This window comes from Acidovorax sp., from assembly GCF_046339755.1.
In the GTDB taxonomy this organism is placed as follows: domain Bacteria; phylum Pseudomonadota; class Gammaproteobacteria; order Burkholderiales; family Burkholderiaceae_C; genus Acidovorax.
Genome location: NZ_JBKDTZ010000384.1, coordinates 1 through 42,609 on the forward strand (window position 1 = coordinate 1; position 42,609 = coordinate 42,609).

Sequence of the window (42,609 nt, forward strand, 5' to 3'; positions counted from 1 at the left end):
TGCCAGGAGGGCGCCAACCGGCGCGAGCTATGTCGCCGCTTTGGCATCAGCCCCCAGACGGGCTACAAGTGGCTGGCCCGCTTTGCTCAGCTGGGCTCCCTTGGTTTGGCTGACGTCTCCCGCCGCCCGTTGCACAGCCCCGGGACCACGCAGGAAGCCTTGCAACAGGCTGCCGTGGCCTTGCGCCGCGAGCACCCGGCCTGGGGTGGCCGCAAGATCGCCAGGCGTCTGCAGGACCTGGGCCTGGGCACCTTGGCTTGCAGCACTGTCAACTCGATCTTGCACCGCCACGGCCTCATCAACCCCGAAGCCTCAGCTGCAGCCCAGCCCTGGCAGCGCTTCGAGCACGATCACCCCAATGCCTTGTGGCAGATCGACTTCAAGGGCTATGTGGACACTGCAGGCGGGCGCTGTCATCCCCTGACCCTGCTGGACGATCATTCGCGCTTCAACATGGCCATCCGCGCCTGCGCCCGTCAGGAAAGCTCCACTGTGCGCGAGCAGCTCATTGAAGTGTTTCGCACCTACGGCCTGCCGGTGCGCATCAATGCGGACAACGGAGCACCCTGGGGATCGCCGCGCGAGCCCGGGCAGGTCAGCGCGCTGGCGCTGTGGCTGATACGGCTGGGTATCCGGGTGAGCTTCAGCCGCCCCTACCACCCGCAGACCAATGGCAAGGAGGAGCGGTTTCACCGTTCGCTCAAAGCGGAAGTGCTCAATGGCAAGTCGTTCACGGACCTCGTGCAGGCGCAAGCGGCATTCGATCACTGGCGCCAGATCTACAACCACCAGCGGCCCCACCAGGCACTGGGCATGGCAACCCCAGCAAGCCGCTATCGCATGAGCGAGCGAAGCTACCCACAGGACCTGCCGGCCATCGAGTACGGGCCCGAGGATACGGTGGTGACAGTCAAGGACATGGGAGAGATGCGATTCCAGGGCAAGCGCTACAAGCTGTCCAGCGCGTTGCGCGGGATGCCGGTGGCTGTGCGAGCCCTGAAGGCGCAGGATGGCTGCTATGGGGTGTACTTCATGCACCACAAGCTGCGCGAGATAGACCTGAAGCAGGACTGAGCTGTGCGGCAAAATCCGTCCACCATGTGTTCGCACACCCGTCAACCATGTGTCCGGTCCATACAGCTTCCCAAAGACTTTCTCAAGCTCATCAGATCATAGCCCTTTGTGTAATCGACGCCTTTAGCAACTTTCGTCATCTCTGCGGAGGCTGCGTCTTTGTTGTTTGCGTTTATCAGGCTGTACTCCAAGTCTGACGTAAAGATAAAGACGTTAAGCCCTGCACTATTTAAATGTTGTTCTATTGCTTGGGCTGCAGCTGTGAATTCTTTCTCACCTTTATCCAGGGCTTCATCAACCAAGTTGTGTAGCGATTGTTCGCTAGGGAGGTTGTAGCCGGCTGCTTTTGCTCCCACCAGTATGGCTCTGTCAGAATCTTTTATTAGGGAGTCAAAATCTGTGACTACAAGGTGTGGTATCTTTGCTGCTCCCCATGCTTTTATCATTCTCAGGAATGGGGAGAAATTCTGATTTCCCGCGGCTGACACTATAGAGATTCTGTGTGATTTTGATCCCAAATGCTTTTCCAGAAGGCTTTTGATGACTCGAAGATCGGATTCACCTTCTACGAAAATCACTTTTTCAGCGAAGAAAATCGATGCATTAAATTCGTCGCTGTAAGCATTAAACATTTCTTCTTCTTGTGGTGACTTGCACTCCGCCACATGCAGCGCCGAATGAGTTCCTTCCTTACGTACCAAGCCGAGTTCGGTGAATTTAGTCTCTGAAACAATATAAGGGCTGTGGGTGGTTATGATAACCCTGAGGTTTGGGCTTTTTGCATTGTTAATGTCGTGAAAGAGTTCCTTTTGGCGCTGAGGGTGTAGAAACGCTTCTGGTTCTTCTATCGCTAAAATGTGTTGCACGTCAGGGTTTTGTGCGGCTTGTTGCTCTAGACGGTGAAGTGCGAGAAGAACCCCACTCTGTATGCCGGAGCCTGACTCTGAAAGGGCGAGGGTAGAGCCGGCCTCATCAAGCTCAAATCCAAGTTTTAGATTCTGTAGAATCCATTCGCCAATGCCTGAGACATCTACATCAAACTTAAGTGCTAGCTTATGCTGAGGGGTGAAACCAAATTTTTCAGAAATTTGTGGAAGCAATTCCTTGTTAATGTAAGGTTTGATTCTTGTTGTGACTGTGTCTCTAATATCCTTCAGAGCTCGATATTCCTTTGGTGTTCCTCCTGCTTTCTGGGGAATCATTTTGGACAAACCGTGCTCCCTAAGCATTCTTGTAAATATCTCTTGAAACTCCGGAGACTGAGCATCTCGCAGGGCTGGAATCAATATGAACTTGTTAGCCTCACGAAGCTTCCCTAGCACCTCTATTGCTTGACTGGTCGTTTTTTGGCTGCGTTCAATCTTCTCTACAACAGTAAAAGTGAGGTCAGTTCTCACTGTAATATGTAGCTGCTTCTTGTGTGTCCCGGAGCGATAATTTATGGTTATCCGCCGTGCTTTTGCTTGAACAGGGAAGATAGGTAAAAGCACCTCTGCCATATCGGGGTGAAGAGCGCCATGGCGAAGTATGTTTGCATCAAGTCGATTGAGGACTATATCGATTGTTTTGAGTATTGAGGACTTTCCATGGTCGTTTTGACCAATCAATACCGATGTTTTGTCGATGTCGAATGATAGGCTCTTAAAGGATTTGATGTAGGAAAAATCAAATGACGTAATTCTCATTAACTGCCCCTCTAGAGTGTATTGTGATTAATTTCGTCGTAGCCAAATGCACTATAGCTTCTCTGAGCTTTACTGTGAACCAAAAATTACCCGCTGTACATCTCCACCACGCATGGGACTCAACGCATCAAAACGGCGCCCGCGACACCACCACCTCAGCGCGCCCCTCGCCCTGGAACACCACTTCCCCGGTCGCAATGACCATCACCGTGCACCATTCCCCGTGGCGCAGCACCTCGTAGTGATCCAGCGGCAGCGGTAGCACCCGGTCACCCAGCTGGCCATTACCGAGCGGCACACGGAGCAGGGTAGGGTGGCCCATGGGGATGTTCTCGTCAGACCCGCCGACCCACAGCAGCCTATTTGGATCCGTCGATTTCACAGTACCACTCCTGCATGTACCACACCTTGTCTACTCGCTCATACCCAATAAAGCGGATCATCCCGGCCGTGATGTAGGTCACCCGGGGCTCATAGAGCTTGGGGAAGCCCGATCCCAGGGCCTCCAGCACCTCATAGGTCTTGTCCTCGCCGACCGACTTCTCGTGCTTAAGCCAGAGGTCGCCGTACCCCCTGCGCCTCACGGGCACATTCAGCTGACCTTCTTCCCGTACCAACATGACCTTGACCCGCATGGGGGTGACTGTAGCTCAAAATACTGGTTTTATGTACAGTATTGTGCATGTGCACTCGGTACATCCCTCCCCACGAGCGCGACATCGAGCGCGACTGGCACATAGGCAACCGCAACCCCTATCGCTGGTGGGAGGAAGTGCTGCACCCCCAATACCTGGGCCCGTTCTTTCGGAGATCCCCACCGGGTAGCGCCAGGCCCGTGGAGCTGGTCATTGGGCAATGGGGGCTCATCCCGGCCTTCTCCACGACACCCCACGTGGCCTTCTCCACCAGCAACGCCAAGTCAGAGGAACTGCTGAGCAAGCCGAGCTACCGCCATCCCTGGCTGAGCGGGCAGAGGTGCCTGATACCTGCTGTGAGCTTCGATGAGCCGTGCTGGGAATCCGGGGCCAATGAGTGGTGGCGCTTCCACCGAGCAGATGGTCGGCCGTGGGCGCTGGCGGGCCTATGGAACACCTGGGCTGATCCCCTGACGGGTGAGGCCTTCGAGAGCTACACCATGCTCACGGTCAATGCGGATGACCACCCGGTGATGTGCCGCATGCACAAACCCAAGTTCGACCCGACGACCCGACGGCCATTGATCCCCCAGGACAAGCGCAGCGTGATTTCCATCGAGGCCCGCGACATTGGTGCATGGCTATTCGGAACGGCCCAGCAAGCACAGCGACTGCTTACACCACCCGCAGCCGAACACCTGAAAGGAGAGCCCCACCATGACACACACCATCAGCATCTACGCACCACACCTCAGCTGTTCGCCTGAGACATTGGAGCGTGCGAAGGTAGCGGCCATGGCCACGCTGGAGCGCCTTGGCGTGACCCTTGAGCAGGCCATGGACGCGCGCTTTGAAATGGAGTGCTGGGACGACATGGGCTGCCCCGATGACCACAACTTTGCGGACGTGGACGGCAAGCGATTCGACGCCTTCCACGCGGCCCATCAAGCGGCCATGCAGGTATGCGGGGTGAGCTTCGATGACGGGGTGTTCGATATCGGAATGGACGAGGTTGGTGTGCCGCAGCACCTGCCTGAATGGCATCCTGCATGCGGCCCCTTTGCGCTCTCGATGTGATCCGTCTTCCCGTCGATGCGTCGTCGTCGAGTCGTCAGATCGTCGAGTGGACTTCAAGACTTCTCCCGATAAAGTGCGTCAGGTGATCGAGTCGTCGGGTGGGCGATGGCTGTTGCATTGGCCGGGCCCCCGCGCTGGTACGCTCACGCCCATGACCCCTAAGCCCGGCACCCCCACCAAGACCCCAGCCAAGAAGCCACCGCGCCGTCCAGCCGAGAGCTCATCATCTACCAACTGCGCATCGAGCTGCAGGGCATCGCCCCGGCCATCCACCGTACGGTGCTGGTACCTGGAACGCTGTCATTGCCCAAGCTTCACCACGTCATCCAGGCTGCGATGGGCTGGGACGAGGCGCACCTGCACGACTTTTCGATTGGCGGCCAGCGCTACGGCGAGCCGGACCCGGATTTTCCGGAGGTGGATGTGCTCGACGAGCGCCGCCATACCGTGGGCGAGGTGCTGGGGCAGGCAACGCAGCGCTTCACCTACACCTACGATTTCGGCGATGGCTGGGAACACGCGGTCAAGGTCGAGAAGCGACTACCGGCCGTCGAAGGCCGCACACCTGGCCGATGTGCATCGGCGGGCAGAATGCCTGTCCGCCAGAGGATGTCGGTGGTCCACTGGGCTACATGGACTTTGTGGAGGCGATGGCCAGCCCCTCTCATCCGGAGCATGGCGACATGTTCGGGTGGTGGGGCGGCCCGTTCGATCCGTGCGGCTTCAGCCTGAACGAGGCGAACAAGGCCATCCACCGGCTGCGCACCATCACGAAGTGACTGCCGGGTTCCTCTGTTTCATCGCCAACCCATCGTTTGCGATCACCGCGAAGCGCGCAGTCTGCCGCGTGATGAATCCATCGACCACGATGAAGGTGTCCGTTCCTGCGTCCACCCTCGACGCGGCGGAGGACTCGCACGCCCATTCCACATAGGCCAGGTCGCCGTGGACCACGGCCACATCGGTGCGCCACACGGCATCGGGCAATTCGTCGATCAATTTGGCATACATCGAAGCAATCTCCGGGCGGCCTCGGTAGGTGGTGCCATTGACGATGGCCACGGCATCTTTCGCGTAGTGGGTGGATACCTTGAAGGCATTCTGCTCGGCCAGGGCGGCCTCGTGGCTGGCAAGGATCTGTTCGGTGGTCGGCATGGGGTGGGTGCTTCCTGGTGGTGTCAGTGCGTTGTGGGCTTGAATGGATGGAGCGAAGTCCTGGCGGGGGTGAGCCGCCAGGGTGCTTCGCTCGGTCAGGAGACCGAGATCACCACCTTCCCGCGGATGGGCTGGCCATCGACCTCTCCGCGCTCCAGCGCGGTGTGGGCCTCTGGAATCTGGGCCAGCGAGAAGCGGGCGCCGATGACGGGGCGCACGCGTTCGCTTTCCAGCAGGGTCTTGAGGGCCTGCAGCTTGCCGCGGTTCTGGCGGGTGAAGACGAAGTGGTACTCGGCGTTCACACCCCATGCCGCGACCAGGTTCTGCGGCGTGGCCAGGTCGACGATGGACACCACGCGGCCTGCGTCGCTGAGCACGTGGGGCGACTGGCTCAGCGTCTGCCCGCCAATGGTGTCGAACACCACGTTCACCCCCTGGCCCTTGGTCAAATCGGCGATGGCTTCGGTGTAGTTCTGGCTGGTGAAGTCAATGGCATGGTCTGCGCCCAGCTGGCGAACAAAGTCCAGGTCACGGCCCCTGGCGGTCGTGTACACGGTGGCGCCCATCGACTTGGCCAGCTGGATGGCGATGGAGCCCACGCCGCCGGCGCCGCCGTGGATCAGCACCGACTCGGCCGGGTGCAACCTGGCGCGCGTGACAAGGGCCTCCCAGGCGGTGCCGCCGACGAGGGTGGTGGATGCGGCTTCTTCGTGCGACAGGTTGGCGGGCTTGTGGGTCACCAGGGCTTCCGGCACCACGTTGTACTCGGCATACGAGCCACCTTTGGGGCCAAAGATCTTGGGGGTGTAGAACACCTCGTCGCCCACGGCGAAGGTGGTCACCCCAGGGCCTACCTGTTCGACCACGCCCGAGACATCGTGGCCGATGATGGCGGGCAGGGGCACGGACTCGGGGTAGTCGCCCCGGCGGATCTGGTAGTCCAGCGGGTTGATGGCCGTGGCGACCACGCGCACCAGCAGTTCGCCGGCACCCACTTCGGGTACTGGTACCTCCTGCAGCTCGAAGCTGTCGGGGCCGCCAAATTTTTTGAGAACGATTGCTTTCATGTCATTTCCTTTCGGTGAGGGATTGGGGTTGAACCGGTGCCATCTGCTGCACGCTGGTGAGCGCCTGAACGACTTCAACGACAACGTGCAGGGTGTATTGTCGTATCGATGTTTTGCGAAATGACGTTGTGAAAAAATTGCCCTCAATAGATCCAGGGGCTCCACGTCCACAGGGCGCGCGGTCGGCGTCGTCTCTGGTAATGGGGCAGCCGCAGGCGGCCCGGCTCAGAACCCGCAGCGGTGCCGTGGCCTCGGCAAACTGCTAGAGTCCATGAACACAAAGCCGAGCGATGAACGAAGAGCAGCTACCCCTCATACAGATCCTGGATGTGCTGGCCAACGAGCAGCGCATGGACATCCTGCGCAAGCTCAAGTCGCCGCGCACCGCCTTCCCGCCGCAGGACGAGGGCGATCCGGTGCTCGATGGGGTGTGCGTGTCGTCCATCCAGGCGGGCCAGGGCCTGGCTTTTTCCACCACGTCCAAGTACCTGGCGGACCTTGCGCGCGTGGGTCTGGTCAGCGTCAAGCGCAGCGGCAAGTGGTCGTACTACAAGCGCAATGAGAGCGCGATCAAGGCGGTGGTGGCCCGGCTGAAGGCTGAGTTGTGAGCACGAGCCCATGCGGCGCACGCAAAGCATCCACTCATCCCGATTGCACTCCAACGCGGCTGCAAAAAGATCTTCAACAGGTTCTAAGATCGTGACGCAATTCAATGGAAACAGGCACCTGATTGATGACGTGGCCTTTCGATCAACCGCGAAACTGCGCGACGGTATTCTCGAAAAGTGTGCTGGACAGAAGCCGGCCGATCCTGCATGTCTCCCACGATGAAGACGACCACGGATGGCAGTTCCTGGATGGCGTCAGCGAAGAATTGGAAGACGTTGTCCTTGCCGGCCTCAGCCATGTGCTGGAAATCGATCCCGCCGTGGTCGAACTCGCCGGCATGGAACCGGGGTTCCACGCGTCGAGATCTGCGGTGAACGAGCCGTGGGTCATCCAGCGCACGCCACCCGACCCGGACGACGACGACATGGCGGACGAAACTTAGGTCGTTGGGCGTGGGGCGTCTCTCCAGCCCCAAGTAATCTCTGCTGTGCACGCTGCAACCCAGTACGATTTGAACCGGTAATGCTCAGGAAGGAGCACTTTCATGACCTACAGAGGACCTGGAGGTAGTAGATGGCAGGCCGCAGGGCGGGCTTGCGCCTTCGTTGCCTGTAGCGTCCTTGGCATGAACGCATCCGCAGGCATCACCGACGGTGATCTGTTCGGCCACCGCCTGGGCACTCGCGTCGTGACGTCGCCGAGCACCCTGGGTTACTGGAGCCAGGGGCGGGCCATCATCATCGTCGACAAGCCCGAGATCCCGCCGGAGTTCGAAAAGCTCGAACTGCTCGCCACGCCCAAGACGTACACCATCGGCAACATCTACGCGAGCAAGAGCCTGCCGGAACGCACGGCCGCCTTCACCCTGGCCGACAAGTACAAGGACCTGCTGCCCACGCTCTACCGCGAGCAGTGCGTGCGTGAGCGCGATGGCTTTGGCGGCACCGTGCTGGACATGCGCTGCGGCAACTACCAGCTGAGCATCCAGGTTTTTTCGCCGGACCGGCAGAATCCCAACAACCCGTACACGGTACAGATTGGCTTGACCATGGCGCGCGAGACGCGGGTCGGCTACGACTGGCAGATGCTGCTGGACGAGGAGGTGGATGCGGTGGACAAAGAGGGGCGCCAGCGCAGGCTGGAGCAGGCCAGGAAGGACCGCAGCCTGCGCGGCTTTCCTTGACGAACAGGCCGCTTGCTACTTAGCGGGCCTTGCTGCGCGCAGGTTTTGGGGGCGTCCCCAACGCCTGCAGCGCTGCCACCGTCTCCCGCAGCCCCCGGTGCAGCCGCTTGTCCTTGCGCACCACCACGGCCAGGGTGCGGGCCAGGGGCGGCGACAGCGGGCGCACTTCCACGGCGCTGCCATGCGTGCCCTGCACGGCCATCCCCGGCAGCACGGCGCAGCCCAGGCCGGCGGCGACCAGTTCCTTGATGGCCTCCACGCTGCCCAGCGACATGGCGGGTTGCAGGGCCACGTCGGCCTGGGCGAACCAGGTGTCGGCGATGCGGCGGGTCTGGCCGCCGGGCTCGAACAGCAGCACCGGGTGGCGGGCCAGGTCGGCAGCGGTCACCTTCTTGGGCAGCGCGGTGCCCTTGGGCGCGATGGCGACAAAGGCGTCCTGCAGCACGGGGGTCACGTCGAGCATGCGGCCGCTGGCGGGCAAGGTGACCAGGCCCAGGTCCAGGGTGTTGTCTTCCACGGCCTGCACGATGTCGGCGGTATTGCCGGTGCGCACGGTGATCTCCAGGCCCGCAAAGCGCTGGCGCAGCGCACCCAGCACCGGTGGTAGCAAAAAGATGCAGGCCGTGGCGCCGGTACCCAGGCGCACCCTGCCTGCCGCGCCGCTGGCATGGTGGGCCACGGCGTGCAGCGCATCGGCCACGGCGGCATCGATGCGGGCCACGTGCACCAGCAGTTCTGCGCCCGCAGCCGTGGGGCGCAGCACGCGGCCCACGCGCTCCACCAGCGGCGTGCCCAGGCGCTTTTCGAGCTGGCGTACCTGCAGGCTCACGGCGGGTTGGGTCAGGTCCAGGCGCTGGGCGGCGGCGGAAAAGCTGCCCAGTTCGATGGCGGCGGCAAAGCCGTGCAACTGGTCGAGGTTGATGCGTTCCATGCCAAAGAATTTCTCATACTTTGCATAAGTTGAGAAAGCTTCTTTTATGCAGGGCAACGCGCCACACTGCCGCCATGCATTTGTCCACAGCACCTCTTTCCCCACCGTTGCCATCTACCGTATCACCGCAGGTGCGCGATGCGGCCGATACCGACCTGCCCGCCATCCAGGCCATCTATGCCCGCCATGTGCTGCATGGCCTGGCCTCGTTCGAGGAGGTGCCGCCCGGTGTGGACGAGCTGCGCACGCGCCTGGCCACGGTGCGCGCCGCCGGCCTGCCCTACCTGGTGGCCGAGATCGATGGCGCTGTGGCGGGCTATGCCTATGCAACGCTGTACCGGCCGCGCTCGGCCTACCGGCATACGGTGGAGGATTCGGTCTACGTGGCCCAGGGCATGGCGGGGCGGGGCATTGGCGCGGCGCTGCTGTCGGCGGTGATTGCCCGCTGCGAGGCCGGGCCCTGGCGCCAGATGATGGCCACCATAGGCCAGGGCGATGGCAACCGGGGCTCCATCGCCCTTCACACCCGCTTGGGCTTCACGCGCATCGGTGCGCTGCGCTCCGTAGGCTTCAAGCACGGGCAGTGGCTCGATACGGTGCTGATGCAGCGGCCCCTGGGCGTGGGTGATGGCGCGTTGCCCATGCCCGCCGCGTGATGGGCGCGCCTGTTGCAGGCCGTGGCGGCTGCTCTCGTATTTACGCTGCTGTACGGCGCGGGCAACGGGCTGCTCACCATCACGCGCGGCACCTTGCCGCTGGTGCTGTTCGACCACCGCACCTATGGCGCTTTTGTCGGGCGGCTGGTGGCGCCCGGATTTCTGCTGTCGGCCTGCGCGCCGGTGGTCTATGCGGCCATCATGGATGCGTATGGCGCTGCGGCGGCGCTGTGGCTGTCGGTCGTGGTGGCAGCGCTGGTGTTTGCGGCGTCGCTGGCGCTGCGGTTGCGCTTCGGGCCACGGGTTCTGTAAACGACAACGCCCGGGCACGGGCCGGGGCGTTGTGGTTGCTTCAAGGCGCCGCCATGCGGCGCGGGGATCACTTCGGCGCGAGACGGATCGCGCCGTCGAGGCGAATCACCTCGCCATTGAGCATGTCGTTTTCCAGGATGTGCTTGACCAGCTTGGCATAGTCCTGCGGCGTACCCAGGCGGCTGGGGAAGGGCACGCCGGCGGCCAGCGCGTCCTGCACTTCCTGGGGCATGCCGAACAGCATGGGCGTGCCGAAGATGCCGGGCGCGATGGTCATGTTGCGGATGCCGTTGCGTGCCAGGTCGCGCGCGATGGGCAGGGTCATGCCGACCACGCCGCCCTTGGATGCGGCGTAGGCGGCCTGGCCGATCTGGCCGTCGTAGGCGGCGACGCTGGCGGTGGAGATCAGCACGCCGCGCTCGCCCGTGGCTTCGGGTTCGTTCTTGCCCATGGCCTCGGCGGCCAGGCGGATCATGTTGAAGCTGCCGATCAGGTTCACCGTGATGGTCTTGCTGAACACGGCCAGGGCGTGCGCGCCGTTCTTGCCCACGGTCTTTTCCGCCGGGGCAATGCCCGCGCAGTTCACCAGGCCCACCAGCTTGCCCAGCGACACGGCCTTGGCCACCACGGCCTGGCCGTCGGCCTCGTTGCTCACGTCGCACTTGACGAAGGCGCCGCCGATGTCCTTGGCCACGGCCTCGCCCTTGTCGGCCTGCATGTCGGCGATGACCACGGTACCGCCCTGGGCCGCCAGCATGCGCGCCGTGCCCTCGCCCAGGCCCGATGCGCCGCCTGTCACGATGAATACCTTGCCTTTGATGTCCATGATCTACTGTCTCCAGAGGTTGACGTTAACGTAAACGTCAATTATGAACGCAAAAAAAGCCCGGGCGCTACCGGGCTTTCCTGCAATGGTTCGCAGACCTGCGTGGCCGCTTACTGGAAGCCCACGCGGTCCAGCATCTGCTGCACCTTGGTGGTGTTGGCACCCACTGCGCTGATCGGGATGGTTTCGCTCTTGAAGGGCGCGTTGCCCGTCATGGCCTTGAGGGCCGGGTTGTCGATGTTCAGGCCTTTGGCTGCGGGCCACTCGTTGTTGCCGTTGGCAAAGTAGTTCTGCGCGTCGGCGCTGGCCAGGTATTCCAGGAACTTGATGGCGTTGGCCTTGTTCTTGGCATTCTTGGCGACCGCGCCGCCAGCGATGTTCAGGTGCGTGCCCCAGCTTTGCTGGTTCGGGAACACCACGCCCACCTTCTCGACCACGGCGGCGTCTTCGGCCTTGCCCGAGCGCATCATGCGCGCCAGGTAGTAGCTGTTGGTGACGGCGATGTCGCACTCACCCGAGGCCACTGCCTTGATCTGGTCGGTGTCGCCACCCTTGGGCGGGCGCGCCAGGTTGCCCACCATGCCCTTGAGCCAGGCCTCGGCCTTCTGCTCGCCCATGTGCTCGGTCACGGCGCCGAACAGGCTCAGGTTGTAGGGGTGCGAGCCCGAACGGATGCACAGCTTGCCCTTGTTCTTGGCGTCGCCCAGCTCTTCGTAGGTGTCCACGTCGTCCTTTTGCACCTTGGCCTTGTTGTAGACGATCACGCGGGCGCGGGTGGACAGGCCGAACCAGGCGATGCCGCCGTCGGCTTCGGGCTTGCTGCGCAGGTTGGCGGGAATCGCATCGGTCAGCACCTTGGACTGGATGGGCTGGAACAGGCCATCGACCTCGCCCTTGTACAGGCGGGCAGCGTCCACCAGCAGGATCACGTCGGCAGGCGATGCCGTGCCTTCGGCCTTCAGGCGCGCCAGGATGCCGGCGTCGTCGGCGTCCACGCGGTTGACCTTGATGCCCGTGGCCTTGGTGAAGCCGGTGTACAGCGCTTCGTCCGTGGCGTAGTGGCGCGCCGAGTACAGGTTCACCACCTGCTCCTGGGCGGATACGGCGCCAGCGGCAGCGGCCAGCGCGCAGGCGGTCAGCAGGGCTTTCACGGTCTTGGACATGGAGTGCGTCTTTCGGGTGTAACAAACAACCGCGCGATGATAGGACAAACGCGAATTATTCTTAATAAACCCAAGGGCGCGAATGGACATGGCCCGGGGGCACCCGCAACCGCTGCCCAGGGCGGGAGCGTTGCGGGCAAAAAAAAGCCCGGTGGTGTACCGGGCTTTGAATTGGATCCAGGAAACGGGGGTTTCGAGAGGATCCAAGGAGACAACTGGGGGCGCCGAACCTTCATTTGCTGCGTCTCGGCGCCATGGGTTGAATTATCAGGGTAATCCCTGCGTTTCGCCTAGAGTCTGCACTCCAGACGCGATTGGCAGCGGATCAGCCGCGCTTGCGGGGAGCAGCCGACTTGGCGGCGTTGGCAGCGGTGCTGGCAACGGCGTTGAAGTTGGCTTCGGCCACGTCGGAGGCTTGCTTGACGGCCTTTTGCACCGACTCGAAAGCGTTGTTGGCGGCAGAGACGGCGCTCTTCATCACGGCCACGGCGGTTTCGGATCCGGCGGGGGCGTTCTTGGCGGCGCTGTCGACCAGGTTGGTGAAGCCGCGCTGTGCGTCAGCGGCCTGGGCTTCGAAAGCCTTGCCGAATTCGGCAGCGGTGCCCGACGAGATGTCGTACAGGTGGCGGCTGTAGGCGGCGGTCTTCTCGGCCAGGGGCTGGAACAGGCCGGCTTGCAGGGCCAGCAGTTCTTGTGCGTCCTTCACGCCCAGGACGGCCTGGGTGTGGTTGGCGGCTTCAGCCAGGGCAGCGCGCGAGGCGGTCACGTTCAGTTCGACCAGCTTTTCCACGCCTTCGAACGCCTTGGTGGTCAGACCAAACAGGGTTTCGAGGTTGGCCTTGTGGGATGCCAGAACTTGTTCAGCGGTCAGCGACATGTCATATCTCCTGAGAATGGAGGCCCAGCGGGCCGAGGTGGTTTACAGAGAATCTGCGCTGTCGTTGACTTCGTGAGTCATGTTGCAGTGCAGCATGGGTTGAATTTTAGGGGCTTTGCCCACGATTGCAAGTGCTTTTTGTTGCGATGCAGCAATTTAGAGGTGACAGTCCAACAGGGCGCCCCTTGCCACAATGGCGTCATGCATGCCTATTACGCGGACCAGTTCGTGCTGCCGCTGCCCGACGGCCACCGTTTCCCCATGGCCAAGTACCGCCTGTTGCGCGATGCCGTGGCCACCCACCTGCCCGGCGTGGCGCTGCAGGTGGCGCCGCCCGCGTCGGATGGCGAACTCGCGCTGGCCCACACGCCGGCCTATATCGACGCCATTGCCCACGGCACGCTGCCGGCACCGGCGCAGCGCGAGATCGGCTTTCCCTGGAGCCCGGCCATGGCCGAGCGCGCGCGCCGCTCGGTGGGCGCGACCATTGCCGCCTGCCGCGTGGCCATGGCCGGCGGGGAGGGCGGCGGCATCGCGGGCAACCTCGCTGGCGGCACGCACCATGCCTATGCCGACAAGGGCAGCGGCTTTTGCGTGTTCAACGACATGGCCGTGGCCGCGCGGTTGATGCAGGATGAGCACGCCCGTGCCGCCTCGGCCATGGGCGCCAACCCGCTGGCGCTGCGCGTGGCCATCATCGACCTGGACGTGCACCAGGGCAATGGCACGGCGCGTATCTTCCAGGGCGACGATTCGGTGTTCACCCTGTCCATGCACGGCGCGCGCAACTTCCCGTTTCGCAAGGAGGCGGGCGATCTGGATGTGGAGCTGCCCGACGGCTGCGGCGATGACGAGTACCTGGCCGCGCTGGAGCAGGCGCTCGATGCGCTGGACCAGCGCTTTGCGCCCGGCCTGGTGCTCTACCTGGCTGGTGCCGACCCGCATGTGGGCGACCGTCTGGGGCGCCTTGCCATCAGCCACGACGGCCTGGAGGCGCGCGACCGGCGCGTCTTCGACTGGGCCTGGCAGCGCCGCGTGCCGGTGGCCTTTGCCATGGGCGGCGGCTACGGCACGGACATCGCCGACACCCTCAAGGCCCAGCTCGCCACCTGGCGCGTGGCCCACCAGTACCAGCAGCGCTGGCAGAATTTCCTGCAACCTTCCTCCGTTTGAACATGACGAGCACCACCCTCGCACCGCGCCCTGCGCCGCAGCCGCGCAGCGGCTATCGCACCTTCCGCACCATCAGTACCCGCTGGGCGGACAATGACCTCTATGGCCACGTGAACAACGTGGTGTACTACAGCTGGTTCGACACCGCCGTGAACGCCCACCTGATCGAGCAGGGCGTGCTCGACATCCATGCGGGCAACACCATCGGCCTGGTGATCGAGACGCAGTGCAACTACTTCGCGCCGCTGGCTTTTCCCCAGGTGGTGGAGGCTGGCATCCGCGTGGCGCGCCTGGGCGGCTCCAGCGTGCGCTACGAGGTGGGCCTGTTCGCCTATGGCGAAGAGATGAGCGCCGCGGCCGGGCATTTCATCCACGTGTACGTGGACCGCACGACGCGCCGCCCGGTGCCCGTGCCCGAGCCCTTGCGCGAGGTGCTGCAGGCCCTGGTGGTGCCGGGGTAGGTTACCCCTGACCCTGCGCTGCAATGATCGGTGCGATGGCCTACACTGTGCTGCCTTGCTGCCCCCTGGCCTGGGCCATCCGTTGCGGCCCGCTTCGACAATGATCATCACCAGCCTGCTCGACACCGACCTGTACAAGTTCACGATGATGCAGGTGGTGCTGCACCAGTTCCCCGGGGCACAGGTCGAGTACCGCTTCAAGTGCCGCAACCCCGGCGTGCAGCTGGCGCCCTATGCCAACGAGATCCGCGACGAGATCCGCTCGCTGTGCAGCCTGCACTTCCAGGACGCCGAGCTGGCCTACCTGCGCTCCATGCGCTTCATCAAGAGCGATTTCGTGGACTTTCTCGGGCTGTTCCGCCTGAACGAGAAGTACATCACCATCACACCGCAGCACAACGGCGAGATCGAGATCACCATCCGCGGGCCCTGGCTGCACACCATCCTGTTCGAGATTCCGGTACTGGCCATCGTCAACGAGGTCTACTTCCGCAACACGCAGAAGGTGCCCAATTTCCCCGAAGGCCGCCGCCGGCTGGATACCAAGATCGCCCAGTTGCAGGCCGAGGGCCTGTCCGAGCTCAAGATCGCCGACTACGGCACGCGCCGGCGTTTCAGCCGCGCCTGGCACGAGGAAGTGCTGCGCGTGCTGTGCGCGCGCCTGGGCACGGGCGACCGCCGGCCCGGTGCGCCGGTGGGACCCGGCCAGTTCGCGGGCACCAGCAATGTGCTGTATGCCATGAAGCTTGGCGTGACGCCGCTGGGCACCATGGCGCACGAGTACCTGCAGGCCTGCCAGGCGCTGGGCCCGCGGCTGCGCGACAGCCAGGTCTTCGGTTTCGAGATGTGGGCCAAGGAATACCGCGGCGACCTGGGCATTGCGCTGTCGGACGTGTACGGCATGAGCGCCTTCCTGCGCGACTTCGACCTGTATTTCTGCAAGCTGTTCGACGGCGCGCGCCATGACAGCGGCGACCCGTTCGCCTGGGGCGAGCGCCTGCTGGAACACTACCGCAAGAACCGCGTGGACCCGCTGACCAAGACGCTGATCTTCAGCGACGCGCTCACAGTGCCGCGCACCATCGAGCTGTACCAGCAGTTCCGCGGCCGCTGCCAATTGGCCTTCGGTATCGGCACCAACCTGACCAACGACCTGGGCAGCCCGCCCGAGCACGAGCCGCTGCAGGTGGTGATCAAGATGACCCAGTGCAACGGCCAGCCCGTGGCCAAGCTCTCGGACACGCCCGGCAAGGGCATGTGCGACGACGAAAAATACCTGGCCTACCTGCGCCAGGTGTTCGAGATTCCGGCACCGCACTGAGCCGATGAAGCACCTGCGCTGGTCGGCATTGGCCGTGCTGTTGTTGTCCATGCTGCCGGGCCTGGCCACGGCGGCCGAGGTGGACGGCCGCGCGCTGTCCGTGCTGTGGGGCGTGCCCTTCGCCGGCGTGCTGCTGTCCATCGCCATCATGCCGCTCCTGGCGCCTACGGTCTGGCACCACCATTTCGGCAAGATCACGGCGGCCTGGGCGCTGGCGTTTCTCGTCCCCTTCGCCCTGGTCTTTGGGGTACCCGCCGCCGGCACGAGCCTGGTGCATGCGCTGCTGGCGGAGTACATCCCCTTCGTGATCCTGCTCACCGCGCTGTTCACGGTGGCGGGGGGCATCTACATCCGCGGCAACCTGCATGGCAGCCCGGGGCTCAATACCGCTCTCCTGGCCATCGGCGCGGTGCTGGCCAGCTTCATGGGCACCACGGGTGCATCCATGCTGCTGATCCGCCCGCTGATCCGCGCCAACGACAACCGCAAGCACACGGCGCATGTGGTGGTGTTCTTCATCTTCATCGTCTCCAACGCCGGGGGCTCGCTCACGCCGCTGGGTGATCCGCCGCTGTTCCTGGGCTTCTTGAAGGGCGTGGACTTCTTCTGGACGGTGCGCCACATCTTTCCCGAGACGCTGTTCCTGGTCGGTGCGCTGCTGGCGATCTTCTACGCACTCGATTCCTGGTACTACCACCGCCGCGAGGAGGTGCTGCCGCAGGATCCGACGCCCGATACGCCCACCCTGGGCTTCGACGGCAAGGCCAATTTCCTGCTGCTGGGCGCGGTGGTCGGCCTGGTGCTGCTCAGCGGGTTCTGGAAGTCGTCCGTGGCCTGGAACATCGCCGGCACCGAGGTGGGCCTGCCCGGCGTGGTGCGCGATGCCGGGCTCATCATCGTGACCCTGGTGTCCCTGCGCCTGACTCCAGCGAAGGTGCACGCGGACAACCAGTTCGGCTGGGGCCCGATGCAGGAGGTGGCCAAGCTGTTCGCGGGCATCTTCCTGACCATCATCCCGGTGATCGCCATGCTCAAGGCCGGCGTTGACGGCCCCTTCGGCGCCATCGTGTCTGCGGTCACCCGGCCCGACGGTTCGCCCGACCCGGCCATGTACTTCTGGGCCGCGGGCGCGCTCAGCTCCTTTCTGGACAACGCGCCCACCTACCTCGTGTTCTTCAACACCGCAGGCGGCGACCCGGCCGCGCTCATGACCACCCTGGCGCCCACGCTGGCCGCCATCTCGGCCGGCGCCGTGTTCATGGGGGCTAACACCTACATCGGCAATGCGCCCAACATGATGGTCAAGGCCATCGCCGAGGACCGGGGTGTGAAGATGCCCAGCTTCTTTGGCTACATGCTGTGGTCCGGGGGCATCCTGGTGCCTCTGTTCATTGTGATGACCTTTATCTGGTTCCGTTGACCTGGAGATTGGATTCTTATGAGCAACAAACCCCGCATCCTGGTCGCCCGCGCGATCTTCCCCGACATCGTGGACCGCCTGCGCCAGCACTTCGAGGTGCAGGACAACCCCGAGGACGTGATCTGGACGCCCGCCGAGCTGGCCGAGTGCCTGGCCGACAAGGACGGTGCCTTCACCACCGGCAGCCAGCGCATCGACGCGGCGCTGCTGGCGGCGGCGCCCGGCCTGCGCATCGTGGCCAACATGGCGGTGGGCTACAACAACTTCGACGTGGATGCCATGACGGCGGCGGGCGTGCAGGGCACCAACACGCCCGACGTGCTGACCGAGACCACGGCCGACTTCGGCTTTGCGCTCTTGATGGCGACCGCACGTCGCATGACCGAGAGCGAGCACTACCTGCGCGCGGGGCAGTGGACCAAGTGGAGCTACGACATGTTTTCGGGCTCGGACATCCATGGCAGCACGCTGGGCATCATCGGAATGGGCCGCATCGGCCAGGGCATTGCGCGCCGCGGAGCGCATGGCTTTGGCATGAACGTCATCTACCACAACCGTTCGCGCCTCTCGCCCGAGCTGGAGGCCGAATGCAAGGCCCGCTATGTGGGCAAGGAAGAGCTGCTGCGCACGGCCGACCATGTGGTGCTGGTGGTGCCCTACACCCCGGCATCGCACCACACCATCGGTGCGGCAGAGCTGGCGCTCATGAAGCCCACGGCCACGCTGGTCAACATTGCGCGCGGCGGCATCGTGGACGACGCGGCCCTGGCCGTGGCCCTGCGCGAGCAGCGCATCGCGGCGGCGGGCCTGGATGTCTTCGAGGGCGAGCCCAGCGTGCACCCGGACCTGCTCACCGTGCCCAACGTGGTGCTCACCCCGCACATCGCCAGCGCCACCGTGCCCACGCGCCGTGCCATGGCCAATCTGGCAGCGGACAACCTGATTGCCTTCTTCGAGAAGGGTGCTCCGCTGACGCCGGTGAACACGCCGGCATCGCGCGGGCGCTGATTTACGTACACAATAGTCGCCCTGCCATCGCGCACCGCCCTGGTGCGCTCTTTCTAGCCCAGCCCCGCTTTTGACCACCGACACCCTCATCCTGCTGGCCGCGCTGGCCCTCGTCCTTTTGCTGCTGGTGCTCGTTCTGCTGCGCCGCCCGCGCGTCGATCTGCCGCCCGAACTGGCGGCCCGCCTGTTGGCCCTGGAGCAGACGGCCCAGGCCACGCAGCTCGCGGTGGCCCGCAACGATGGCGCGATGGAGGCCCTGGCCCAGCAGATGCGCGGTTTCACGCAGACCACGCAGGCCACGCTTGAAACCGTGCGCCACGCCGTGGACGAACGCCTGGCGCAGGCCGTTACCGAGTCGCGCACTGGCCGCGCCGAGCTGCTGGCGGCCTTCGGCGTGTTTGAGGGCCGGCTGGAGCAGCGCATCGAAGGCCTGCAGCAGGTGGTGGCCGGCCGGCTGGAGGACAGCCGCAAGGCGCTGCTCGAGAACCTGGCCCAGGGCCAGGCGGATTCGGCCGTGGCGCGCAAGGAGCTTTCGGACACGCTCATCGGCTTTCGCGCAGAACTCACCAGCACCACGGCAGCACTGGCGGCCGAGAGCGTCAAGTCGCGCGAGGCCATGGCCGAGAGCGGGGCGCTGTTCGAAAAGCGCATCCAGGAGCGCTTCGAGGCGCTCACCCTGGCCACGCGCACCACGCTCGACTCGCTCAAGGGCGACATCCAGAGCCAGCTGGGCACCATGTCCGGCGCGCTCAAGGACCAGCTTGAAGCCAATGGCAACCAGATCCGCAACCAGTTCGCCGTGCTGCAGGACGCGGTCTCGCAGCAGCTCACCGGCATGCTGCAGGGCAGCCAGACCAATGCCGAGCAGCTGCGCAACGCGCTCAACGAGCGCCTGGCCGCCAGCCAGGCCGACAACTCCACCAAGCTCGAAGAGATGCGCCGCACGGTGGACGAGAAATTGCACGCCACGCTGGAGCAGCGCCTGGGCGAATCCTTCAAGCTCGTGAGCGACCGGCTGGAGCAGGTGCACAAGGGCCTGGGCGAGATGCAGACCCTGGCCGGCAGCGTGGGCGACCTCAAGCGCGTGATGACCAACGTGAAGTCGCGCGGCACCTGGGGCGAAATGCAGCTCGGCGCCATCATCGAGAACGTGCTCACGCCCGACCAGTTTGCGCGCAACGTCAAGACCGTGCCGGGCAGCGACGACCTGGTGGAATTCGCCATCCGCCTGCCCGGTCGCAGCGATGAACATCCCGTGTGGCTGCCCATCGACTCCAAGTACCCGGTGGAGCAGTACCAGCGCCTCATGGACGCGCAGGACGCGGCGGACAAGGGGCTCATCGCCTCGGCCGGCAATGCCTTCGAGGCCTCGATCAAGCTCGAAGCCAGGAAGATCTTCGGCAAGTACGTCTCGCCCCCGCACACCACCGACTTCGCGGTGCTCTACCTGCCCACCGCGGGTTTGTTCGCAGAAGTCATCCGCCGCCCCGGCCTGGTGGAGGCGCTGCAGAACGACTGCCGCGTGATGATCACCGGCCCGGCCAATCTGGCGGCCATGCTCAACAGCCTGCAGATGGGCTTCAAGACCCTGGCCATCGAGAAGCGTTCGTCCGAGGTCTGGAGCCTCCTGGGCATGGTCAAGACCGAGTTCGCCAAGTTCGGCGACGTGGTGGAGGCGACCAAGAAATCCATCGACTCCGCCGCCAAGCGCTTTGAAGAAGTGGGCGTGCGCACCCGCGCCATCCAGAAGCGCCTGCGCGACGTGCAGGACCTGCCCGCACCCGATGTGGCCGGCGCCGTGCCCAAGCTGCGGCCCCCGATGTCGTCGGCGGACGCGCAGGACGAGCTGCTGTGAACGCGGCGCTGGCCCGCCTGATCGCCGGCCAGATCTGCGTGCACGCCTGCATGGCGGGCATGCGGCTGGCTGCGCCCCTGCTGGCGCTGCGCGAGGGCTACAGCGCCGCCGCCGTGGGCGTGCTGCTGGCGCGGTTCGCGCTGACCCAGGTGTTCCTGGCGCTGCCGGCGGGCCGCTATGCGGACCGCCATGGCCTCAAGCGCCCGGTGGGCATCGCGGTGGCCGTGGCCACGGCGGGCTCGGCGGCGGCCCTGGTGTTCCCGGTGTTTCCGGTGCTGTGCATTGCCGCGCTGACCTCGGGTGGCGCCACGGGCGCGGCCACCATCGCGCTGCAGCGCCACGTGGGGCGCGCCGCGCACGACGCCACGGCGCTCAAGCAGGTGTTCAGCTGGCTGGCCATCGGGCCCGCGGTGTCCAATTTCCTCGGGCCGTTCTGCGCCGGGCTCATGATCGACCATGGCGGTGTGGTGGCCGGCGACACCCAGGGCTACCGCGCCGCGTTCGCGCTGATGGCGCTGCTGCCCCTGGCCACCTGGTTCTGGGTGCGCGATACGCAGGAGTTGCCCCCGGTGATCGCCGCGGCCGGCGGCCCGCCCCAGCGCGCCTGGGACCTGATGAACGAGGTGCCCTTTCGGCGCCTGCTCATCGTCAACTGGATCCTTTCGTCGTGCTGGGACGTGCACACTTTCGTGGTGCCGCTGATCGGGCACGAGCGCGGGCTGTCGGCCTCGGTCATCGGCTCCATCCTGGGGGCCTTCGCGATTGCCGCCGCCGTGATCCGCGTGCTGATGCCCCTGGTGGCCGAGCACTTGCGCGAGCGCGTGGTGGTCGCGGTGGCCATGGTCGCCACGGCATTGCTGTTCGCGTTCTATCCGCTCATGCCCACGGCGCTCACCATGGGCGTGTGCTCGGTGCTGCTGGGCTTTGCCCTGGGCTCGGTGCAGCCCATGGTGATGAGCCTGCTGCACCAGATCACCCCCTCCCACCGCCACGGCGAGGCACTGGGCCTGCGCCTCATGGCCATCAATGCGTCGAGCGTGCTCATGCCCATGCTGTTCGGCACCGCAGGGGCCGTGATCGGGGTGGGTGGCCTGTTCTGGGTGGTGGGCGCCGCCGTGGGCGCCGGCTCGCGCCTGGCCTGGAACATGGGGTCGCCCGCTTCCGGGCACGGGCACTGACCTGCGCCGGCGCGCTGCGCCACTTTGTAAAAATCCGCCTGTGCTGGCGAAATCGGAGTAGATTCCGGTAGCGTCTGCTCACATCGTTTGCAAATCGCTGCAGGCGAGGGGGTCAGCGCTGCTGCCCACGACGCGGCCATCCCCCTGCATCGGTACGCCATTGCCCGCATGAGGAGATCTCCCATGGGTATTGCTCGTCTGTCTTGTCGCAGGCCGCTGCTGCGGCTGGGTCCGGTGGTGCTCGGCCTGGTGCTTGCTGCCGGCGCTGCCCATGCCGATGCATTGATCGACCGGGCTGCGGCCCTGGTCCAGGGCGGCTCCGCGCGCGAGGCCTTCGACCTGCTCGACGCACAGGAGGCGGTGCGCGCAGGCGACCCCGCCTTCGACGCCGCCATGGGCAGCGCGGCCCATGCCGCGGGGCAGTACAGCCGCGCCGTGCTGGCCTGGGAGCGTGTGGTGGCCGCACAGCCGGACAACATGGCCGCGCAGGTGGCGCTGGCCCGTGCCCTGTATGCCGTGGGCGACCAGCGCGGCGTGCTGGCCCTGTCGGAGCGGGCGCGCGCCCTGGGCATTCCGGTGGATGCCGCGCTCAGCATCGACCAGTTCCTGGTCTCCTATGACCGCGCCGCGAGCGACGGCGGCTCCAGCCTCAAGGGCTATGCCGAGCTGGCGCTGGGCCATGATTCCAACGTCAACGCCGGGCCGGCATCGATGCTGCTGCCCTCGCCCGTGCCGGGCACGCCGGCCTGGACGCTGGCGCCCTCGGCGCTGGCCCGTTCCTCCGACTTCCTTGCGGCGCTGGTGGCGGTGCGTGGGCGCTACGTGATGGACGCCCGCTGGTCCCTGGTCGGCGCGGCGGCCGGCACGCCGCGACGCAACGAGGGCGGGGCAGGGGCTTTCGATTCCGACCAGTTCGATGCCAGCGCGGGCGTGGCCTGGCGCTCAGAGCGCCATGAGCTGATCCTGCAAGGGCAGGGCTCCTACTATGCGCTCGACGGCACGCGCCTGCGCAGCATCGGCGGCGTGCTGGGCGAATGGGTCTACCGGCTGGACGGCTTCCGGCAATGGGGCAGCTTCGTGCAGTCGGCACGCCTGCACTACCCCACGCAGCCGCTGCGCGACGTGCAGCGCACGGTGGCCGGCACTTCCTACGCCCATGTGTTCCGCGACGGCAGCCTGGCCTATGCCGGCGTGCATGGCGGGCGCGAGGAGCCCGATGCGGCCGGCGTGGACTACCTGGGCCACCGCCTGGTGGGCGCACGCCTGGGCGGGCAACTGGCCCTGGCGCGCAACTGGGCGCTGTTTGCCAACCTGGATTGGGAGCGGCGCCGCTATGGCGCGCCCGACCCCTTCTTTGCCGTGGTGCGGCGCGACCGCCAGGTGAATGCCTCGCTGGGCGTCTCATGGATACCTGCCACGGCCTGGCGCGTCACGCCGCAGTGGACGGGCACGCACAACGATTCCACGTTGCCTGTGACGGAGTATCGGCGGCGCATCTGGTCCGTCACCGTACGCCGCGAATTCTGAACAAGGAAGAGGTGAATCCATGACGACTGAACCTCGCCTGTCCCGCATCGCGCTGCTCATGGCCATGGTGGCTGCATGGCCGGCCTCCACCCTGGCGGCGGCCGGGCTGGTGCAGTTCGCCAGCGGCGAGGTCAGCCTGCGCCGGGGCGATGCCACCAGCAGCGTGGCCAAGGGGGCCGAAGTGGACACGGGCGATGTGCTGCTGACCGGCAGCGCGGGCCGCGCGCAGATCCGCTTCACCGATGGCGGCCTGGTGGCGCTGTACCCGGACTCGCAGTTCACCGTGACCCGCTATGCCGACAGCGGCGACGTGGCGCAGGATGGCTTTGCGGTGACCTTGCTGCGTGGCGGCATGCGGGCGATCACGGGGCTGATCGGCAAGCGCAACCCGGGCAGCTACAAGGTCACCACGCCCACGGCCGTGGTGGGCATCCGTGGTTCGGCTTTCCTGGTGGGCTTCAACGCCCAGGGCCAGCTCACCGTGGCAGGCGAGCAGGACGAGATCGAGGTCTGCACCGAGGCCGGCTGCGTGGGCGTGAAGGCCGGCGAAGCCGTGCTCGTGCTCTCCAGCCAGAAGCTGCCGGTGTATACCAACACGCGGGCGCTGCTGCCCTTGCCGGCACTGCCTCTGCCGCAGATGGCCGGCGACCAGTTGCAGGGAGATGGGCATCGCAGCAGCATCTTCGTGATTCCGCCGCCCCCGCCGGTGCATGTGCCGCCCCCGCCACCGGTGCTGCCGCCCGTGGTGGATCCGGTCGTGCCCTTGCCGCCCCCACCGCCGCCGCCACCACCCCCACCACCTCCTCCTGCACCCGTTCCGGTGCCGCCACCGGCACCGGTGCCTGTCCCGGTGCCCGCACCCGTGCCGGTCCCCGTACCGGCCCCGGTTCCGATCCCGGTACCGCCGCCCGAGGTCGTGCCGCCCGCGCCGCCGCCCACCACGCAGGTGCCGACACCGCCACCGCCCACCACCGGGGGCGGGGGGACCACCACGCCCGGCTCGACGACCCCGCCGCCGCCAACCACCACGCCGCCCACGACGACGCCGCCCCGGCCCGTGCCACCGGCACCCACCACGCCGATCTTCGTGCTGCCACCCGGCGTGATCCTGCTGCCCCCGGCTCCGCCGGCCCCGACACCGATACGCTGATGGCGTGGCGGCGCCAGGGCTGCTGGCCCTGGCTGCCGCCCTGGTGCCTGCGGCGCGCTCAGATCCTGTAGAACGCCTTGATCAGGTCCCAGGCTTCCTGCGGGTCGTCGGTGTAGTGGAAGAGCTTGAGGTCCTGCGGCGAAATCGTGCCTTCTTCCACCAGCACGTCGAAGTTGACCAGGCGCTTCCAGTAGTCGGTGCCGAAGAGCACGATGGGCACGGGCTTGGCCTTGCCGGTCTGCACCAGGGTCAGCACTTCGAACAGCTCGTCGAGCGTGCCGAAGCCGCCGGGGAAGGCCACCAGCGCCTTGGCACGCATCATGAAGTGCATCTTGCGCCGCGCGAAGTAGTGGAACTTGTAGCACAGCGAGGGCGAGATGAAGCGGTTGCCGCTCTGCTCATGCGGCAGGGCGATGTTCAGGCCCACGTTGAGCGCGCCCACGTCATGGGCACCGCGGTTGGCGGCCTCCATGATGCCGGGGCCGCCGCCGGTGCACACGTAGATGCGGTCGGCCGGTGCGTTGCGCTCGCTGTGCTCGGCCACCAGGCGGGCGAACTGGCGTGCCAGGTCGTAGTAGCGCGCGTTGCGCACGGCCAGCCGGGCCTTGGCGATGGCCGCCTCGTCGCCGGCGGCCTCGGCAGCGGTCAGCAGTTCGGCTGCCTCATCGGGTGCGACGAAGCGTGCGCTGCCATAGACCACCACAGTGCTCTCGATGCCCTGCGCGGCCTGGCCCAGGTCGGGCTTGAGCATCTCCAGCTGGAAGCGGATACCGCGCGTCTCGCGGCGGAACAGGAATTCGGGGTCGGCGAAGGCCAGGCGGTAGGCGTCGGCATGCAGGGGATTGCCGCTGGCGGCGTGGTTCTGCAGTTCTGCCCAGGCGTCGGCCAGGCGGCTTTCATTGAGTTGGGTATTGGCATCCATGGAACCATTGTGCCGAGGTTCTGGGGCACTTTGCGGCGCAGGGGTGCTCTTTTTGTGAGGAAGGCCAAGCCCTCCAGGGGCTGCGCTCAGGCGCGCTGCGCGAGGAACCAGGTGGCGCTGTGGATGCCTAGCACGGTCAGCGCCAGCGATCCCGCCACATGCAGCCCGGCCGTGCCCAGCGCCAGCGCATAGCGCTGCTGTATCAGCATGGCCACGACTTCGGCCGAAAAGCTCGAGAACGTCGTAAGCCCGCCCAGGAAGCCCGTGACCAGTGCCAGCCGCCAGGCCGGGTCAAGCTGGGGCAGGGCCTGGAACACCGCCACGCACACCCCGATGAGGTAGCCCCCCACGAGGTTGGCCGCGAGCGTGCCCCATGGCAGCACCGCCGTCCCGGTGTTGAGCCACAAGCCCAGCCGCCAACGCGCCAGCGCGCCCAGGCTGGCGCCAATGCAGATGGCCACGACTGCGAGCATGGTGGGTTCTCTCCCTTGAAAATAGATGCGGCAGCCATTGTGGCCGAAGCGCCTGATACCTGGGCGGCATTGATGCCAGGGAAGGCGCGAAGCGCCTCCGGGGGTAGCCTATTTCTCCTTGCCCATCACCAGGTCGGGCAGGATGGTCACGATCTGCGGGAACGCCGTGATGATCGCGATGCAGACCACCAGGCACAGGAAGAACGGAATGGCGGCGCGGGCAATCGTATTGCTGTCCTTGCCGGTCATGTTCTGCAGCACGAAAAGGTTGAAGCCCACGGGCGGCGTGACCTCGGCGATCTCGACCAGCAGCACGATGAAGATGCCGAACCAGATCAGGTCGAACCCGGCCTGCTGGATCATGGGCAGCACCACGGCGCTGGTCAGCACGATCATGCTGATGCCGTCCAGGGCCGTGCCCAGCACCAGGTACACGACCACCAGCACGCTGATCAGCGCGAAGGGCGACAGGTGCATGGCGTTGACCCACTCGGCCAGCTCGCGCGGGATGCCGGTGAAGGCCATGGTCTTGGTGAGGAAGGCGGCGCCCGCCAGGATGAACATGATCATGCAGCTGGTGCGCGTGGTGCCCATCAGCCCGTCCTTGAAGTTCTGCCAGGTCAGCGAACGGCTCCACAGCGCCAGGCCCAGAGAGCCCAGCACGCCAAAGGCCGCGCACTCGGTGGCGGTGGCATAGCCCGTGATCAGCACCACGACGATGAAGACGATGAGCAGGCCCACGGGGATCAGGTTGCCCGACTTGCGGATCTTCTCGCGCAGCGTGGACGGCGGATCGGCTGCCGGCACCTTGTCCGGATTGCGCAGGCTCCACCAGCCGATGTAGCCCGAGAACAGCAGCATCAGCAGAATGCCCGGCAGGAAGCCGGCCAGGAAGATGCGGATGATGGAGGCATCGGCCGCCACGGCATACACCACCATGGTGATGGACGGCGGGATCAGGATGCCCAGCGTGCCGGCCGTGGCCAGCGAACCGAGCGCCAGCTTCTCGTCGTAGCCGCGCTTCATGAGTTCGGGCAGCGCCACCTTGCTGATGGTGGCGCAGGTCGCGGCCGACGAACCCGAGACCGAGCCGAAAATGCCGCAGCCCAGGATGGTGGTGTGCATGAGCCGGCCGGGCACGCGGTTGAGCCAGGGCCGCAGGCCTTCGAACATCTCCTCGGACAGCTTGGTGCGAAACAGGATCTCGCCCATCCAGATGAACAGCGGCAGTGCTGCCAGCTCCCAGCTCGCATTGCTTTCCCAGAAGGCCGAGAACAGGTTCTTGGCCGGCTGCGTGGAGGTGAAGAAGGCCTGGCCCACCCAGCCGCAGATGGCCAGGGTCATCGCGATCCAGACGCCGCCGGACAACAGCACCAGCATCAGCAGCAGCAGGACGCCGCCCACCATCAGAATATCCATGTCATGCTTTCTTGTGGCCGCAGCAGGGCTGGCGGCCTGTTGTTATTGGTGGCGGGTTCAGATGTCAGAAGAGAAGTCGCCCTTGGCGTGGCGTTCCTCGACCGCGCGAACGAAGGTGGGCACGCCGCCGCGCAGCACGATGATGAATTCATCGACCACGGCCACCCACAGCAGGATGGAGCCGAGCGCAAAGCTCAGCTGCGGAATCCACAGCGGCATGGGCAGCAGGCCCTGCGAGATGTCGTTGAACTCCCAGCTCTCGGAGGTGTAGCTGCAGGCGGCCCACATGAGGTAGCCCACGGCCACGGAGCCGATGGCCAGCGACACCACTTCGAGCTGGCGGCAGCGCCGCGGAGGCAGTTTTTCCAGCAGCAGCGTGACGCGCACGAAGTCGCCATGCTTGAAGGCGTGGGCCATGGCCAGGAAGGCCGCGGCCGCGCAGAACCAGGCCACGATGTCGTTGATGGCCCCCGTGCGCAGGCCCAGCTCGCGCATGATGCTCTGCGCCACCATGAGCACGCAGATCAGCACGATGAAGCCGGCGCCCACGGCGCCGGCGCCCAGGTAGATGCGGTCGAGCCAGCGGCGCAGCATCGTCACTTCTTGGCCGCGGTGGCGGGCGCGCTCTTGCGGTAGGCCGCGATGATGGCCTCGCCATCAGCCCCGGCCTTCTTGGTCCAGTCGGCCAGCATGATCTCGCCGACCTGGCGCATGTCGGCCATGAGCTTGGGTGCCGGGGTCACGATCTTCATGCCTTTTTCGACCAGGGCCTTCTTGTACCACTCGGTCTTCTCTTCGCTGAGCTTCCAGCCGCGCGACTCGGCATCGGCCGAGGCCTTGAGGAGCGCGTCCTGGCTGGGCTTGTCCAGCGCGTCAAAGGCCTTCTTGTTCACGATGACGGCGTTCTTGGGCAGCCAGGCCTGCGTGTCGTGGAACAGCTTGATGCTTTCGTAGATCTTGCTGTCGTAGCCGGTGGAGCCGGAGGTCATGGTGGCTTCCACCACACCGGTGGCCAGGGCCTGCGACAGTTCGGCGGCCTGGATGGTCACGGGCTGCGCGCCGATCAGCTCGGCGATCTTGGCCGTGGCGGGGCTGTAGGCGCGCCACTTGATGCCGCGCAGGTCGGCCACCGAGCCCAGTTCCTTCTTGGAGTAGATGCCTTGCGGAGGCCAGGCCACCGCGTACAGCAGCTTCATGCCCTGGGTGCCCAGCAGCTTGTCGAGGTAGGGCTTTTGCGCGTCGTACAGGCGCTTGGAGTCGGCATACGAGGTGGCGACGAAGGGGATGCCGTCCACGCCGTACAGCGGGTTCTCGTTTTCGAAGTTGCCCAGCAGCACCTCACCGGCCGGCGCCTGGCCGCCCTGCACGGCGCGCTTGATCTCGTTGGCCTTGAACAGGGACGCGTTGGCGTGCACCGTGATCTTGAGCTTGCCGGCCGTGGCCGTGTCCACGTCCTTGGCGAACTGCATCAGGTTCTCGGTGTGGAAGTTGGTCGCGGGATAGGCGGCGGCCAGATCCCATTTGGCCTGGGCCATGGCCGAGGTGGCGGTGAAGCCGAAGGCCAGTGCCAGGCCGAGCGCAGTGACGGGGAAGATTCGACGCTTCATGGAGTGCTCCGCAAATGGAAGGGACATGGGTGGGGGAAGTCAGGCGACTGTATCGAAAACAACTCGTTACCGCATAGGTGTTTTGCCTGAACGTTGACAAATTGCCAACAAATCATCGGTGACTTGCCTACAATCGCCGCATGCACATCCCGTGCCAGTTGTGACTACTGCAAAGGCGTTTTTCATGAAACCTGCGGCCAAGGGCAAAGGTGATTCCGGACCCATCGTGTCTTCGGCGCACCTGGTGTCGGCCCAGAGCGCGGAGATGAGCGAGTTCGAGTTCGGGCTCATCGTCGCGGGCAACGCCTTTCACCGCTGGGTGGTGCACTGCATGGCGGCAGCGGGCCTCAAGGACCTCACGCCGCTCGACGTGGTGGTGCTGCACCATGTGACGCACCGTGCGCGCGACAAGCGTCTGGCCGATATCTGCTTCATCATGAATGTGGAAGACACCCACCTGGTGAACTACGCCCTGAAGAAGCTGCAGAACCTGGGCGTGGTGGCTTCGCAGAAGAATGGCAAGGAAGTGACCTATGCTGCCACCGATGTGGGCCGCGCCTATGTGCAGCGCTACCGCGAGATCCGCGAGCGCTGCCTGATCGACGCCCTGCATGCCGACGATGCCTTGAACCGCGACATCGGCGAGCTGGCCCGTTTGCTGCGTGTGCTCTCGGGCATGTACGACCAGGCGGCCCGTTCGGCCGCTTCCCTGTGATGTGTGGCGGCATGGCCCGTCGCTCCCTCTTTCTCCTCTATTGATTGCATGACGATGGCTTCTCCCGCCTCCACCCACCCCGCGCGCTGGCAGTTCTGGATCGACCGCGGGGGTACCTTCACCGATGTGGTGGGCAAGCGGCCCGACGGCACGCTGGTCACGCACAAGCTCCTGTCCGAAAACCCCGAGCAGTACAAGGATGCGGCCGTGGCTGGCATCCGCCATCTTCTGGGGCTGAAGGCGGGCGAGCCGGTGACGTCCGAGGCGGTGGAGTGCGTGAAGATGGGCACCACGGTGGCCACCAATGCGCTCCTGGAGCGCAAGGGCGAGCCCACGCTCTTGATCACCACCAAAGGCTTTCGCGATGCGCTGCGCATCGCCTACCAGAACCGGCCGCGCCTGTTCGACCGCCACATCGTGCTGCCCGAGCTGCTCTACAGCCGCGTGATCGAGGCGCAGGAGCGCATGGGCGCGCACGGCGAGGTGATCGAGGCGCTGGACGAGGCCCACCTCAAGGATCGCCTGTGGGCCGCCTACGACGCCGGCCTGCGCAGCGCGGCCGTGGTCTTCATGCACGGCTACCGCTACACCGCGCACGAGGAGGCCGCCGCCCGCATCGCGCGCGAGGCCGGCTTCACGCAGGTGAGTGCATCGCATGCCACCAGCCCCATGATGAAGTTGGTGAGCCGGGGCGACACCACGGTGGTCGATGCCTACCTCTCGCCCATCCTGCGCCGCTACGTGGAGCAGGTGGCTGGTGAGATGCCGGGCGTGCCGCTGTATTTCATGCAATCTTCGGGCGGGCTGACCGATGCCCATGCCTTCCAGGGCAAGGACGCGATCCTGTCCGGTCCGGCCGGCGGCATTGTGGGCATGGCGCGCACGGCGGGCCTGGCCGGGCACCAGCGCGTGATCGGCTTCGACATGGGCGGTACCTCCACCGATGTGAGCCACTACGCGGGCGAGTTCGAGCGCGAGTTCGAGACCCAGGTGGCGGGCGTGCGCATGCGCGCACCCATGATGAGCATCCACACCGTGGCGGCGGGCGGGGGCTCCATCCTCGGTTTCGACGGCGCGCGTTTTCGCGTGGGTCCCGAGAGTGCCGGCGCCAACCCCGGCCCGGCCAGCTATCGCCGCGGCGGCCCGCTGGCCGTGACCGATGCCAACGTGATGGTGGGCAAGATTCAGCCCGCGCACTTCCCGCGCGTGTTCGGCCATGCGGCCAACGAGGCACTGGACGGCGATGCCGTGGCAGAGAAGTTTGCCGCGCTGTCAGAGCAGACCGGCCGCGCAGGCGAGGACGTGGCCCATGGCTTCATCCAGATCGCCGTGCAGCAGATGGCCAACGCGATCAAGAAGATCTCGGTGGCGCGCGGCTACGACGTGACGCGCTACACCCTGCAGTGCTTTGGCGGCGCGGGCGGCCAGCATGCCTGCCTGGTCGCAGACGCACTGGGCATGACGCGCGTCTTCGTGCACCCGCTGGCCGGGGTGCTCAGCGCCTACGGCATGGGCCTGGCGGACCAGAACGTGATCCGCGAGCAGGCCGTGGAGCGCAAGCTCGCACCCGAGGCGCTGGCCGAGATCGATGCCGTGCTGGAACGCCTGGCCACGGCCGCGCGCGCCGAACTGGAGCAGCAGGCGGGCGACGGCACCGCCACGGTGCACCGGCGTGTGCATGTGCGCTACGAAGGCAGCGACAGCGCCCTGATCGTGCCCTTCGGCGACGTGGCGGCGATCACCGCGGGTTTCGAATCCGCGTACCGCCAGCGTTTCGCCTTCCTGATGCAGGGCAAGGGCCTGGTGGTGGAAGCCGTGTCGGTCGAGGCCGTGGTCGCCGGCGATGCGGCCGTGGAGCCGCGCCATGCGCTCAACCCCGCACGCGAAGTGCCGCGCCGCAGCACCGTGCGCATGTACACCGGCGGCACCGATGGCGTGCCCGCCTGGCACGAGGCCGCCCTGGTGGTGCGTGAGGACCTGCGCCCCGGCGACGTGATCCCCGGCCCGGCCATCATTGCCGAGAAGAACGCCACCACCATCGTCGAGCCCGGCTGGGAGGCGCAGCTCACCGACCTGGACCACCTGCTGCTTGAGCGCCGCGTGGCGCGCGCCGTGCAGCATGCCGTGGGCACCACGGTGGACCCGGTGCTGCTGGAGGTGTTCAACAACCTGTTCATGAACATCGCCGAGCAGATGGGCCTGCAGCTGCAGAACACGGCCTACTCGGTCAACATCAAGGAGCGGCTGGACTTCAGCTGCGCGCTGTTCGATGCCGAAGGCAACCTCATCGCCAATGCGCCGCACATGCCGGTGCACCTCGGGTCCATGGGCGAGAGCATCAAGACCGTGATCCGCGACAACGCAGGGCGCATGCAGCCCGGCGATGTGTTCGTTCTCAATGACCCGTACCACGGCGGTACCCATTTGCCCGACATCACGGTGATCACGCCGGTCTACATTGGCGAAGAAGCCGAGCCGACGTTCTACGTGGGCAGCCGTGGCCACCATGCGGACGTGGGCGGCATCACGCCCGGCTCCATGCCCCCTTTCTCCACGCGCATCGAGGAAGAGGGCGTGCAGATCAACAACGTGAAGCTGGTGGAGCGCGGTGTGCTGCGCGAGGCCGAGATGATCGCGCTGCTGGAGAGCGGCGAATACCCCTCGCGCAACCCACAGCAGAACATGGCCGACCTGCGCGCGCAGATCGCCGCCAACGAAAAGGGCCAGCAGGAGCTGCGCCGCATGGTGGGAGAGTTCGGCCTCGATGTCGTGCAGGCCTACATGCGCCACGTGCAGGACAATGCCGAGGAGTCCGTGCGCCGCGTGATCACACGCCTGAAAGACGGCCAGTTCACCCTGCCGCTGGACAATGGCTCGCAGATCAGCGTTGCCGTGCGCGTGGATGCCAAGAACCGCAGCGCCGAGATCGACTTCACCGGCACCAGCGCGCAGCAGACGCACAACTTCAACGCGCCCACGGCGGTGTGCATGGCAGCGGTGCTGTATGTGTTCCGCACCCTGGTGCAGGACGACATCCCGCTGAACGCGGGCTGCCTCAAGCCGCTCAAGGTCATTATCCCGCAGGGCTCCATGCTCAACCCCAATCCACCGGCCTCGGTGGTGGCGGGCAACGTCGAGACCTCGACCTGCATCACCAACGCCATCTATGGCGCACTGGGCCTGATGGCGGCAGGGCAGTGCACCATGAACAACTTCCCCTTCGGCAGCGAGCGCTACCAGTACTACGAGAACATCTCGGGCGGCAGCGGCGCAGGCGGCGTGTGGGACGCCTCGGGCGCGCTGGTGGATGGCTTTGCGGGCACGAGCGTGGTGCAGTGCCACATGACCAACTCGCGCCTCACGGACCCCGAGGTGCTGGAGTTCCGCTTCCCCGTGCGGCTCGACGGCTACGAGATCCGCAAGGGATCGGGCGGGGCCGGGCGCTGGGCGGGCGGCGATGGCGGCGTGCGCCGCGTGCGTTTTCTGGAGCCCATGACGGCCAGCATCCTCTCCAATGGCCGCCACCACGGCGCCTTCGGCATGGCCGGGGGATCGGCTGGGGCGGTGGGCATCAACAAGGTGGTGCGCGCCGATGGCAGGGTGGAGCAGCTCGACCACATCGGCCAGGCGCAGATGCAGCCGGGCGATGTGTTCGAGATCCACACGCCCGGGGGCGGCGGCTTCGGCTTCGTCGGCTGACGGTGCAGGCCCGCGCGCCGCGCGGGCCTGGCCGTATCAAAGATCCTTGCGCCCTTCGGCGGCGGGGCCGCTCAGGCTGGGCGGCACGCCGGGCTGGCCCGCCTGGCGTGCGCGGAACAGGGCGGCGCGCATCAGGAAGATCGAGGTCACGGGCACCGTGATCGCCACGAAGCCGGCGATCAGCAGGGCATGCAGCGCCAGGCTGCCGTCGGCCACCGAGAAGTAGACCACCGTGGCGTGCATGATGCACCAGCAGCCCATGGTCGCGGCGATGGAGGGGGCATGCAGGCGCTCGAAGAAGCTGCGCAGGCGCAGCAGGCCGAGCGAACCCAAGAGGGCCATGCCCGCACCCAGCAGCACCAGGAGGGCAACCACGATCTCCAGCCACAGGGGCAGGGCGGTGGTGGCGCCGTTCATTCGATCACCTCGCCACGCAGCAGGAACTTGGCCATGGCCACCGAGCCGACAAAGCTGAACAGCGCCAGCAGCAGCGCCGCCTCGAAGTAGTTCTTGCTGCCGTACAGCAGGCCCAGCACCAGCATGAGCAGCATGCCGTTGAGGTACATGCAGTCCAGCGCCAGCACGCGGTCCTGGGCCGAGGGGCCCTTGAGCAGGCGCGCCAGCGCGCAGCCCATGGCCAGCACCAGCATGAACAGGGCGACAGGCAGGGCCCAGTCGAGGATGGGGGTCGTGCTCGTCATTCGAAAATCTCCATCAGGGGGCGCTCGTAGCGCCGCTTGATCTGCGCGGCGATGGCGGCGGCATCGTCCACTTCCAGCACGTGCAGCATCAGCACGCTGCGGTCCACCGAGAGCTCGGCCCAGGCCGTGCCCGGTGCGATGCTCACGATGACGGCCAGCACGGCCAGGGCATTGGCATCGCGCAGCTCCAGCGGAATCTGCACGAAGCCCGAGGGGTGGCGCCTGCGGCCGGGGGCCAGCAGCAGCCGCGCCACGGCGATGTTGGACTGCACGGTGTCGCCCATCACCGTGAGGGCCAGGCGCAGCACGGCGCCCGGGGCGCGCACGCGCACGGGCAGGGGGCGCAGGCCCGCCGTGAGCAGCGGTATGGCCAGTGCCAGCACGCCGCCCAGCACGAAGTTGCCGGCGCTCAGCGAGCGGTTGAGCAGCAGCCACAGCACCAGCAGCGCCAGCGACAGCATGGGGGCGGGGAGGATGCGCTTCATCATCAGTGCGGCCTTCCGTTGGCGCCCGGTGCCGTGCCGGGCGGGTTGGGCACGGGCATGGCCGACATCACGGCCTGCACGTAGGTGCCGGGGGCATGCAGTGCGTCAGCCGTGGCCTGGGTGTAGCGCATCACCGCGCCGCCCTGCCAGGCCAGCAATGCGCAGCCGGTGAGCAGCAAGGCGATGGGCAGGCCCTCCAGCACCAGCAGCTTGGGCGCGGCGCGGTCGTGCAAGGCCCAGAAGTGGCGGATGCCGGCGCGGGTGAGCGCGATCAGCGCCAGAAGGCCCGTGCCCACCATCAGCGCCAGCAGCGCCCAGCCGCCCGAGCCCAGCACGAAGCCGCCCGAAGCGCCCAGGCCCAGCGGGTTGAGCAGGGCGTGGATCATCGCGAACTTGCCCACGAAGCCCGGCAGCGGCGGCAGCCCGGCGATCACCAGGGTGCAGGCCATGAAGGCCAGGCCCAGGAAGGCCACCGCGGCCGGGATGACCTGGCCGATCAGAACCTCTTCCTTCTCGTCCAGGTTCAGGCCCTGGGTGTGCACCAGGTCGGCGGTGAGGAAGGGCGCGTCGTCCGTCTTCTCGTGCGGTGCCAGGCTGGCGCCATCGTTGCGCCAGCGCTCGATCAGGTCGGTCAGCAGGAACAGGGCGCTCACCGCCAGGGTGGAGCCCAGCAGGTAGTACAGCAGGCCGGCAGTCAGCAGGGTCTGCCCGAAGCCCAGGGCCGCGAGCAAGGTGCCCGAGGAGAGGATGGCGGCATAGCCGGCCAGGTGCCCCAGGCGCTGCGAGCCCAGCATGCCCAGGGCGCCGAAGCACATGGTCACCAGGCCCGCACCCACGATCCACTGGCTGCCGAACTGGGCCGAGTCGCCCGCATCGCTGCTGAACATCAGGGTCCACAGCCTGAGGATGCTGTAGACCCCCACCTTGGTCATGAGCGCGAACAGCGCGCCCACCGGTGCCGTGGCCGCGCTGTAGGCCGGCAGCACCACGAGGAACAGCGCCGTCATGGCAAAGCCGATGACGATGGCCGTGAGCGTGAGCGCCTGCGGCATGGGGTCGGCATAGTGCTGCAGGTCCTGCGGCAGTCCTTGCTGCAGCACGGGCTCCTTGTCGATGGCCAGGCCCAGGCGGCCCATGCTGAAAATGAACAGGTTGACGGCATAGGACAGCAGCGCCAGTCCCATGATGACCTGGAAGGTGCGTGGGCGCAGCAGCAGCCACACGCCCGAGCCGGTGAGTATGCCGATGGCCAGTGCGAGTATCAGTTCCATCAGCGGACTCCTGGGATGTTGTTGTTGTGGGTGCCTGCTGCCGCCAGCGCGGCCATGGCGGCGGCCTGTTCCTCCTGCGCTTCCTCGGCGGCGCGGGCGTTGAAGCGGTGGCTGCGCACCGACTGGTGGGCGATGGCGGTGAGGATCAGCAGGGTGGAGCCCACCACCAGGGTGAACACGCCGATGTCGAAGAACAGCGCGCTGGCCACATGGATCTCGCCCACCACGGGCAGGTCCAGGTGGGCCGTGTGGCTGGTGAGGAAGGGGTAGCCCCAGAACAGCGCGCCCAGGCCCGTGGCCAGCGCGGTCAGCAGGCCGGTGCCGATCCAGCGGCGCGGGTACAGCGGCAGGTGGGCTTCGACCCAGGAGGTGCCCGACACCATGTACTGCAGCACCAGGGCGACCGAGAACACCAGGCCGGCCACGAAGCCGCCGCCCGGCTCGTTGTGCCCGCGCATGAAGAGGTACACCGCCACCATGGTCGCAAAAGGCAGCAGCAGCCGCACCAGCACGGCCGGCACCATGAGGTAGCCCACGGCGGTGTCGGCGGTCTGGCGTGGGTTGGCCAGGTCGGTGGCCACGTCGGCCGGCACGGCGCGCTGCTGGGGCGGCAGGTCCATGACTTCGCGCGCGGGGCGGAAGCGCCGCAGCAGCGCATACACCGTGAGCGCCACAATGCCCAGCACCACGATCTCGCCGAAGGTATCGAACCCGCGGAAGTCCACCAGCATCACGTTGACCACGTTGGTGCCGCCGCCCTCGGTGAGAGCCCGCTCCAGGAAGAAGGTGGAGGTGCTCTCGGGGAAGGGCCGGCTCATCATGGCGAACGACAGCAGGGCCATGCCGGTGCCCGAGAGCAGGGCCAGGGCCATGTCGCGGTAGCGGCGCAGCTGGGTGCGGCGCGCCTGCGACAGCGTGGGCACGCGCAGGCTTTCGTCGCGCCGGGGCAGCCAGCGCAGGCCTAGCAGGATGAGGATGGTGGTCACCACCTCCACCACGATCTGCGTGAGCGCGAGGTCGGGCGCCGAGAACCACAGGAAGGTCAGGCAGGTGCACAGCCCTGCACCGCCCAGCAAGGTGAGCGCGGCCAGCCGGTGGTACTTGGCCTGCCAGGCGGCCGCCACGGCGCACAGGGCACCCAACAGCCAGAGCCCCGCGAACGCCGGCGACAGGGGCAACTGTTCGCGCGAACCGATGGGCAGGCCGCGCACCCACAGCGGCAGCGTGCCGGCCACCAGGGCCGCGACCACCAGCCAGAGCATCTGCCACTGCAGCCGCCCGGTGCCCAGCAGGCGCCGGCCATTGCGCCCGGCCAGCGACAACCGGGCCAGGACCCAGTCGAACAGGCGCTGGCCGCTGATGTGGTGCATGAGCGGTGGTGCGTCCAGCGCGCCGCGCTCGCGCAGCCAGCGCAGCAGCAGGTAGAGCGCCACGCCGCCGCCCAGGGCCACCAGGCTCATCACGAAGGGGGTGTTGAAGCCGTGCCACACGGCCAGGCTGTAGGTGGGCAGCTCGCCACCGACCACGGGCCTGGCCGCGGCCTGCAGCACGGCGCCGACCGACCAGGCCGGCACCATGCCCACCACCAGGCAGGCCAGCACCAGCAGTTCCACCGGCACGCGCATCCAGTGCGGGGGCTCGTGCGGCGTGTGGGGCAGATCGGTGGCGGGCGGGCCGAAGAACACGTCTGCGATGAAGCGCAGCGAGTAGGCCACGCTGAAGATGCCGGCCAGGGTGGCGGCCACGGGCAGCAGGATTTCGAGCCAGGGCACGGTGTTCACGAACACCGTCTCGGCAAAGAACATCTCCTTGGAGAGAAAGCCGTTGAGCAGCGGCACACCGGCCATGGCGGCGCTGGCCACCATGGCCAGCGTGCCGGTGATGGGCATCATGCGCAGCAGGCCTGACAGGCGGCGGATGTCGCGGGTGCCGCTTTCATGGTCCACGATGCCGGCCGCCATGAACAGCGAGGCCTTGAAGGTGGCGTGGTTCATGATGTGGAACACAGCGGCCACGGCAGCCAGCGGGCTGTTCAGGCCCAGCAGCAGGGTGATGAGTCCGAGGTGCGAGATGGTGGAGTAGGCCAGCAAGCCCTTGAGGTCGTGCTGGAACATGGCTGCATAGCCGCCCACCAGCAGGGTGCACAGGCCTGCGCCGCCCACCAGCCAGAACCAGTGCTCGGTGCCCGCCAGGGCCGGCCACAGCCGCGCCAGCAAAAAAACGCCGGCCTTGACCATGGTGGCCGAGTGCAGGTAGGCCGACACCGGCGTGGGCGCCGCCATGGCATTGGGCAGCCAGAACTGGAAGGGGAACTGCGCGCTCTTGGTGAAGGCGCCCAGCAGCACCAGCACCAGCGCCGTGAGGTACAGCGGATGCGCCTTGATCAGCGTGCCCGCGGCGAGCACGTGGTCCAGGTCGTAGCTGCCCACGATGTGGCCCAGCACCAGCATGCCGGCCAGCATGCACAACCCGCCCGTGCCCGTGACGGTGAGCGCCATGCGCGCGCCGCGGCGTGCATCCTTGCGGTGGTGCCAGTAGCCGATCAGCAGAAACGAGAACAGGCTGGTCAGCTCCCAGAACAGCGCGATCTGGATGATGTTGCCCGACAGCACCACACCCACCATGGCGCCCATGAAGGCCAGGAAGAACGAGAAGAAGCGCGGCACCGGGTCGGCCGCCGACATGTAGTAGCGCGCATACAGCACGACGAGCGAGCCCACGCCCAGCACCAGCATGCAGAACATCCAGGCAAAGCCGTCCAGGCGCAGCACCAGGTTCAGGCCCAGTGCGGGCAGCCAGGTGATCTCCTGGCGCAGCACCTCGCCCCCTGCGATCTGGGGAAAGTACAGCGCGGCCTGCACCGCACAGAACAGGGCGATGAGGCCGGCCAGAGTGGATTCGGTGTTGCGGGCGTTGGTGGGCAGGACCGCCGCCAGCAGGCTGCCGATGAAGGGGAGGATGATGAGGGTGATCAGGGGCATGCCCGAACGATTTTAGGGCGTGCTCCCAAAGTCCCTTTGCAGCGGCTGGAGAGACGGCTCCTGCATGGCCAGGGGCCGGGCATGAAAAAGCCCGCTTGAGCGGGCTGACTGCCATGCGGATGCGCCCGCGGAGCGGGCTCTCGTCACTTCTTCGCGTCGCTGGCGTTCGCCTGCGGGGCAGCAGCGGCAGCAGGCTCCGCTGCCTTGTCCTTCTTCTTGCTGGCGGGCTTGTCTTCGCCCTTGGCTGCGGTCTTGCTGGCCTTGGCTTCCGCTTCCTTCTTTTTCTTGTCGGCCTTGGCCTGGGCTGCGGCGCTGAAGCGCTTGCCGTTGACGGTCAGGCCCTCGGCCGAGAACTTGGCGGCCGTCTTCTCGCCCACGCCGCCCACGCGGCCGATGAAGTCGTTCCAGTCCTTGAACTCGCTGTTCTTGCGCTCGTTGAGGATCTTCTCGGACATGGCCGGGCCGATGCCCTTGATGCCGTCGAGTTCGGCCGCGCTGGCCTTGTTCACGTCCACGGCGGCGAACGACGCGCCCGCAAACAGCAGGGCAATGATGAACAGGAATTTCTTGAACATGGATGCGACTCCCTCTAGTGGTGTGTTGAGCGCGGGCCGGACGGCTCGCGCAGCCATCATATCGGCCCGGGGGATCAAAGCTCTTCTACACGGCGGGCGGGGTAACTGTCCCAGGTCTGGCAGCCGGGGCATTGCCAGAAATGCTGGCGCGCCTCGAAACCGCAGGCCGCGCAGCGGTAGCGCGTGAGCGGCTTGACGGCGTGGTCCAGGGCCCGTTGCACCTGGGGGTGGAACTCCTCGTGCTCCAGCTTCTCGCCGGCCAGCCACTTGGCGGCGGCCACCAGGGATTTTTCCTTGTCCAGGTGGTCCACATAGCGCTGGCGGGCGCCTTCTCCGGCTCCCAGGGCGGTGTCGATGGACACCAGGCTCTCCAGCACGTCGAGCGAGGGGCCGCCGTCGTAGTGCTCCTGCAGCAGGGCCTGGGCCTGCGCCGTCTGCCCCGTGGTGGCGGCCACCTCCACCATCAGCGGCGCGGCCAGGGGCAGGGCGGCGGGGTTGTGCTCGCCCAGCGCCTTCAGGGTGGCCAGTGCGGCGGCGGGCTGGCCCATCAGGTGTTGCAGCCGTGCCATGTCGATGCGGGCGCGTGCGGCGCCCGGGGCTGCGGCCACGGCCTGCTCCAGCAGCGCGAGGGCGCCGGCATGGTCGGCCTGGCCGCTGAGCGCTGCCGCCTGCTCGCACAGGTAATGCGCCTGGCGGGTGCTGAAGTCGCCCTGGTCGGCATCGTGCATCTTGCGCGCGATGGTGGTGGCGTGCGGCCAGTCGCGCGAGCGCTCGTAGATGGCCAGCAGTGCCAGACGGGCCTGGGCCTCGAAGGGCGTGCCCTCCAGGCGGTTGAGCGCGTCCTCGGCGCGGTCGAGCAGGCCAGCCTTGAGAAAGTCGAGCGCCAGCGCATGCTGGGCGCGCTCGCGGTCGGTGCGGCTCAGGTCGCCACGCGAGAGCAGGTGCTCGTGCACGCGCACGGCGCGGTCGTACTCGCCGCGGCGGCGGAACAGATTGCCGAGGGCGAAGTGCAGCTCCGAGGTGTCGGGGTCGTTCTGCACCGCCTCGATGAAAGCGTCGATGGCCTGGTCCTGCTGCTCGTTGAGCAGGAAGTTCAGTCCCTTGAAGTAGGCCTTGGGTGCGCGGCGGTTCTCTGCGCGCAACTGGCGGATGTCGAAGCGCGATGCCAGCCAGCCGAGCACGAAGGCCAGCGGCAGGCCCAGCAGGATCCAGCTGAGGTCAAATTCCATGGATGGGCGGCATCTCGGCAGGTGCGGCCTCGGCCGGGACGGCGGCCTTGGCAGGGGTGGCGGGTGGTGTTGTCTGCTTCAGTGCCTGGCGTGCCACGCTGCGGTGCTTCCACCAGCGCGGCACCATGCCCAGCACGCCGACGATGAGGCCGGCGGAAAACGCCGTGAGCACGACCAGCACCAGCGGCGCGCGCCACTGTGTGCCGAAGAAGAAGTGCACGGTGGCGTCCTGCTGGTTGTTCAGCGCGAACGCGAAGAGGGTAAAAAAAATGGCTGCCTTGAGCAGCCACAGGAGGTATTTCATGGGGCTCCCCGGTGGTGGGGAGATTCTACGGCGCTGGTGGCGCTGTCCCCGGGATGGTGCGCACCCCTGTGGGGAATGCACTCCCTGGTTGGCGTTCGGCCCGGCCGCGGTGTCAACCCGAGGTGCCCGTGGCCTTGGCCGCGGTTGCCGGTGCGGGTGTACCGTCGTCTTCCATCTCGGCCGTGCGCTTGTCCACAGCTTCGCGCAGGGCCTTGCCCGGCTTGAAGTGGGGCACGCGCTTTTCCGGGATGGCCACGGCTTCGCCGCTGCGCGGGTTGCGGCCCATGCGCGGCGGGCGGTGGTTCACCGAGAAGCTGCCGAATCCCCGGATCTCGATGCGATGGCCACGCACCAGCGCATCGCCCACCGCATCAAGAATGGTCTTGACGGCGTATTCGGCATCGCGGTGGGTGAGCTGGCCAAAGCGGGCGGCCAGTTCTTCTACAAGGTCGGAGCGGGTCATGGCGTCGATTGTCGGGGATAAAGAGAAGCGGGCGCACGAGGCGCCCGCTGAGGATTGACCTTCAGAAGGTCAAGCCGTCACTCACTTGTCGGAGTTGTCCAGCTTGGCGCGCAGCAGGGCGCCCAGGCTGGTCGTACCGGCGCTTTCGCGGCTCGATTGCTGGCTCAGGCTGGCCATGGCGCCTTGTTCGTCGGCCATGTCCTTTTGCTTGATCGACAGCTGGATGTTGCGGGTCTTGCGATCCACGTTCACCACCACGGCCGTGACTTCGTCGCCTTCCTTGAGCACGTTGCGGGCATCTTCCACGCGGTCGCGGGAGATTTCCGAAGCGCGCAGGTAGCCCACGATGTCTTCGCCAAGGTCGATTTCAGCGCCACGGGCGTCCACGGTCTTGACCTTGCCGGTCACCGTCTGGCCCTTATCGTTCACGGTCACGAAGGTCGTGAATGGGTCGCCGTCGAGCTGCTTGATGCCCAGCGAGATGCGTTCGCGGTCCACGTCCACGGCCAGCACGATGGCTTCCACTTCCTGGCCCTTCTTGTAGTTGCGAACAGCGGCTTCGCCGGGTTCGTTCCACGAGAGGTCGGACAGGTGCACCAGGCCGTCGATGCCGGCAGCCAGGCCCACGAACACGCCGAAGTCGGTGATCGACTTGATCGGACCCTTGACGCGGTCACCGCGCTTCGTGTCCTGTGCGAATTCCTGCCATGGGTTGGCCTTGCACTGCTTCATGCCCAGGCTGATGCGGCGCTTGTCTTCGTCGATTTCCAGGACCATGACTTCGACTTCGTCGCCCAGCGAAACCAGCTTGGCGGGAGCGATGTTCTTGTTGGTCCAGTCCATTTCGGAGACGTGCACCAGGCCTTCGATGCCGGGTTCGAGTTCGACGAACGCGCCGTAGTCGGCGATGTTCGTGATCTTGCCGAACAGGCGCGTACCTTGGGGGTAGCGGCGGTTCACGCCCATCCATGGGTCGTCGCCCATCTGCTTCAGACCCAGCGAGACACGGTTCTTCTCGGTGTCGAACTTCAGGATCTTGGCGGTGATTTCCTGGCCGGCGGTCACCACTTCCGATGGGTGACGCACGCGGCGCCATGCCATGTCGGTGATGTGCAGCAGGCCGTCGATGCCGCCCAGGTCCACGAACGCACCGTACTCGGTGATGTTCTTGACCACGCCGTTGACGATGGCGCCTTCGGACAGGGTTTCGAGCAGCTTGGCGCGCTCTTCGCCCATGGAGGCTTCAACCACAGCACGACGTGACAACACGACGTTGTTGCGCTTGCGGTCCAACTTGATGACCTTGAACTCCATGGTCTTGTTTTCGTACGGTGACAGGTCTTTGGTAGGACGTGTGTCAACCAATGAACCTGGCAAGAAGGCACGGATGCCGTTGACCAACACAGTGAGGCCGCCTTTGAC

Annotated in this window: 43 protein-coding genes and 2 pseudogenes; 21 read left to right on the forward strand and 24 right to left on the reverse strand. The window is 66.1% G+C overall.

What is annotated here, in order from left to right; genetic code table 11:
- Positions 1-1,074: IS481 family transposase (locus tag ACK59X_RS32780; protein ID WP_409963365.1), on the forward strand; the 1,074-nt coding region annotated here is incomplete at its 5' end.
- Between the two features lie 41 nt (positions 1,075-1,115).
- On the opposite strand, the gene ACK59X_RS32785 is transcribed toward ACK59X_RS32780, so the two are convergent.
- From ACK59X_RS32785 to ACK59X_RS32795, 3 genes are all read right to left on the reverse strand, one after another.
- Positions 1,116-2,759, reverse strand: a complete 1,644-nt coding sequence (locus ACK59X_RS32785) for an ATP-dependent nuclease (protein ID WP_409963367.1) — start codon at positions 2,757-2,759, stop codon at positions 1,116-1,118.
- Positions 2,760-2,886: 127 nt separating this feature from the next.
- Positions 2,887-3,081, reverse strand: a complete 195-nt coding sequence (locus tag ACK59X_RS32790; RefSeq protein WP_409963369.1) for a hypothetical protein — start codon at positions 3,079-3,081, stop codon at positions 2,887-2,889.
- A 37-nt stretch (positions 3,082-3,118) separates the two neighbouring features.
- Positions 3,119-3,394 (reverse strand): hypothetical protein, encoded by a 276-nt coding sequence (locus tag ACK59X_RS32795; RefSeq protein ID WP_409963371.1) that lies wholly within the window; start codon positions 3,392-3,394, stop codon positions 3,119-3,121.
- Positions 3,395-3,441: 47 nt separating this feature from the next.
- Between ACK59X_RS32795 and ACK59X_RS32800 the strand changes: the two genes are divergently transcribed.
- The 4 genes and pseudogenes from ACK59X_RS32800 to ACK59X_RS32815 all read left to right on the forward strand — a co-directional run bounded on the left by ACK59X_RS32800 (position 3,442) and on the right by ACK59X_RS32815 (position 5,250).
- A complete protein-coding gene (locus ACK59X_RS32800) occupies positions 3,442-4,161 on the forward strand; it encodes an SOS response-associated peptidase (protein WP_409963373.1) in 720 nt (239 codons plus the stop codon).
- Complete coding sequence (locus tag ACK59X_RS32805; RefSeq protein ID WP_409963375.1) at positions 4,112-4,471, forward strand: hypothetical protein; 360 nt, start codon at positions 4,112-4,114, stop codon at positions 4,469-4,471. The genes ACK59X_RS32800 and ACK59X_RS32805 overlap by 50 nt, the downstream gene beginning before the upstream one ends.
- A gap of 279 nt (positions 4,472-4,750) precedes the next feature.
- Positions 4,751-4,963, forward strand: a pseudogene (locus ACK59X_RS32810) (plasmid pRiA4b ORF-3 family protein); the annotation flags it as partial.
- An 80-nt stretch (positions 4,964-5,043) separates the two neighbouring features.
- Positions 5,044-5,250 carry an IS1096 element passenger TnpR family protein gene (locus tag ACK59X_RS32815; protein ID WP_409963377.1) on the forward strand — a complete coding sequence of 69 codons (207 nt, stop codon included), beginning with the start codon at positions 5,044-5,046 and terminating at the stop codon, positions 5,248-5,250.
- On the opposite strand, the gene ACK59X_RS32820 is transcribed toward ACK59X_RS32815, so the two are convergent.
- Together ACK59X_RS32820 and ACK59X_RS32825 are read right to left on the reverse strand one after the other, a co-directional pair.
- Entirely contained in the window at positions 5,240-5,626 is a 387-nt protein-coding gene (locus tag ACK59X_RS32820) for a nuclear transport factor 2 family protein (RefSeq protein WP_409963379.1), read from the reverse strand. The genes ACK59X_RS32815 and ACK59X_RS32820 overlap by 11 nt on opposite strands.
- Before the next feature lie 95 nt (positions 5,627-5,721).
- On the reverse strand, positions 5,722-6,693 hold the full coding sequence (locus tag ACK59X_RS32825; protein WP_409963381.1) for a zinc-dependent alcohol dehydrogenase family protein: 972 nt from the start codon (positions 6,691-6,693) through the stop codon (positions 5,722-5,724).
- Positions 6,694-6,983: 290 nt separating this feature from the next.
- Between ACK59X_RS32825 and ACK59X_RS32830 the strand changes: the two genes are divergently transcribed.
- From ACK59X_RS32830 to ACK59X_RS32840, 3 genes are all read left to right on the forward strand, one after another.
- Positions 6,984-7,301, forward strand: coding sequence for an ArsR/SmtB family transcription factor (locus ACK59X_RS32830; protein ID WP_409963383.1), 318 nt, complete (start codon positions 6,984-6,986; stop codon positions 7,299-7,301).
- A 125-nt stretch (positions 7,302-7,426) separates the two neighbouring features.
- Complete coding sequence (locus ACK59X_RS32835; protein WP_409963385.1) at positions 7,427-7,744, forward strand: hypothetical protein; 318 nt, start codon at positions 7,427-7,429, stop codon at positions 7,742-7,744.
- Positions 7,745-7,927: 183 nt separating this feature from the next.
- Positions 7,928-8,485: a hypothetical protein gene (locus ACK59X_RS32840; protein WP_409963387.1), complete on the forward strand. Its 558-nt coding sequence runs from the start codon at positions 7,928-7,930 to the stop codon at positions 8,483-8,485.
- A 19-nt stretch (positions 8,486-8,504) separates the two neighbouring features.
- On the opposite strand, the gene ACK59X_RS32845 is transcribed toward ACK59X_RS32840, so the two are convergent.
- Positions 8,505-9,416: a LysR family transcriptional regulator gene (locus ACK59X_RS32845; RefSeq protein ID WP_409963389.1), complete on the reverse strand. Its 912-nt coding sequence runs from the start codon at positions 9,414-9,416 to the stop codon at positions 8,505-8,507.
- A 74-nt stretch (positions 9,417-9,490) separates the two neighbouring features.
- On the opposite strand from ACK59X_RS32845, the gene ACK59X_RS32850 reads away from it, so the two are divergent.
- Positions 9,491-10,072 (forward strand): N-acetyltransferase family protein, encoded by a 582-nt coding sequence (locus ACK59X_RS32850; protein WP_409963391.1) that lies wholly within the window; start codon positions 9,491-9,493, stop codon positions 10,070-10,072.
- Positions 10,073-10,093: 21 nt separating this feature from the next.
- Complete coding sequence (locus ACK59X_RS32855) at positions 10,094-10,384, forward strand: hypothetical protein (RefSeq protein ID WP_409963393.1); 291 nt, start codon at positions 10,094-10,096, stop codon at positions 10,382-10,384.
- Positions 10,385-10,451: 67 nt separating this feature from the next.
- On the opposite strand, the gene ACK59X_RS32860 is transcribed toward ACK59X_RS32855, so the two are convergent.
- From ACK59X_RS32860 to ACK59X_RS32870, 3 genes are all read right to left on the reverse strand, one after another.
- The gene (locus ACK59X_RS32860; RefSeq protein WP_409963395.1) at positions 10,452-11,210 is read right to left on the reverse strand and encodes a 3-hydroxyacyl-CoA dehydrogenase; all 759 of its coding nucleotides are present in this window, start codon (positions 11,208-11,210) and stop codon (positions 10,452-10,454) included.
- A 110-nt stretch (positions 11,211-11,320) separates the two neighbouring features.
- The gene (locus ACK59X_RS32865) at positions 11,321-12,373 is read right to left on the reverse strand and encodes an extracellular solute-binding protein (protein ID WP_409963397.1); all 1,053 of its coding nucleotides are present in this window, start codon (positions 12,371-12,373) and stop codon (positions 11,321-11,323) included.
- A 325-nt stretch (positions 12,374-12,698) separates the two neighbouring features.
- Positions 12,699-13,250: a phasin family protein gene (locus tag ACK59X_RS32870; RefSeq protein ID WP_409963399.1), complete on the reverse strand. Its 552-nt coding sequence runs from the start codon at positions 13,248-13,250 to the stop codon at positions 12,699-12,701.
- A gap of 201 nt (positions 13,251-13,451) precedes the next feature.
- Here ACK59X_RS32870 and ACK59X_RS32875 point away from each other — a divergent pair, with 201 nt between their 5' ends.
- The 9 genes from ACK59X_RS32875 (at position 13,452) to ACK59X_RS32915 (ending at position 24,343) form a co-directional block, all read left to right on the forward strand.
- Positions 13,452-14,423 (forward strand): histone deacetylase, encoded by a 972-nt coding sequence (locus ACK59X_RS32875; RefSeq protein WP_409963401.1) that lies wholly within the window; start codon positions 13,452-13,454, stop codon positions 14,421-14,423.
- A 2-nt stretch (positions 14,424-14,425) separates the two neighbouring features.
- Complete coding sequence (locus ACK59X_RS32880; protein ID WP_409963403.1) at positions 14,426-14,884, forward strand: acyl-CoA thioesterase; 459 nt, start codon at positions 14,426-14,428, stop codon at positions 14,882-14,884.
- Between the two features lie 100 nt (positions 14,885-14,984).
- Positions 14,985-16,205 carry a nicotinate phosphoribosyltransferase gene (gene pncB / locus ACK59X_RS32885; RefSeq protein ID WP_409963405.1) on the forward strand — a complete coding sequence of 407 codons (1,221 nt, stop codon included), beginning with the start codon at positions 14,985-14,987 and terminating at the stop codon, positions 16,203-16,205.
- Positions 16,206-16,209: 4 nt separating this feature from the next.
- Complete coding sequence (locus tag ACK59X_RS32890) at positions 16,210-17,625, forward strand: sodium:proton antiporter (protein ID WP_409963407.1); 1,416 nt, start codon at positions 16,210-16,212, stop codon at positions 17,623-17,625.
- 18 nt (positions 17,626-17,643) lie between these two features.
- Positions 17,644-18,633, forward strand: a complete 990-nt coding sequence (locus ACK59X_RS32895) for a 2-hydroxyacid dehydrogenase (protein WP_409963409.1) — start codon at positions 17,644-17,646, stop codon at positions 18,631-18,633.
- A gap of 70 nt (positions 18,634-18,703) precedes the next feature.
- Positions 18,704-20,488: a DNA recombination protein RmuC gene (gene rmuC / locus ACK59X_RS32900; RefSeq protein ID WP_409963411.1), complete on the forward strand. Its 1,785-nt coding sequence runs from the start codon at positions 18,704-18,706 to the stop codon at positions 20,486-20,488.
- Positions 20,485-21,666, forward strand: coding sequence for an MFS transporter (locus tag ACK59X_RS32905; RefSeq protein WP_409963413.1), 1,182 nt, complete (start codon positions 20,485-20,487; stop codon positions 21,664-21,666). Before rmuC ends, ACK59X_RS32905 begins: the two co-directional genes overlap by 4 nt.
- A 183-nt stretch (positions 21,667-21,849) precedes the next feature.
- The gene (locus tag ACK59X_RS32910) at positions 21,850-23,193 is read left to right on the forward strand and encodes a hypothetical protein (RefSeq protein WP_409963415.1); all 1,344 of its coding nucleotides are present in this window, start codon (positions 21,850-21,852) and stop codon (positions 23,191-23,193) included.
- Between the two features lie 19 nt (positions 23,194-23,212).
- The gene (locus tag ACK59X_RS32915) at positions 23,213-24,343 is read left to right on the forward strand and encodes a FecR domain-containing protein (RefSeq protein ID WP_409963417.1); all 1,131 of its coding nucleotides are present in this window, start codon (positions 23,213-23,215) and stop codon (positions 24,341-24,343) included.
- A 58-nt stretch (positions 24,344-24,401) separates the two neighbouring features.
- Here ACK59X_RS32915 and ACK59X_RS32920 read toward each other — a convergent pair whose 3' ends face one another.
- The 5 genes from ACK59X_RS32920 to ACK59X_RS32940 all read right to left on the reverse strand — a co-directional run bounded on the left by ACK59X_RS32920 (position 24,402) and on the right by ACK59X_RS32940 (position 28,764).
- Complete coding sequence (locus ACK59X_RS32920; protein WP_409963419.1) at positions 24,402-25,265, reverse strand: TIGR00730 family Rossman fold protein; 864 nt, start codon at positions 25,263-25,265, stop codon at positions 24,402-24,404.
- Positions 25,266-25,351: 86 nt separating this feature from the next.
- Positions 25,352-25,738 carry a fluoride efflux transporter CrcB gene (crcB, locus tag ACK59X_RS32925; protein WP_409963421.1) on the reverse strand — a complete coding sequence of 129 codons (387 nt, stop codon included), beginning with the start codon at positions 25,736-25,738 and terminating at the stop codon, positions 25,352-25,354.
- A gap of 108 nt (positions 25,739-25,846) precedes the next feature.
- The gene (locus ACK59X_RS32930; RefSeq protein WP_409963423.1) at positions 25,847-27,157 is read right to left on the reverse strand and encodes a TRAP transporter large permease; all 1,311 of its coding nucleotides are present in this window, start codon (positions 27,155-27,157) and stop codon (positions 25,847-25,849) included.
- A gap of 57 nt (positions 27,158-27,214) precedes the next feature.
- Positions 27,215-27,751: a TRAP transporter small permease gene (locus tag ACK59X_RS32935; protein WP_409963446.1), complete on the reverse strand. Its 537-nt coding sequence runs from the start codon at positions 27,749-27,751 to the stop codon at positions 27,215-27,217.
- 2 nt (positions 27,752-27,753) lie between these two features.
- Positions 27,754-28,764 carry a TRAP transporter substrate-binding protein gene (locus tag ACK59X_RS32940; RefSeq protein WP_409963425.1) on the reverse strand — a complete coding sequence of 337 codons (1,011 nt, stop codon included), beginning with the start codon at positions 28,762-28,764 and terminating at the stop codon, positions 27,754-27,756.
- A 184-nt stretch (positions 28,765-28,948) separates the two neighbouring features.
- On the opposite strand from ACK59X_RS32940, the gene ACK59X_RS32945 reads away from it, so the two are divergent.
- Together ACK59X_RS32945 and ACK59X_RS32950 are read left to right on the forward strand one after the other, a co-directional pair.
- Positions 28,949-29,479 (forward strand): winged helix DNA-binding protein, encoded by a 531-nt coding sequence (locus tag ACK59X_RS32945; protein WP_409963427.1) that lies wholly within the window; start codon positions 28,949-28,951, stop codon positions 29,477-29,479.
- Positions 29,480-29,533: 54 nt separating this feature from the next.
- Positions 29,534-33,178: a hydantoinase B/oxoprolinase family protein gene (locus ACK59X_RS32950; RefSeq protein WP_409963448.1), complete on the forward strand. Its 3,645-nt coding sequence runs from the start codon at positions 29,534-29,536 to the stop codon at positions 33,176-33,178.
- Positions 33,179-33,214: 36 nt separating this feature from the next.
- Here ACK59X_RS32950 and mnhG read toward each other — a convergent pair whose 3' ends face one another.
- From mnhG to rpsA, 10 genes and pseudogenes are all read right to left on the reverse strand, one after another.
- Positions 33,215-33,595 carry a monovalent cation/H(+) antiporter subunit G gene (gene mnhG / locus ACK59X_RS32955; RefSeq protein ID WP_409963429.1) on the reverse strand — a complete coding sequence of 127 codons (381 nt, stop codon included), beginning with the start codon at positions 33,593-33,595 and terminating at the stop codon, positions 33,215-33,217.
- Complete coding sequence (locus tag ACK59X_RS32960) at positions 33,592-33,879, reverse strand: K+/H+ antiporter subunit F (RefSeq protein ID WP_409963431.1); 288 nt, start codon at positions 33,877-33,879, stop codon at positions 33,592-33,594. Before ACK59X_RS32960 ends, mnhG begins: the two co-directional genes overlap by 4 nt.
- The gene (locus ACK59X_RS32965; protein WP_409963433.1) at positions 33,876-34,367 is read right to left on the reverse strand and encodes a Na+/H+ antiporter subunit E; all 492 of its coding nucleotides are present in this window, start codon (positions 34,365-34,367) and stop codon (positions 33,876-33,878) included. The genes ACK59X_RS32960 and ACK59X_RS32965 overlap by 4 nt, the downstream gene beginning before the upstream one ends.
- A pseudogene (locus ACK59X_RS32970) lies at positions 34,367-35,632 on the reverse strand (Na+/H+ antiporter subunit C); the annotation flags it as partial. The gene ACK59X_RS32965 and the pseudogene ACK59X_RS32970, both read right to left, overlap by 1 nt.
- 2 nt (positions 35,633-35,634) lie before the next feature.
- On the reverse strand, positions 35,635-38,616 hold the full coding sequence (locus tag ACK59X_RS32975) for a monovalent cation/H+ antiporter subunit A (protein ID WP_409963435.1): 2,982 nt from the start codon (positions 38,614-38,616) through the stop codon (positions 35,635-35,637).
- Positions 38,617-38,759: 143 nt separating this feature from the next.
- Complete coding sequence (locus tag ACK59X_RS32980; protein WP_409963437.1) at positions 38,760-39,191, reverse strand: ComEA family DNA-binding protein; 432 nt, start codon at positions 39,189-39,191, stop codon at positions 38,760-38,762.
- A 74-nt stretch (positions 39,192-39,265) separates the two neighbouring features.
- Positions 39,266-40,420, reverse strand: a complete 1,155-nt coding sequence (gene lapB, locus ACK59X_RS32985) for a lipopolysaccharide assembly protein LapB (RefSeq protein ID WP_409963439.1) — start codon at positions 40,418-40,420, stop codon at positions 39,266-39,268.
- Entirely contained in the window at positions 40,410-40,724 is a 315-nt protein-coding gene (locus ACK59X_RS32990; protein WP_409963440.1) for a lipopolysaccharide assembly LapA domain-containing protein, read from the reverse strand. Before ACK59X_RS32990 ends, lapB begins: the two co-directional genes overlap by 11 nt.
- A gap of 112 nt (positions 40,725-40,836) precedes the next feature.
- Positions 40,837-41,187, reverse strand: coding sequence for an integration host factor subunit beta (locus tag ACK59X_RS32995; protein ID WP_409963442.1), 351 nt, complete (start codon positions 41,185-41,187; stop codon positions 40,837-40,839).
- 81 nt (positions 41,188-41,268) lie between these two features.
- Positions 41,269-42,609: 30S ribosomal protein S1 (rpsA, locus tag ACK59X_RS33000; RefSeq protein WP_409963444.1), on the reverse strand; the 1,341-nt coding region annotated here is incomplete at its 5' end.

Coding starts and splice junctions, on each gene's coding strand:
- ACK59X_RS32820 (WP_409963379.1), bottom strand. CDS start 5,626: ATGCCGACCACCGAACAGATCCTTGCCAGCCACGAGGCCGCCCTGGCC.
- ACK59X_RS32815 (WP_409963377.1), top strand. CDS start 5,044: ATGTGCATCGGCGGGCAGAATGCCTGTCCGCCAGAGGATGTCGGTGGT.
- ACK59X_RS32800 (WP_409963373.1), top strand. CDS start 3,442: ATGTGCACTCGGTACATCCCTCCCCACGAGCGCGACATCGAGCGCGAC.
- ACK59X_RS32995 (WP_409963442.1), bottom strand. CDS start 41,187: ATGACCCGCTCCGACCTTGTAGAAGAACTGGCCGCCCGCTTTGGCCAG.
- ACK59X_RS32920 (WP_409963419.1), bottom strand. CDS start 25,265: ATGGATGCCAATACCCAACTCAATGAAAGCCGCCTGGCCGACGCCTGG.
- ACK59X_RS32890 (WP_409963407.1), top strand. CDS start 16,210: ATGAAGCACCTGCGCTGGTCGGCATTGGCCGTGCTGTTGTTGTCCATG.
- ACK59X_RS32830 (WP_409963383.1), top strand. CDS start 6,984: ATGAACGAAGAGCAGCTACCCCTCATACAGATCCTGGATGTGCTGGCC.
- ACK59X_RS32935 (WP_409963446.1), bottom strand. CDS start 27,751: ATGCTGCGCCGCTGGCTCGACCGCATCTACCTGGGCGCCGGCGCCGTG.
- ACK59X_RS32990 (WP_409963440.1), bottom strand. CDS start 40,724: ATGAAATACCTCCTGTGGCTGCTCAAGGCAGCCATTTTTTTTACCCTC.
- mnhG (WP_409963429.1), bottom strand. CDS start 33,595: ATGAACGGCGCCACCACCGCCCTGCCCCTGTGGCTGGAGATCGTGGTT.
- ACK59X_RS32960 (WP_409963431.1), bottom strand. CDS start 33,879: ATGACGAGCACGACCCCCATCCTCGACTGGGCCCTGCCTGTCGCCCTG.
- ACK59X_RS32880 (WP_409963403.1), top strand. CDS start 14,426: ATGACGAGCACCACCCTCGCACCGCGCCCTGCGCCGCAGCCGCGCAGC.
- ACK59X_RS32945 (WP_409963427.1), top strand. CDS start 28,949: ATGAAACCTGCGGCCAAGGGCAAAGGTGATTCCGGACCCATCGTGTCT.
- ACK59X_RS32965 (WP_409963433.1), bottom strand. CDS start 34,367: ATGATGAAGCGCATCCTCCCCGCCCCCATGCTGTCGCTGGCGCTGCTG.
- ACK59X_RS32860 (WP_409963395.1), bottom strand. CDS start 11,210: ATGGACATCAAAGGCAAGGTATTCATCGTGACAGGCGGCGCATCGGGC.
- ACK59X_RS32845 (WP_409963389.1), bottom strand. CDS start 9,416: ATGGAACGCATCAACCTCGACCAGTTGCACGGCTTTGCCGCCGCCATC.
- crcB (WP_409963421.1), bottom strand. CDS start 25,738: ATGCTCGCAGTCGTGGCCATCTGCATTGGCGCCAGCCTGGGCGCGCTG.
- ACK59X_RS32915 (WP_409963417.1), top strand. CDS start 23,213: ATGACGACTGAACCTCGCCTGTCCCGCATCGCGCTGCTCATGGCCATG.
- ACK59X_RS32785 (WP_409963367.1), bottom strand. CDS start 2,759: ATGAGAATTACGTCATTTGATTTTTCCTACATCAAATCCTTTAAGAGC.
- ACK59X_RS32910 (WP_409963415.1), top strand. CDS start 21,850: ATGGGTATTGCTCGTCTGTCTTGTCGCAGGCCGCTGCTGCGGCTGGGT.
- lapB (WP_409963439.1), bottom strand. CDS start 40,420: ATGGAATTTGACCTCAGCTGGATCCTGCTGGGCCTGCCGCTGGCCTTC.
- ACK59X_RS32940 (WP_409963425.1), bottom strand. CDS start 28,764: ATGAAGCGTCGAATCTTCCCCGTCACTGCGCTCGGCCTGGCACTGGCC.
- ACK59X_RS32930 (WP_409963423.1), bottom strand. CDS start 27,157: ATGGATATTCTGATGGTGGGCGGCGTCCTGCTGCTGCTGATGCTGGTG.
- ACK59X_RS32875 (WP_409963401.1), top strand. CDS start 13,452: ATGCATGCCTATTACGCGGACCAGTTCGTGCTGCCGCTGCCCGACGGC.
- ACK59X_RS32865 (WP_409963397.1), bottom strand. CDS start 12,373: ATGTCCAAGACCGTGAAAGCCCTGCTGACCGCCTGCGCGCTGGCCGCT.
- ACK59X_RS32980 (WP_409963437.1), bottom strand. CDS start 39,191: ATGTTCAAGAAATTCCTGTTCATCATTGCCCTGCTGTTTGCGGGCGCG.
- ACK59X_RS32790 (WP_409963369.1), bottom strand. CDS start 3,081: ATGGGCCACCCTACCCTGCTCCGTGTGCCGCTCGGTAATGGCCAGCTG.
- ACK59X_RS32950 (WP_409963448.1), top strand. CDS start 29,534: ATGGCTTCTCCCGCCTCCACCCACCCCGCGCGCTGGCAGTTCTGGATC.
- ACK59X_RS32805 (WP_409963375.1), top strand. CDS start 4,112: ATGACACACACCATCAGCATCTACGCACCACACCTCAGCTGTTCGCCT.
- ACK59X_RS32795 (WP_409963371.1), bottom strand. CDS start 3,394: ATGCGGGTCAAGGTCATGTTGGTACGGGAAGAAGGTCAGCTGAATGTG.
- ACK59X_RS32835 (WP_409963385.1), top strand. CDS start 7,427: ATGACGTGGCCTTTCGATCAACCGCGAAACTGCGCGACGGTATTCTCG.
- ACK59X_RS32825 (WP_409963381.1), bottom strand. CDS start 6,693: ATGAAAGCAATCGTTCTCAAAAAATTTGGCGGCCCCGACAGCTTCGAG.
- ACK59X_RS32870 (WP_409963399.1), bottom strand. CDS start 13,250: ATGTCGCTGACCGCTGAACAAGTTCTGGCATCCCACAAGGCCAACCTC.
- ACK59X_RS32975 (WP_409963435.1), bottom strand. CDS start 38,616: ATGCCCCTGATCACCCTCATCATCCTCCCCTTCATCGGCAGCCTGCTG.
- ACK59X_RS32850 (WP_409963391.1), top strand. CDS start 9,491: ATGCATTTGTCCACAGCACCTCTTTCCCCACCGTTGCCATCTACCGTA.
- pncB (WP_409963405.1), top strand. CDS start 14,985: ATGATCATCACCAGCCTGCTCGACACCGACCTGTACAAGTTCACGATG.
- ACK59X_RS32840 (WP_409963387.1), top strand. CDS start 7,928: ATGAACGCATCCGCAGGCATCACCGACGGTGATCTGTTCGGCCACCGC.
- ACK59X_RS32895 (WP_409963409.1), top strand. CDS start 17,644: ATGAGCAACAAACCCCGCATCCTGGTCGCCCGCGCGATCTTCCCCGAC.